The following is a 57,671-nucleotide window of genomic DNA, read 5'->3' on the forward strand; positions in this document are numbered from 1 at the left end:
ATCGCGACCAATGATAGGATCAAATTTTTGTTGTTCCGCCATCTGAGTTAAATCACGGCTAAATTGATCCAGTGTTGGCGTAGAACTAGTCTTATCTTTCTTTTGCTTACCTTTATTTATGTTGGGGTTACCTGAAACTTCACCTAAAATCTCTAAGATTTCTTGATACAACTTTTGAGAATTAACTCCCAAAGCTGTTAATAAACGTACTGCTATACTATCACCTTCACGCAAAAGAGCTAATAATATATGTTCAGTACCAATATAGTTAGTGTTCATCTTAATGGCTTCTCTCAAGCTGTTTTCTAAAATCCGTTTAGCTCGAGGTGTAAAATCTTGTTTATCAATTGTACTTCCTTGATTTTGCACACCTATATTACTAATTTTATCTGATAAAACTTCTTCTGATATCCCTTGGTCTTTAAGAGCTCGTGCTGCAACACCTTCTCCTTCTCTTATAAGTCCTAACAATATATGTTCAGTACCTACATAACCTTGCCCAAAATTTGCAGCCGATTCTTGCGACAAAGCAATTGCCTTCTGAGCTTGTTTTGTAAATCTTGCCATCATATTGGATTCCTCCTTCTTATTAATACTTGTTCTTATTTCAACTACCCATTAGTCAATAAAGGTAATTTTTCTCGTATAAGTATCGCTCTTTTTATGTCTCTTTCATTGGAGTTCAACTCTCTCCCAGCTAGTTTTTGTAAATTTGCAGGTTGTATTCGAGTCATTAAATTGTAAATATCTAAACCACTTTTATCCATTTTTAAAACACCTAGTTCTAAGCCAACTTTTACATCAGATAACAAACTCATTGCCTCTTTTGCTGTTATCTTTCTCGCATGGCTTAAAACACCATATGAACGAAAGATCTTATCTTCAAATTCTAGTTGATCTTCTTTAATTAATTTTTGACGCACCCTTCGTTCTTGTTCAATAATTTGACTGGTAATGTTATTCAAATTGTGTATAATATTCATCTCGGTTTCACCAAGAGTAATCTGATTAGATATCTGAAAAATACTTCCATAAGCTTCAGTACCTTCACCATACATACCTCTTACAGTAATACCAAATTTACCAATTGCCTGCAAAATAATCGAAAGCTGACCATATGCCTCAAGTGCTGGTACATGAAGCATATAAGAAGCTCTCAATCCTGTACCGACATTGGTTGGACAAGCTGTTAAATAACCATATTTTTCATTATACGCATAATTGATCTTTTCTTCAATAAGATCATCAATTCGATTAGCCAATTCATATGCCCCTGGCATGTTCATACCATCAGTAATGCATTGTATTCGTACATGATCCTCTTCATTAATCATGACACTTAACCCTAAATCTCTATATAGTATGACTCCACATGGAATTTGCTTTTTTAATAATTCAGGTGAAATCAAGCGCTCTTCTAAAAGAGCTAACTTCTCATTCATGGTCAACTCTCTCAAGTTGTAAAACTCGAAATGTTCAGAGATAGGTGATGAAGCTCCCATAATGACTTCTTTAATTTCATCCATCATTTGTTCAGCCGATATATCTGACATACGATTAGGAAAAGGATATTTTTGAATATTTCTAGCTAAACGAATACGAGTAGTTATAATCACATCGTCGTTTTTATTTATATTACTCATGTTATTCCTCCTTTTCCAAGGCTTTGATTTGATCCCTTAATTCAACTGCATCCTCATAAGCTTCTGTCTCAATAGCTTTTTTAAGAGCTTCTTTCAAGCGATTGATCTCCCTTTTTCTTTTGATGGTTTCTCCTGCTATTTCAGGAATCTTACCTACATGTCCTGTACTGCCATGAATACGTTTCAATACATAATTTATCTCATCATCAAAAACACGATAGCAATTGGCACAGCCTACTTTACCAATTTTTCGAAAATCTTTGTATGTCATATTGCACATAGGACATATAACTTCAGCCTTTACTTTAGATTTTTGATTTTCTTTAGATAAATCTAATAAACTTTTGAAAAAATCTTCAAAGGGATTATTCATAGTCGAATGTCCTGTCTCAGCTGCACATTGTTGACATAAATACATATCCACTTTATTGCCATCTTGGATGGTCTTTACTTGAATTGTTGCCGGATTAACTTTACATCGATCGCATTTCACAGTCATCCCTCCATGCTTTTATTGTCATTTAGAGTTTGCTTCATATATATTGTTAACATCGTCAACTAAAGAAGTATTATTAATTATATTATATACTATTTGAAAAAATTTCAATATATATATTGAATTTAATAAAAGATATGTCCTTTTTTTAAATGTATTATAGCCAGCTAAAGATCCATTAGCTGGCTAGTTATTATTGAACCATTAATCCAATAATTTTCTTAATGTTTTTTCTAAGGTATTGTATTCTTCCTCTGACAGCTTTTGTTGCATACGATCAATTATGTCATCGAAAGCATTCATTTCAGCTTCTCCAATTTTTTTAGCTTTGTCCGTTAACTCTAAAAAATAGACTCTTCCATCTAATTCAGATTTTATCTTTCTTACATGTCCAGACTTGATCAGCTTATTAATAGCAATTGTAACAGTAGGCTTTGTTAGATTAGTGGCTTGAGCTAACTTTGTGACAGTAGGTTGATCCATCATACTGATATGATGTATAAAATGAAACTGACCATAAGTGATACTGCTTAGTTCTTCTTTTGACATCAACTTCTCTTTATGAAATTTGATTATATCCGACATAATGGTTGTTAACTCATCCAAAACCTGATTAAATTCCATAGCAATCTCCTTCAACCGTTATGTCATTATTTTATACTTTTTATTTCCATTTATCAAGTATTCCTTTATGGACTCTTCCATTCGTTATGTTCCTACTAATGACCTATCTCTTCTTGAGATGCTAATCGTGATTCATGTCGCATAAATGGAACATGTACAGCTAACTTTAAGATCATCCCAACTAATAATAATCCAAAAACCAATAAAAGCTGATCATTCTCAATCAGATAACCATAAGCAAACATCCCTATTATACGAGATAATGAAAAAGTCATAATCAAAATGGATGTAAATCTTCCTAGTTTATCCTGTGAAACTTCCGTTTGATAGAAACTACAGAAAAAGACGCCATAAAAATCAAAGGATAAAAACATAATAAAACTAGCTGCTGATAGATAGGCTACAGGTGACCAGAAGTGCCCCGCAATAAAACTGCTAAAGACTGGAATAGCTAACAAGCTAAACACGCCTACAGCACAAATCATTCCTATAATACCATAGTTAATATTTTGAGCAACTGTACGGCGACTTCTGTAATAAAGAGCTAGGAAGCCAGCAATAATAGCCCCTGCCGAGATACAGCTTCTTACAATACCATAGTGATATTCTGGTGCTCTAAAAACCATCACCAACAAATAAATAACACAAACCTCCATGAATGGAAATAGAAATAAATGAGTCAAGTTACCATTAATGACTAATGATTTTAACTGAGTATCATGTAGTATAACTGCTATCCCTTCTTTTATATCTTTTCCGATATTTAAATGACCTGTTTTAACATGATCTTCAAAGACCATAAAATATTCAAAAACAGCTGAAAAGAAAAAAGTAAGGCCATCAACTAATAGAATAATTGGTAATCCATATACCCCGAACAGAATACTACCAGCTAGAGGACTCACCACACTTATAATATTAGTAATGGTACGACTCATGGCATTAGCCTCAGAAATCAGTGCTTTCTCCAATATTAATGGAAATATCGTTGTAATGGCTGGTCCAAATAAGGTATCGCATATGGCGAAAAAAATGATGACCACATAGATCATATAAAGCTTTATCCCTGATGTAAGAGCTATCATAAAGAGGGTTAACAACAATAGAGCTCTTATAATATCCAATACAATGATTAGATGCTTTTTTTTCATTCGGTCTACAGCAATCCCTGCAAAAGGTGATAAGAAAATCCTTGGAATAAATGATACCGCCATAACGCTACTGAATTGCAATGCTGACTGCGTCAAGACAAGAACATAGAGAGAGAAAGCAGTAGTCAACATGATATCTCCAAATATTGAAGTATTGTTTCCTATAAGATAAAATAAAAAATTCTTATTCTTTAACACTTTAAAATTCATTATATCCCCCACTAACTATAAATAGTTTGTTTTATCTAACTAACCATTTATAGTCTAATGGAAATCTTTACAAATGTCAATAAAAATATAATAAAATAAAGGCTATCCTTTCATAACCTTTACTTTATTATTTTTGACACACTCAATTAATTCATTATTTTACTTTCAATCTTCTCAAGTCTGTTGCCTATGCTTTTAATTTCTTCTATTAATAGCTCAAGGTTACTCTCTAATTTCTCAAGTTTTTCCTTATGTAACTTTTTTTCTTCTTTTACTAACTGAATACTATATGGATCTGAACTCATTACTCTCCCCCTCTCTTTTTTTATTTGTGCGACATATTATTACCTTATTATACCATAGCTAATGATTTCTATACAGTATGGTTGTCTAAAAAAAACTACCACTTAAGTGGTAGTTTACGGGAGAAATATTAATAAAAACATCCTCTATTTAAGAGTATTATATTTACAGCACATACTGCACGTCTTGTACCACAGCAAGGATAACCACAGAAGCCTCCATAGCCTCCATAACCACCGTATCCACCGTATCCACCATATCCACAAAAGCCACCGTAACCATAGCCACCATATCCTCCGTAGCCATAGCCTCCATAGCCTCCATAGAAAGGTCGTCCTATGAAACCGCATGGATTGCAACAACAACAGCAACCTCTACCAAATCCACGACGGCCAAATCCATATCCGTATCCGTATCCATATGACATAGATAATTTCCACCTTTCATAAAAAAAAACTATTTCTTACTATATCATATGAAAATAAAAGGTGTCTGGTGATAGGATTGTCCCAACTAGGATATATTATGGGGTAAAGGGACTATCTCACATATTGATAAATAATTGAACCCTCTTTAATGTGTATAATCAATAATTCTAATATCATTACCGATTCTATTTTTAATTGCTGTTTTCATTTGCTCTACATTTGGACAAGGAATTCCAATAGGGTTTCCTTTAGTAATACATGAAGCTAGTACAATTGTATCAGCTCCTCTTTTCACCATCATTTCTGCTCTTGTAACTGCTTTCTTCCCAGGGCATCCACCACATGTAGTCACCCCTATTACTTCTATATCTTCTTCTACTCCATCAAATGCACACTTTTTATTCTTCATTGCTTTAAAGCAAGTTGTAGCAGGACACATATCTTCAGTCTGCATACAACGAATTAAGCCTACTTTCATCGGATACACCCTTCCCAGAATACAAATTATACAAGTATACCTTATCTAACTTTTATATTATATCATGATATAAATTAAGATTGTTATTTGATTCTCTTATGATACTTTATAATAATGAATAATTCTAACTAAAGAAATGCCATATCTAGATAACTTAGATATGGCATTTCTATTGATTAATTGGATTGAATAAGTTGATCAGTAACATATTCACCCTCATCAAAAATAATGAAATCAAAAGGTATTGGTTCACTATTATCTTGTGATTGATAATAGACATCCTCAATTCTTATGCTCTCAATTATATATCTGTTAAGAAAGCTCTGAACAGGAACAATAATTTGATTACTTCCTTGAGTTAATGTACTTGTTGGGACTATCCCTTTCCAATCATATTTTGTTGTATCAATAACCAAAGTGGTTTGGTGATCTTCATCACTTGAAAACAGAAGCCCCTCTATTCCTTCTTCCTCATGTACCATAATATTCAATATAAAATAAGCTTCATGATTATTATAAAGAATTTTATCTAATGCAATTTTGATCTTAGGCACATGACCTTCTGTAGCATAATTAATATCTGATTGGTCATAATCTAACTCCTTTATGCCTAAGTACTTTTTATAACACACTCGCCATCCGAGTTCATCATCGAATGCAAGCCGTATGTAATTATATTCAAGAACATATTCCTGTCCATTGAGGAAACGGCGTTCTTCAAAATGTCCACCTACGAACTTTGTATTGGGATAGAATTCACTCTCTTCTTCTGACATGTCTCCCATTATAAAACTTACCATTTCATAGTTGTTTTCTATGTGCTCTCTTTCTTGCGCTTTCATTGCTTCATAAGGATCATCAAATCCAAAGGCTACATAAGATTCTTTCCAAAGCATTTCAGCCATTTTCTCATAATCTCTCTTTAGCTGTGCATTCAGATAATCATAAATGATATTCTCCACTTCCTCGTAGTCAATCACAAAATCATCTTCTTCTACTTCTGTATCTACTGTTTTCTTTTCTACTTCTAGCTTAACTTCTGATTGTTCAATTTTTGAATTTTCATTTACTTTAAGATTAACCTCATCGCCCATTTCCGAAGTACATCCAATTAAAATTAGTAATAAAAGAGTCAGTACCAACAAATACATTCGTAATTTCTTCATAACTTCCCCCTCTTATTAATACAAAAGTAGTATACCTATTATACCACTAAATCAATTATTTTACATTAAAACACCCCCTTATTCCAAATACACTTGAATAAAGGGGTGTAGCCTCTACGTTTCTCTGATTAAAAATTTATAGGGTAATATAACATTTTTTACTTCTTTATTCTCCTTTTTCAGTCTATCAATTAATAATTCCACTGATTCCTTACCTAATGCATACATGGGTTGAGCTATCGTTGTCATCAATGGCTCAACAATTTGAGAAATGATTGTTCCATCGAAACTAACCAAACCCATATCCTTTGGAACATCATAATTTAAATTCTTAAGTAACTTCAATATAATCGAAGCTTGAATATCTGAATTGATTAACATACCATCTACATCTTTATGCATTTCTAAGAACTTCTTCATTCTACTTCTCAATTTATTAAAATCATCATATCCCATGACAGCAAGTTCCTTATTAAATGCAATATTTTTTTCTTCTAACGCCTTTTTATACCCCTTGACTCTTGCTATTTTAGAACTAGAATCTATTTCACCATGGATGTATGCAATTTTCTTTTTACCCTGATCAAGAAGATATTTAGTTGCCTCATAACTAGCTTTTTCATTATCAATAGTTGTATAAGATACATCCATACCCTCAAAATATTCATTACACATAACTACTGGATAGTCATCAACAAAGTTTTGCAAAATTTCCTTCGATATACTTGATGAAATAAATATTGCACCATCTACTTGATTGGTTTTTAACATATTTATATAAACATTTAACTGATTGACATCCATTTCAGTTGTCGCTGTTATAACCTTGTAGTTATTCTTTTTAATGGCTGCCTCAGCACCTCTAATAATCTCAGCAAAAAAAGGATTGGAAATTGTGGGTATGACCAATAAAATAGTATTACTGCGCTGCTTCCTTAAGTTCTGCCCTAACGAATTAGGTTTATAGTCTAAATCTTTAATAACCTTTAGTATCTTTGCTCTTGTTTTGTCTTTTACATTTTTATCGTTGTTGATTACTCTTGAAACAGTAGCAACTGAAAAACCTGACTTTTCAGCTACTTCTTTTATTGTACTCATACCTTTTCCCCTTTTCAATTCTCTATAGTAAACCTGTAAAATTATATTCTTTATTTTATCATCTTGATAAGAATCATACAAGCTAGCTTTATATGTAGTGCATCATTTGAGGCATCGAACCTCATAACTTTTGATACATTTCGTTACACAAAATGATCAAGCAAGAGATCGTACTTTCCTGCGCATACTTGAAACGTGACGCTAGTCATTTTTCTTGTATATCCTAGCTTCGTAAGGTTTTAATATGATCTCTTTGCTTTTCTCAATAACAGGATTACTACTTAATAACAATTCTAACCCTAATGACTCCGTACGAATTTCTTTTGTTTCTTCAGTAAAGTTTGCAACAACCATGAGTTGCTTATCGTTATATTCCCTTATAAAGCTAAAAATTTCATTATCTTCTTCATGGATTAATCTAAAGGTTCCTTTTAGCAAAATATCACTATTCTTTCTAATAGCAATAAGTTTTTTATAATAGTTTAAAATAGAATCTTCTGATTGTAATTGTTTAACCACGTTAACTTCTTTATAGTTTGAATTTATATTTATCCACGGTTTACCATCAGTAAATCCTGCATTTTGACTATTATTCCATTGTATAGGCGTCCGTGAATTATCTCTACTAATACCTTGAACATATTTTAAAGCTTCTTCATTATCATGACCATTTGCCAAATGTTCTAAATAAGCTTTTTTACTTCTCATATCTTGATAATCATCAATACTATTAAAATTTGGATTAGTCATACCTATCTCATCACCTTGATAGATAATGGGTGTTCCTCTTAAGGTCAATAAGATTGTGGCTAACATCTTTGCTGACTCTACCCTATACTTGTCATCATTACCAAAACTTGATACTAGTCTTGGCAAGTCATGGCTACTGAAAAATACTAAGTTCCACAATTGATCGCTTAATGCCGTTTGCCACTTATTTATCAGCTTCTTAAAATCTAACAGACTCCATTCAACGAGTTGATTATGCGTCTTAATGAGATTAACATGTTCGAATTGCAAGAATAAATCAATTTCACTTCTATTATCACCTGTATATAAATAGGCTTGTTCAGGGGTAACTCCCTCAACTTGACCAATTGTAATCTTATCCTTGTATTTTGAAAATACTTCCTTATTTAACTCTTTTAAATACTCATGTACCTTTGGATGATTCAAATAATATTTTTCTGGCGGTAAATATTGACGTGTATCCCCTTCAACTATTTCTACATCAGGTAACCCGTCTTCCTTAGCAATTTTATTGATAACATCCATTCTAAAACCATCAACACCCTTTTGTAACCAGAAATCCATTATGTCATAAAATGCACGCCTTACCTTTTGATTGTTCCAGTTTAAATCCGGTTGTTGAGGTGAATAAAGATGTAAATAGTACTCATCAGTTTGTTCATCATACTCCCATACAGACCCGCCCATCCTAATGGAAGCCCAGTTATTTGGTTCTTTACCCTCTTTACCAGGTCGCCAAATATAAAAATCTCTGTAGGGATTATCTTTCGATTTTCTGCTCTCAACAAACCATTTATTCATATGAGATGTATGATTAGGAACTAAATCCATAATCAATCTCATTTCTCTCTTATGGACTTCACTTATTAACTTTTCCATATCATCCATACTACCTAGTTCATCCCATATATCATAATAGTCACTAACATCATAGCCACTATCAAAGTTAGGTGATGGGTGAATAGGACAAATCCACAAAGCGTCCACACCTAAATCTTTAAGGTAATCAAGTTTTTCAATAATTCCTTTTAGATCACCAATACCATCATCATTACTATCTTTGAAACTTCTGGGGAAAATCTGATAAATAACTGCGTCCATCCACCACTTATTGTCCATATTAGTACTCCTTCCACTCCCTTATTGTCGCAAAAAATTTATTCTTTTACGCCACCTTCCAATACTCCTGATAGAATACGTTTTTGCAATAATAAAATCATAACAATCAATGGTATAACTGTTATCACAGCTGCAGATGATAAAACACCCCAAGGAACTACATAATCAGTTTTGTATAGTGTTAAACCTACTGTGATTGCTCGATGTGATTCATACGGATTAAGTACCAGCGCAAATAAGAATTGATTCCACGCATTAATAAATACAAGAATACTTACAGTGAAAATCCCTGGACCTATTAAAGGAAATAAAATCTTGGTAAAAATCTGTATGATATTTGCACCGTCAATCTCACCACTTTCTTCAAGTGATTTTGGTAGTGTATTAAAATAGGCTGTAAGCATCCACACTACTAAAGGTAATTCCAAAACTGTAATAACCAAGGCCAAACCAATATAACTGTTTAATAACTTTAAGCTACTTAATAATTGATAAATAGGATTGATGATCGTTACAGGTGGTAATAAGGATATAGCTAATAAAAACACTAGAAATACTTTTTTCCCCTTAATATTCGTTCTTGATAAGGCATAAGCTGCCATACTTCCAATAACAATGGTTATCATGACTACCAAAATAGAGGTTATGAAACTATTCCTAAGATAAATGTGTAAAGGCTGTATCGTAAACGCATCCATGTAATTCGATAAGATCCATTTATCAGGTAATATGCTAGGAGGTATAGCCATTATATCCTTTGGTGTTTTAAAGGAGCTAAAAAATATGAAAATAAAGGGGAATAACATTGTTCCACTAAAAACTATAAAAAAGATCATATATGAAGTTTTATTTAAAACACTTTTTATTTGTCTCATATTACTCATCCACCTTTGATTTTAATGCATCTACAAATAGTAAGCTTATTAGTAAAGATACTATTAGCATCACGACTGCTAAAGCAGAACCATAACCTATATTTCCAAATCTAAAATAGGTGCTTACTGTATATATGGATAAACTTTCCGTTGTTCCTGCTGGTCCTCCACTGGTCATGGCGGCTATAAGATCATAAATTCTTAGTGCTGCAACTACCCTAAATAGGACTGCTATTACTAATGCTGGCTTAATAGAAGGTAGCGTTATCTTTAAAAACTTCTGCATGATATTAGCACCGTCTATATCTGCAGCTTCATAGAGTGTTTTAGGAACTGTTTGTAATCCGCCTAAAATTAGCAAGGACATATAGGGTGTGGTTTTCCATACATCAGCAATTATAATGGCTGTTTTAGCCCACATTTCTTCTGTGAACCAAGGTATACTCTCATGTATGATGCCAATGTTTAATAATATTTCATTAATCATTCCATATTGCCCAAAAAGATATGCCCACATCATACCTGATACGATAGTCGGAATAGCCCATGGAATTAAGATAATCGTTCGGATGATGCTCTGTCCCGGAATCTTTCTATTCATGATTAATGCCAAAGCCATACCAATGATAAGCTCTAGAATGACAGAAATGAATGTAAACTGTACAGTCCATGTAAATGAGTTCCAGAATGTCTCGTCACTGATAATTTTTTTATAATTCTCTAATCCAACAAATACCTTTCCTAATGCCATGGTTTGTACTCTGTATTCAAATAAACTTAAATAGAAAGTATTGATAACAGGATAAAGAACCATGATTACCATTAAGAGTCCTGCTGGCAATAGAAAAAGATATCCTATTTTCGTCTTTCTATCCATAGAAATCTCCTCCCTCAATATACGGATGAAATTTGAAAATAGATATTAGGTATCCGTTTCCTTCTCCTAATATCTATTTTCAATAACTGCTACTCTGCTAAAGTATTAGCAATCTCTTATTTAACAATGCTCTGAATTTTTTCATCAGCATATTGTACAGCTTCTTCTGGTGTTTTATTACCTGCAATTACATCCTGACTAGCCTGTTGAAGAACTGCTGAAATTTCTGCATAATAAGGTGATTGAGGTCTTGGATTAGTTGCCATTAATGCTGGGAACATTTCTACCATCCATCCTAATTCTGATTGAATATCTTCATCTTCATATAAAGCCTTTATGGTTGGATTATGGAGTAGTGTTTGTGCTTCATATTTTTGACTCTCATAATTTGATCTAAACTTTGCAAACTTTATGGCAGCTTCTGGATGCTCACTATATTTTGATACCATAATTCCCCAACCCCCAAGAGTTGAATAGCTTTCTTCGCCTTCTTTAGCTGGTAACACTGTATATTTAAAATTACCTACTACATTAGACTTTTCTTCATCCATGGATTGCCCGTAGAAACTTGGCCAGTCTCTGGTAAAGATCATTTGACCATTTAATGCTAATGCTCTTAATTCACCTGTACCAAATCCACCTACACCAGGAGGTGTGATTTTATATTCGTGAACCATATCGGACATCATTTGCATACCTGCGATTGATTCTGGAGAATTAAATATTGAATTTCCTTCTTTGTTTAAGAACTCTCCTCCATGGGACCATACTAACTCAGTCAAACTGCATGTAACACCTTCATATTGCTTCCATGAACCACCAAAACCATATAAGTTTGGATCATTTTCTTGATCCATGATGTACCTTGCAGTTTCTACCAGTTCTTCCCAAGTAGCTGGTACTGCCTTGTCGTATTTATTTAATAGATCTTCACGATAGAATAACATTCCACCGTCTACGAAGAAAGGTATGCCATAGTAGTGGTCATTGTATGTATAAGCTTTCATTGACCCTGGAATATGAGCATTAACTTCTTCCTCAGATAAATAGTCATCTAATTCTAATACCCATCCTGCCCCTGCAAAAATTGGTGTCCAAACTACATCACCCACAAATACATCTAAAGATGAATCCTTTGATTGTAACGTTGTACTAATGGTTTGCAATTTTTGATCCGAATCATCTGGCAGCTCCACATAATTTACTTTGATATCTGGATTTTCTGCTTCAAATTTAGCTATTAAATCTTCTTCTAAATTTTTCTCGTTGGATCTTCCATAATAGGTAATTGTAACTTGCTCATTTTTTTCTTCGCTACATCCCGTTATCATGACCATCATTGTTAGAATCATAACCATTGTTACTATTTTTTTCAATATAATACCCCTTCCTTAAATTAAGTTTTGTAATCGTTACCAAAATGTATTTTTTATTTTGGAATCGTTTACAAAACCATAATATCAAACCTCATTTTATTTGTCAACTTCTATTTTAAATTATAACAATAATAACTATCTATAATACCTAATGTTTAAAAATAGATAATAAATAAAACCATCTTATTTTTTAATTAAGATGGTTTATTCTTACTTACTATTTTACTGTAAAAAATACATCGAAAGAATATCTTGAATACTCGATCTCCCCTGTTGATACATTTCTCTCTCCTGAAATATTATCAAATTCAACTCTTACCTTTATGGCATCCGTTTCTTCTTCATATGACATGATTTCTATGGGTAAATCGTTTTTATGTGTTGCATCGTATTCTTTCAGCAAATTATTTATAAAAATCTTAAAATCTTTACTATATATTTCTTCTCCATTTTGCATAATTTCAAGGTTACCTGATTCGTCATTAAATTTAATAGCTAAAGGAGCTTCACTTAAGGCTTCTAGATTCCGATTAGTATAACTGAACATGTAATCATATTCTTTGATGTCTACTATCTTTGCATCCTCATTGGTACTAAAATAAAAATAATCTGTTGTATTATAATACTTATCGATATACTCTACACCTAAAACCTTTTCCATATCATTCATCTGAAATCCTTCTGGTAAGGTCTTAATATCTTCTAAGCTATGATTGTAATCAAAATAATTCAGTATGCTACTGATGGTTCTAGCATCTTCTTCAGACACATTGGCAGTAGCTTTTATAGCCTTATTGTCCACAAACATAGCATTTTTCATAAGCACCTGTTCAAATCTTTTATTCTGACTGTATTTTGACAGTGAATAACTACTTATTGGTCCAAATACCGATATAAAAGTTATGATCGCTAGTGAAATAGGTATTATTATATTTTTTTTGCTTTTTACAAAGGAAAAATAACTCATGACGATCAGAACCCAAATACCAAGTGCTACTACATAATATCTATTTTCAGTTACACCATAAGCATTAATTCTAATTCCAATTGAAACGAACATTAGAGCTATCAGCGGTAACAAAACTTTTGGATAAATCTTCATATATCTTTCAACCCACTTAATCTCTCTTACCATAGGTGTTATGAAAAATAATACCGCAGCACTAATGACTGAATACCAGAGTACTAAGTGAGAAACAAGTCCTTCTGGCCATTGACTCGTAATAATCACTTTACCAAAGTATATATAGAGTATCAATGTATATACTGAAATTAAAGGAATGATGATATAAAGTACTAGTACTTTAAGGAGTTTGGAGTAATCTTTTACACTCAATACATCTTCTCTCACTGGTATCTCAGCAAGCAAAAATGATGGAGCAAATACACCAATGATAACAAGCCAACTGTAATAATAAAGCCTACCCTGAATATTGACCTCAAGAAGCAACTCTGTAGTAGCTAAAATAGCCGCTATACCTAGGTATAAAACAACTGAGTACAGAACTGTTGTCAATAATCTGCTGAATACCTTAATGACATAAGCCTCGTAGTTATCCTTATTAGGTAAATAGGATATAAAAAGAAATATCAAATACAGAACTAAACTCGTACCTATATATCGTGTTATTGTAACCATCTCAAAATCTTTTAAGTAAAGGAAATAGTAAATAACCAGTAATATAGCCCCAGCACCATATACACTATAGAAGTAATATTTTTTATAATCCTTCAACCTTTCGAAATAAAGGTTAATACATAATGATACGGGTATCCCCATAGCTAGAACCATTGTTATTTTTCCTATGCTTTCAATGAGCTCTTCACTTTCTGATGCATTTGTTAGCTCACCAATGACAATAAGTAAGATGACACAAACTGCTGAAATACCTATTGCCTGTGGGAATCTTCTTATACTATTTTTTATTCCCTTTAATATACTTTTCACCACTTGATTGATCTTCAATTCCTTCACCTCCGTGAATTAATACTCTCTATAGAAATCTATAAGTGTACTACGTATCTATACTTTTATCATACACTCATTTCACTTATTGGTCAAAGAAACTAAGATACAAAAACAGACTGTTAACTTGTTTGTAACAGCCTGTTTCAAGGGATTTTATGCCCATCGCTTTAGATTTCTTAAATTATTATTAAGATATTCTCTTGCTTGCTCTTCTGTATAACCTTCTTTCATCATGAAAGGTACACATGTTTCTACCATTTCTTCAAAAGTCTCATCTGGTTTATTGAACTCGCCATTAGGATAACAGTAAATGCAGTATTCTTTGTTCACTGATCCATCTTTGTTCTTTCCATATAATTCTTCCTTCTCCATTGGCATTCCACAGCTTTGGCAAATATTCATATTATATTCCTCCTTAAAATCGATACATACTTGATGATTTTTTCATCCAGTTGATATAACCATTATGAAGGATATATTACGACAACATTATGTCATAGAATATTTTTTTCTATAGATATTTGAAGTCTTCTCACAAATTCTTCTCTTAACCACGCTGGTTCTAAAATCTTAACGTATGGTACCAAACCAAATAAAAGGGAGTATAACCATTCATCAACAGGGAAATTAAGAGTAACCATTATTTTATCTTCTTCAATTTTGCAGTCCTCATAATCAAAATAATCCGGTAGCTTACCCTGGAGGACTTTATCCACTTCTAAAATAATTTTTGTACTCTCTCTTCTTGAATCTAAATTATTGTCCCATGGCAAAGTCTCTGGTAATTCTTTAACTTCAAACTTCTCACTCAGCATCTCACATGAAACAATTCTGCTCAACTTAAATATCCTAAAGTCCTCACGAAGAGCACAGTACCCATAGATATACCATGCTGAGCCCATCATAACTAAGGAGTACGGACATATGATTCTACTTGTTTCCCTAAAATTAATATCCATATACTTGATATGAACTTTTTGAAAATGATCTCTTGCATTTGATAGGATATTGATATGCTCTTTAAAGTTCTTCTCATTGATTAATGGATTCAATTTGATCACAATTTTATGATCATCTATCTCATCTGGCAGTACCGTTGAAAATTTATTGAAAATGGATTTGACTTCTGAATAAGGTACTGTCTGTTCTAAACTCTCTAAAAATGCAATTAACACTTTTGCTTCATTGACATTGAGAAAGCTTTTATTCAATTTATAATTATCAAGAAGTTGATAGCCTCCGTTTTTACCTACATCAGCATATATTGGTACGCCAGCCATATTCAATGTATCCATATCCCGCTGTATTGTTCTAACAGATACTTCAAAATAATCAGCTAGCTCCTTGGCAGTTATCTTCTTTTTATTCACAAGCATCATTAAAATACTTAGCAAACGATCAACTTTCATTACTCGCCCTCCAAAACTTATCCTAAGGTACTTTCTATGTAACTTCTTTCTTTATCTTCAAATACATTTGTTAATAGCTTTATTATACAGCTTTATAACGCGAAATGGTAGGTCATATTAAATGATCTTAAACGTGTTAATAAGATCTAATTCCCCATAGCCCCATTCCCGATTAGGATATTTTATTCCTTTTCTTCTTCGCGCCCCTCTAGCTAGATAGTTCTTTATACCTATAGTATTTAAGAATGGCTCATTTCCCCTTAATAGACCCCATTCTAATAAAAGCGCACTAGCTCCTGCTGTAATAGCAGCCCCCACACTGGTTCCAGACATAGTACCATAGGTATTTCTCGGATATGGACCTATAACATTTACACAGGGGGCTACAATGTCAGGTTTTATTCGACCTACTCTTGTATAACCGCGTCCTGAAGGTAGGTATAAGCTATTGATAACTTCATTATAGCCTCCTACAGTTATGTTACCAGTATTGGTTCCGGGTATAACAATGGTTTCATTGGGATTAGGGCTCATGAAAATAGTGTTTTTATGGATAAATTCATTGATAGGTAAATAAATATCAAATTCTCCTCTAATGATAAGAGCGGAATATACAACAATGGTCCATAATCCAGGTAATGGATCTTTTATTAAAATAGATATATTCTCCTCTTCTGTTCTTTCTACAGTATATTGATATAGAACATTTACAATAGATGACTCAATGGGAAAATTAGTTTTATTCCACTTCCCAGACTTAAAGGGTATTTTCCCTGTGGTATTTCCACTTGGTGAAATCAGCTCTATGGTGACAATATCAGGAAGAGGACACCACATGTTTAAATAAACACCTTTTTCATTCTCAGCTACATTGAGTTGAACATCTATTTTATCCTGGTTTTCCTTAAAAACACCATGGTAATGATGTGCTGAGTTGGCTTCATTTCCTGCTGCCAAAACGGTAGCTACACCATTAAATTTCCCATACTCAGCTAACATCTCCTCTAATTCAAATGTTCCATCGTGTGCTCCATCTGAAGATGCAAGAGTCAATAAAATAACGATGGGTCTATCTAATTCTTTTGATTTTTGAAAAACATAATCGATGCCTTGGTAAATGTCACTGGTTTGATAAGCAACCGCATCTTCCTTCACAAATAAAAAATCCTTCAAACACTTTTTAGCTTGTTTTAACTTGACAATAATTAATTCTGCATCAGGAGCTGCTCCTTGGAAAGCTTCTTTTCTATTAGGTCGCCCTGTTGATAAGCCAGCCATAAATGTTCCATGTCCTATTTCATCAATACTAGGTACAATGGATAAGGAGTCTTCTGAATTTATAGCTTTATTGATAACTTCATTGGTATATTCAGAACCGTATAAAAATCCTTCAGGTGGATTTCCTCCAATTGTCTGATCCCAAATACTCAATATTTTACTTGTACCATTCTCATATATAAAAGCTTCATGCCTGTAATCAATACCTGTGTCAATTATGCCAACAAGCACACCATTACCTGATATATTGAGAGCTTTACTATTAAGTACTGGTCCTATACCTGCTGCTTCTATGCTACTCGTACTGGTTAAACCAAATAAGTTGGGTAATAAAGAGAATTCACTATTAAAGTAAAATTCTTCACAATCCTCTTGGTCCATTTTAATGTGAAATAACACGTAATCCTCAAGTACGTGTTGAGGGCATTCAGCGTTGACTTCTTTTGCGACCGCTTCAATATCGCTATCAATAGATACTCGATGGTAGATGTCTATATACTCCTCAGAAGTTATGATATCATGACATTTAATAATTTCATTTGAGTTTTCTTCTCTCAAGTTACCCCTCCATCTACCTAGTCTCCTCCTTTTAATCATATGAGAAGTCTCATATAAGAATGCTATACTTTAGCATTCTTTAGCCAAATACATGGCAATAATTCACTTATCTAAAGTTAATTATAATGTTTGATAGCACTTCAATAATTTTAGGAACGTCGAAGTATTTGGGTCCTTTTTTTAAATAAAAAAACTTCCACCCCCATAACAGGGCGAAAGTATAAATCCGCCGTACCACCTGATACGACAGACCAACATATGCGTCTTTTAACGTAGAAAACCGTCAGAGAAATGTGTGTGGTAAACGATAATAAACAGGTCAGAAACCCTAAAGCATTAACTGACTTATATATCAAATGATATATCAATAATGCTCCAACCACCACCATCTGACTTCCACTTGATAATAAAATTAATAAATGAAGCATGCTCAAATGGGCTTCCATCTTCATAATATATGAATTGCTGAGTATGTATAGAATAAGCATCTTCATCCTCAATATAACCTATCCCTAATATAGCCATTCTTCTATATTCAAAACCTCTTGTCCTATCAAATAGTATATATTCCTCTGTCTCATTTTTCTTCAATATTATATCTTCATCTTCATAAACTACAAGGTCACCTTCTAGTAATGAATTAATCTTATCAATATCTCCTTCATTCTTAAACATATAAAATTCTGACACAAAACTACTTATACTTGGAAAAACTCTATCCAAGTTCATTTGTAGATTTTCTTTCTTTTTATATGTTTTAGAAGCATCTTCTAGATCCTTTATTATCTCTTGCTTTTCATCCAGTCTTTTGGCATTGTCTTTCTTAACCTCAAGTAACTCTTCTTCAAATAAAGTATTTTCTTTTTCAAGCTGGCTGATAATTTTATAATTATCTACTAATATTATGCTTAATGCAATTATTATAATCGTACTAAATAGAACATATAATACTCTTATTTTTTTCATTATTTCCCTCAATTCTAAACTATTTTCAATGAAAGAACCGTTCTTTGAAATGACTATTTAAACTTTCATTATTTCTGACTCATCATAAAAACACAATCTTCTCCACCTGCAATGATAGATGTTACTAACCCCACACTAAATTCCCTTTCTAATGTTTTTTCATATAACCACTTTATATGTTCTTTGCAACAATGACACCATGATAAAGGTATATTAGTTTTACTTTTCCCTACCATACCACAGAAACAGTAGTTAGTGCGAAACTCTACTCTAAATGTATTTTCATTCTCTTTAGTGACCGCTCCTGCAAAACCAGTGTCTTGAAGTTTCTTAAGTCTTTCATTATAGTTAATTGTATCAGATTTAATTTTATTTACTACTTTAATGAATTTTTGTGGTTTACATGCACACTCTTCCCTAATTTGAATGATATCTTTTTCTTCTAAAAGTAGTTCCATATTACTCATTACACATTTCATTGCATCTGCTCTTTTTTCTTTATTATCTTTTGAAGTTAAGTTTTCACAACCTTTTAATATTTCATTTCTAAGTTTTTCACCCACTACTTTATCCATTTCCTTAGCCATTTTATTAACATACACCATTGGATATTGATTATCCATAAAACTCCTCCTTCATACCCAAATCCAACTAATCTATAACTATTATTTTTCTTTATTTAGTTGTTGGTGTTTCCAAATAAGTAATTGTCTTATTTATGCAGTTTAATTCTGCAGTGATACCATATGGGATTATTCCAATGGGCTTAGCATGTCCAAAATTCACATTATAAAATATTGGCAAATTGGTTAATTTTTCTTCATTGGCAACAACCTGATTTATTGCAGATTTATATTCTTCATAATATTTTTCACCTTGTGGCTTACCCACAATAATACCATTTATTACATTTAAAATTCCTTGTGCAGCTAGGTTTCTAAACGTCCATTTTATAAAATCTGGAGATGGTTTATCCTCACTCGTTTCAATAAATAAAATTGAATTTGACCATTCATCTAAAGTAGGCCATATTTTAGTCCCATTAGCCATCATAAACACATCAATACAGCCACCAAGCAAATGACCTTTTACAGTTCCTACACCGTTGATTATTTCGTATCCATGTGTATCTTTTTTCATTGAATGAGGTGTATTCATATTACTTTCCTGCCAATAAATATAATCATCTGTCCACTGTGAACTTGGATTTAGTGAGTACTCATTCCAGTCATCAAATAATATATCATTAACAGCTTTCTTGGTATAATCAAACATTTTCACATATTCACCAAACTCACACATTATAGAAGGCCCATAAAATGAAACAAGTCCTGCCTTGTACATCATAAAGTGATTAATGGTACTATCAGAATAACCCATAAATATTTTAGGATTGTTTCTTATGGTTTCGAAATTTATATATGGCAGTATGCGTATTGTATCGTCACCACCTATGGCACAGAAAATAGCTGAAATTGATTCATCTAAAAATGCATCCATTAAATCCTTAGCTCTTAGTTCAGGATGTTGTGATACGAAGTCACTACCTTTTAAGGCATGTGGCATACAAACTACTTCTAAACCAAATTCATGTTCCAATCTGTCTTTTGCAATATTAAACTTATGAATAAAATCCTCGTCACCTAATCCTCCCCATGAAAGACTAACGATAGAAATTTTATCACCTTTTTTTAATCTCTTTGGCTTCATCATTAAGGTATCCCTCCCTCATATGCTAAAAATAATCCATTAAACAATTATTCATTCTATTAGAACTTAGAAGCACATTTATATTACTTCTTATTATAGGTCCTATTAAACAATGAAAACCATATAAAATAAATATTAGGTGCTACTTAGTATCTTTTTTACAAATAAGTATTAAGTGAGGTATTTCCTCATTTCAATCTCACCTTCATTGCGCTTGTGTTCCTCAAAGCCTACTTTTTCATAAACTTTTATAGCTGGTTTGTTAAGAATATTTACTGTTAATTTAATATATTTTCTTTTATATTCAAAATTCTTTATCCCAAATTTAATTCCTTGATGTACAAAGTCTTTTCCATATCCTTTACCTGTAAGTTCAGGTTTTAATGCAAGTCCAATCTCCATAATTTCATCTATAAAATAATACTCAAATAATCCAACTAATCTACTTTGATTTAATACCACAAAACCTTCACACCCTCCTGGACCTCTCATCTTACCAGTTTCGTTAAAAGTATCAAAATATGGTTCCATATAAATACTTTTTACATAACCTGTATATTTCCACTTTTTGATTAAATCAGCATAATCTAAAGTCATTGGAACAAATTCAAATTTCATATCATTAGCCCTCCCAATAAATCTCAAATATTTTATAAACATCAAGAGACATTTCAGCATATGTAAGCCTAGATAACTACGATATCTCCAATAAAACAAACTCCTATATAATTCCCAAAAAGCCATCTATGTTGCATTTGTCGGCTACCTATGAGTAAACTAAACCTTTATCACTACTTAATACTATACTATAAATTCTAAAAATTCACTATACTTAAAACTTTAATTTCATATTCAGTTTGTGCCCAAATTTCTTTATACAACTCTAATGATTATTTTTCCTGTTTACACCAAACACTAGTTCGCATATAATAGAAGTAGAGGTGTTAGTATGAAAGATAAAATCATTTATCACATTGATTGTAATTCAGCCTATCTATCATGGGAAGCTGTTTATCGTTTGCAGCAGGGTAGCGAAATTGATTTAAGAAATATTCCTTCCATTGTTGGAGGAAATGAAGAAAATAGGCACGGTATTGTTTTGGCTAAATCTATTCCTGCTAAAAAATATAAAATTAGAACTGGCGAAAGTGTTAGAGAAGCTTTTAGCAAATGCCCTATATTAGTTAATGTACCTCCTAATTATAATCTGTACATGAAATCTTCGGATGCGATGGTTAGCATTTTAAAGGAGTATAGTGATCAGGTTCAACGCTTTAGTGTGGATGAAAGTTTTGTTGATGTAACAAACTCACTCCACTTATCTGGTAGCGATCCTATTCAATTGGCCTATTCCATTAAAGATAGAATTTATAATGAACTTGGATTTACAGTTAATGTGGGGGTATCGAATAATAAATTACTGGCTAAAATGGCATCAGATTTCAAGAAACCCAATAGGGTCCATACCTTATATCCAGAGGAGATTGAAAAGAAAATGTGGCCTTTGGCTGTTAATGATTTGTTCATGGTAGGAAGAGCTACAACATCTAAATTGTTTAAATTGGGGATTTATACCATTGGTGATCTAGCTAAATCAGATAAGGACCTCCTTTATGCTCATCTTAAGAGTCATGGGTTACTGGTATGGAATTACGCAAACGGCATCGAAGATTCTATTGTTCGAAAGTCGAACTATGAATTTATGAAGGGGATTGGTAACGGTACAACTATTGCATTTGATGTTGATAAACCAGAAATAGCCTATAAAGTGTTATTGTCCTTAACAGAAAGCGTTGGAACGCGATTAAGAGAAGCAGATAAATGTGCTGGTCTTGTATCTGTCAGTATTACAACCAACGAGTTTACACATGCATCCCATCAAAGAAAAATAATGAGCTGTACAGATTCCACTACGAAAATCTATGAAATAGCCAAAGAATTATTTGATGAACTTTGGGATGGTACTCCCATTAGAAAGCTTCGGGTTCGTGTTTCTGAATTAGTTGATAATGACTTTGTTCAGGTTTCCCTTTATGATGATAAAAACATTCAGAAACTTAAAGCTATGGATAAGGCAGTTGATGACATAAGAAGGCGTTTCGGCTCTAAGTCTGTTGTCAGGGCATGTTTTGTTAACAGCGGTCTTAAAGCCATCACCGGTGGCGTTAATGAAGATGATTATCCAATGATGGCTAGTATTCTATAGCAAGCTGCTATAGAATACATTAGTTATGCGGTTTTAAACAAACACTGTACATGCAGTAGTTTGCTCCATTTGATTCAACATACCATTCTTCTAATAACATCTTGTTAGGAGAACAGCCATACAAAACTATCTTTCCTTTTGGAAAAACTTTTTTATAAAGACTAAAATATCCTTTTAAATTGTCTGCTATAGAGTCAATTCTTGTAACATTCATCCTCATTCTTTCATAACCTTCAAGCCATTGAGGTAGATAAGGCTGTTTATCTGGATAAAGTATGTAAACTTCAACAGCTTCATCTGTCTCAAAAGAAAAACATTCATGATCTTCACTAATTAGTTTATCATTACCATGTGTTTTAATATGTACACACCCTTTTAATTCCTCTGGGACATAGTTAAATTGATATAACCTATCCTGATATTGGTGGTCACTCCTTTTCAAATTTCCCATGCCATAATGCTTACCACTACTCGCATTAATCTTTGTAATATTCATAGTTATACCTCCTAAAAAACAGCTTATAAAAATCACTCCTAATAACATATTAAGTATATATGCTATTAGGAGTGTTGAACCTTAAAAAAGATGTTAATTATCTATAAAATTATGCAAAACTCTAACTAGTAACCTTTCATTCATACTCCATATCACATTATTCATAATGAAGATGATTCTCCAATGTGAATAAATGAAAAAACTTGACAGAATATAATCGACGTGTTAACATTGGATTAATCAATCCAATAGGAGGTATCCATGGGTAAGCGAGATGATATTTTAAATGCTACTTTAAAATTAATTATAAAAGATGGTTTTGAAAATTTGACTTTAGCTAAAATACTAGAGGAATCTAAGGCCGGATCAGGTACATTATACAATTATTTTTCTAGTAAAGATGACCTTATTAAAGAACTTTATAAAGATTTGCGTAAAAAAATTAGTAGATTTGTTTTGGTTGATTATGATAATAACGTGAGTATTCGAATTAGATTTGAAATGTTTGTAAGAAAATACTTGAATTACTGTATAGATAATTTAGATGAAATGAATTTTATAGAACAATATAGCTATTTCTACTACGATTCAGTAGATATTGCAGGTATGAATGATGATGGTTTTTACAAAGCGTTACTTTCTTTATTAAAAGAAGGACAAGAACAACGCTTAGTGAGGATTAATCGGATAGAGCTATTAATACAGATAATTAATGGTATAGTGATGTCTGTAGCCAAAGGACATAATGTTGGTAAATTTACTCTCACTGATCAAGAAATACAAAATGTCGTCAACTCATGTTGGGATTCAATTAAAGCGTAAGTAGACTCCTTACTTATAGTGAGGAGTTTAAAAATATACTATTTGGATTGAATGTTCCATCCAAAAAAATATTTAGGAGGTAAATTAATATGAAAAAAGTTGCTTTAGTTACTGGTGCTTCATCAGGAATTGGTGAAGACACTGCACAACAATTAATGAATGCAGGCTATATAGTCTATGCAGCAGCAAGACGATTAGAAAGAATGAATGGACTTAAGAGAAAAGGTGCAAGGGTAATTCATTTAGATGTAACTGATGATAATTCAATGGTCAATTGTATTAATACCATTATAAAAGACCAAGGAAGAATTGATGTACTTGTTAATAATGCTGGTTATGGTTCATATGGTGCTCTTGAAGATGTATCTCTTGATGAGGCAAAGAGACAATTTGAAGTGAATATTTTTGGTTTAGCAAGATTAACTCAGCTTGTATTGCCTCAAATGAGAAGACATAAATCAGGTAAAATCATTAATATCTCTTCTATTGGTGGTAAGTTTGGTGAGCCCCATGGCGCTTGGTATCATGCAACTAAATATGCTGTTGAGGGTTTAAGCGATAGTCTGAGAATGGAACTTAAAGAGTTTAATATTGATGTCATTATCATTGAACCAGGTGCTATTATAACAGAATGGAGTGGTATTGCACAGAAAAAATTACTTGAGGTTTCAGGTAATACAGCTTATGGGGATTTAACTGTGAAGCATGCTAACATGATGGCAAGATATGATGGTAAAGGTTCACAACCAAGTGTGATCGGAAAAACTATTGTTAAAGCTGTGACAGTTAATAATCCGAAATCTCGTTATGCTGTAGGAGCAAATTCAGGTATGATGCTATTCTTTAGAAAAATTCTTTCTGACAAAATGTTTGACAGATTTATGCTTAGTACAATGAAATAGCAAATCATTGCTGTTCTTAAACATTATGGTATTAAATAGCTATTTAAAAATTTTTAAAAAAAGGAGTAATTCAATGAGAAGGTTTGAAAATAAAGTTGCATTTATAACTGGTGCGGGATCAGGAATAGGTGAAGCTACTGCAATTCAATTAGCTCAAGAAGGTGCAACAGTAACTATTATTGGTCGTACCCTATCTAAGTTAGAAAAAGTTCTTGAAAAAATAAAGGCTTTCAATGGTGAAGCACTAGCTCTTGCAGCAGACGTATCCGATTATGAGCAAATTAAAGAGGCTGTTAAAAAGACGGTTGAAACATATGGTAAAGTAGATTTAGCTGTCAATAACGCTGGTGTTAATCAACATTTTGCTAAGGCTGGAGATCTATCAATTGATGAATATCATCGAGTAACAGGTATTTGTTTTGATGGTATATTTTATTCTATGAAAGCAGTAATTCCTTATATGTCAGCAAATGGTTCAGGATCTATAGTCAATATAACGTCTGTATTTGGGCGAAGAGGTATGCCTTTTAATTTAGCATACTCAAGTAGTAAACATGGTGGTCATGGTATGACTAAAGCTGCTGCATTGGATTATGCTGAGAATAACATTAGAGTAAATACTATATTACCTGGTGTAATTGATACTCCTCTACTAGATACAGAGCCTGAAGCTGTAGAAAACTTTAAACAGCAAATACCAATTAAAAGATTAGGAAAACCAGAAGAAGTTGCAAATGCTATCTGCTTTTTATTATCAGATGAAGCATCTTATATTACAGGAACTGAGTTAGTAGTTGATGGTGGTTTTTTAGTTTAAATTTAGATGGTAGTAAACTATCTGCATAGATTATTAAAACCTCCTTGGCCATAATAACACTCCAAGGAGGTTTTTAATTCTAAACAAATACAGGCATTGTCTTAACAAATTCGTCTACGTCATCAATAAAGGCTCTTGCAGTATGAGAATCTGCTGCACCATAATATATCTCTATTTGATTATCTGCTACATACCTAGCACCAGAAGCAAATGTTATATTTTTTGTATCCCCACCATATGCGCCTGTTTCATACCATTCTTCTGGAACCAAAATAGGCTCTTTTGTTTTCTTAATGCACTTTAATGTCTCTTTATCTAACAAAGCTGCTCCGGTGTTATAACTTTTTCCTTTAACAACACCATGATAAAACATAATATATCCCTCTTTATGTTCTAAGACAGGCCCACCACCAATTTGTATTCCCTCCCATTCATAGGTAGGTTTTAAAATTGTGTATTCATCGATATGATCGAGATAATCTTGCCAAAAACTTGGTGGCGCTGTTATCAAATCCTGAAGACTATCAAAATGAATAACCTGAATTGATGGATATTGTATCTCTCTTCTTCCAGCTGCATCTGGCTTAATTCTTGTAAAATACGCTATCTTGCCACTATGCTCCATTATCCAAGCATCTCTATCGCCTTCCTCTCGTAAAGGACCTATCAAATATCTCTTATAATGCTTAAAGTCTTCTGTAATAACTAACCCCACTCGACCTCCAGCTTTATGATCCCCTGTGTAGGCTGTATGGGTCATGACATGACCAACACCAATATATTGATTTCCAACTTTACAAAGACGTAGATCTTCAGTACCAAAAGGACCAAAGTATGTTGGAACAGATACCTCATTTGTATAACCATCAACCCAAGTTGATGAACTTCCAGTCATCTTACAGCCAGTAAAATCAAATGTCTTCCCATTATCATCACTAATAAAGATCAGATGATCACATATCTGATTAGAATAAATATAAGCCCTATCACTAACTGCAACTAATTTTCTACCATCTCTAGCAGCCCTGACAATTAAGTAGACCTTATCTTCTACATCACAAACTCCTGGATTAAATAAAGTATCATAACCTACCAAAGTATCACGTTCTAATATAGGATTATTGGAATCTCTTCTAAGTTTCATGTTAACCTCTCCATCCCGAAATGTCCATCGTTGTCATTTCTTTTTTATAATAACTTTATTATATTATCTATCCTATGTAAAGCTTTTTAACAAAATATAGTCCATTAAAATATCAAACTTATCAATAAATATCGCTAAATTATGATGAACCCTTTTATTTCCATATTTCTGAGTAATAATCAAAAGCAAATACTAGATTAGTTTAAAATATATTATTAATTAGTAAAAATTATATAAAATGATTATTGACTTTAACATGATGATAAGGTTTATAATGTATTTAAATCCGGATTTACTCTTTACAAGGAGGTAATAATTTGTTTAAAATAGGAGAATTCTCGAACTTTACGAAAGTATCTACTAGAATGCTAAGGTATTATGATCAAGTAGGCTTATTTAAGCCTATAAAAATTGATAATTTTTCAGGATATCGCTACTATTCTGCGAGTCAGATGACAGAACTTGCGAAAATTATAACATTAAGAGACGCAGGATTTAATATTGCAGAAATATCTAGATTAATAAAAATGGAAAATGAACAAGATGTTCTAGATGAACTAAAAAGAAAGCAATTGGAAATCCAAGAAAACATCAATAATGAAAAAATGAAAATGTGGAATATCGATAAGATTATATCCAATTTTGGTAAGGAGATGTTAATAATGAATTATGAGGTTATATTAAAAGAAATCCCTGCTTGTAAAGTCGTTTCAACAAGAAGTCAAGTTAAGGATTATAGCAAAGAAATTGATCTATGGGCAGCATTAGGTGAGTTTGCACAAAATAACCTATTACAGCCTGATGGGGCACCATTCGCAATTTATCACGATGACGAATACAAAGAGAAGAATGTAGATATCGAAGTTGCAATGCCGGTTGCAGGGTTACAAGAAAACAAAGGTAACTTTGTTTTTAGAGAGGTACCATCAGTATCATGTATGGCAACTGTATTGTATAAAGGACGTTATGAAAATATTGATGGTGCTTTTCATTTCTTAGCCAACTGGATTGAAGAGAATGGGTATAAGCCTTGTGGAAAAGTACGTCAAGTATCTATTAAAGGCGAATGGAATGAACCTAATCCAGATAACTATCTTGTGGAGATACAGATGCCTGTACAAAAGTAACGAACTATTGAAAAGGGTGCATATACATGTAACCCTTTTTTTAATTCATTAAAATCATCCTCTAATCTTGTAACGATACTTTGTTATCAACATATCATAACTATAGAAGGGGGGAGTTAGATGTATATTAGACCTAGTGGTATGTATAGATCTATGCATCGCCAAAATCAGACTACAATTAATGTTGTCGGTACAGGTACGGAATTTGCATCACCTGATATCGCGGTATTAACAATTGAAGTAACTACACTTGGGAATGATCCAACCAATACAGAAATGATAAATAGCAAAAAAGTAAATCAAATTTTACAATTACTCAAAAAACTCGGTGTTCAATCTAAAGATATAGAAGCTCAGCAACAAATCATAACCCCCATAATCGATGAAGATGGAGAAATATTAGAATATCAAGCAACCACATTCTTGACCATAACTTTTTATGATTTAGCCACCATTGGTGAGTTCTATTATAATATACAAGTTGACGATGTTAATGTTACCCAAATCATTTTAACCACACAAAATGTAGACGAATATTACTATGAAGCACTGGATAAAGCTGTTAAGAGTGCATATGCCAAAGCTGAAATCATAGCAGATAATATGCAAGGAAGACTGGTCACAGACCCCGCTACTATAACTGAAACATCAAGCATCATTAATATTTTAGATGAAATCATTATAACTGAAGTAGAGGCATTAGAAGATATTGAATTAGCTACTATCGTTATACCCGCTTCGGTAGAGGCATCCTTTATAGTTGAAAGTATGAACTAGAGAGATATAACATAAAGAATTAATCTTAATACACCTAGAATCATAGGTGTTATTTTTATGCCCTTATTTAACAAAAGGAAAATCTAAAATCCATATAATCGTTTTTTATATTGAATATTAAATACATTAATCCTAATATAAAGATAATAAGCTTTATAATTTACTGACCTTCGCTGAGTTACTATTAACATCTTTTAGAAATGAAATGGCATGTAAATTATTAATCAATTTGAGGAGGGACTTGAATGAGTCTAAATAAGATTCCACATTATCAGATAAGAAATTATGTATCCAATGACGCAGAACAAATAGGTACATTTGATAACCTATTAGAACTATCCTATAAATATAATCCTGATTTTTTACCATCCAATATTTTCTGTGCTGTAGATTCAGATGAGGAAATTTTAGGTGTCGGGCATATTGAACCTCATGAAACTTGGCATCTCATAGAAAAAGAAAATGTATCCTCCGACTTCATATACAGGTTACTGCTTCGAATATCATTAAATCCAAAATATGCAAACTCAGAAAGCATTAAAGGAAATATATTGAAACAGCTCATTATCAGAGCAAAGGAAATAAGACAACAATATCCTGATAAAAAAATTAGATTATTCACATGGATAGATTCTACTGAACTAGATGAAATGGATTTCTACTTAGCTCATGGCTTTGCTACCTACAGTAATTCTTTGGTTATGAAATATGACTTAACTATGGACATTCCTGATGTACCGCAACCAGATGGTATTACTGTTAAGGAAAATAATATGGTTACTGAAGAAGAATTACAACGTTATTATAATGCTGCGTCCATTGCATTCTCAGGAGTTGTATGGAGTTTAAACTATATACGATGGATGAAATGTGGACCAGAGTGGAAGAACTTTTCAGCATTTTATGGTGATCAATTAGTTGGAAATACCATGACATGGATGATAGAACCTGATCATAGTACAAGTGAGGATATCTTTGTATTACCAGAATGGAGAAATAGAGGTATTGCCAAGTATGTTATAACTGAAGCATTAAAATACCTAAAAAAGCAAGGAAAAGCTCTAGCCACATTAAGTGTCTATGGAGATAATGTTACTGCCATTTCATTGTACAATTCCTTAGGATATAGAATGCACTACATGATGATTGAATGTGGATATGATCTTTAAGTACGGATTAAAAGATTGTAAGTAATTATTTATTGCTGCAATCTTTTTTTATTCTGAATAAACTTCATATCTTCTTCAAATCCTCCTGATATGATAATATTATTATATCAGCTTTCGTTCAAAATTGATTGTAATAATTTTAATAGTCAAAAAGTGACAGAATATATTCAGGAGTGATTTAAATGCAAAAGGTATTGATTATAGAAGATGAACAGAATGTTTTAGATGTTGTACAAGTTTATATTGAAAAAGCAGGGTATGAAGTCTATACAGCTATAAATGGGAATGATGGCTTGGCACTCTTTAATGAGCATAATCCAGATATCATAGTTTTAGATCTCATGCTACCAGACATATCAGGTGAAGAGATATGTCAAGCTATACGAAGGAAGTCCAACGTTCCTATTTTAATGCTTACTGCTAAAAGCACAGTCGATGATCGTATAACTGGCTTAAGCCTTGGGGCTGATGACTATCTAATCAAACCTTTTAGCCCGCGAGAACTAGTGATTCGTGTTCGAACTATTTTAAGACGAAGTTTAAGTACAGAACCGTTGTTTGATATGATTAGCTTCAATAATAATGATTTAAAAATTGATGCTGTTCAGCAACAGGTATACAAAAATGAGCAATTCATTGCACTAACTGCTCTTGAATATAAACTTCTTATGTTATTTGTAAGACATCCTAATAAAGTTTTCAGTAGAGAAGAATTAATTGACAAGGTTATGGGACTTGAATTCAAAGGCTATGATCGTACCATAGATGCCCATATAAAAAACATACGAAAGAAGATAGAGAAAGACCCTAAGAAACCCATCTATATTTGTACAGTTTTTGGTATGGGGTATCGATTTGAAGGTGAACAACTATGAAAATATCTTTAAATAGAAAGTTTACACTTTTCTATGTGTTGTCATCCTTATTATTAATTATTGTATTTTTCACCATAACCAATCGCGTTATTAATACTTCTTTTCAAAGTTATATGGAAGAAAATCAACTTAAGCGGGATCAAGAAATCATCAACTATCTCGAGGAAGTATACCGGAAGCAACATAATATAAATAATGATGTGATCAATAATTTATGGCATGATGCACTGATGTCAGATTACTACATTACTTTATTCACTGAAGACATGCAAGTTATTTGGAAAATGGACAGAGAGCAGATGGGTATGGGTATGATGCATGGTATGATGATGCAACAACGGACCTATAATAGTGATTTTACTTCTAAAACCTACCCTATTGAAGTTAGCGGTGAAATAGAAGGCTATGTTGAGATAGGTCAATACGGATCACTATTACTCTCAAAAGAAGATATTCAGTTTAGAAATTCCTTATATCAAGGCATCCTACTAACAGCTGTTATAGGCATAGGTATTTCCATTATCATTGGAGTAATCATTGCAAGGCAATTTTCAAAACCTATATTAAAAATTAAAGAAGTATCTGATGTCTTAAGAAAAGGTGATCTGTCTGCTCGTATTGAGACAAAGTCCAATACACAAGAAATATATGAACTATCTCAATCCATTAATTATCTAGCTAGTTCTTTAGAACAACAAGAAACTCTTAGGAAAAGACTAACGTCGGATATTTCTCATGAATTGAGAACCCCCCTTAACGTCTTGCAAAATCATATCGAAGCACTTATAGATGGCATGTGGGAACCAACCGGGGATAGATTAGAAATCTGCTATAATGAAGTTCATCGTTTAACTAATCTAGTAAAGGATTTGGAAAAGTTAACCAATCTAGATCAAGCAGAATTGAAATTGAAAAAAGAGCTCTATCCATTAGAGAAAATTATTGATCAAGTTATTCATCAATTTGAACCTAGTTTTAGAAATAAGGGAATTGAAATAACGTCTGAACTTGATAACCAGGTAATTACCTTAATTGACAAAGACAAAATCACTCAAGTTATGATCAATTTATTATCTAATGCTTTTAAATTTACTGATACCAATGGTCATGTTCGTGTTGATTTATATAAAGAAAATGCCCATATAATTATAAAAGTTTCTGATAATGGTATCGGTATTAAAGAAAAAGATCTCAATAATATTTTTGAGAGATTTTATCGGGGAGATCCTTCGAGAAGTAGAAAAACTGGTGGTGCAGGACTTGGTTTATCTATTGTTAAACAAATTATAGACGCCCATTCAGGTTCAATCGATGTCCATAGCGTAGTTAATCAAGGAACTACCTTTACAATCCGTATCCCTTTAGTATAAAAGTGACTTATGTCACTTTTCTCTTTGTAAAAAGAATCTCAACTTCATATTTTCTTCACAAGTTGATGGCATACTTAAAGCATAAAAATAAACTTGGAGGTGAAATGATGTTTGGTCAATGTGGAAATTGGTTCGGATATAACGCTATGAATGGCTGGGGAGGTATTGGTATGATGATCTTTTGGGTAATTATAATAATTGCTTTAATCTACTTCTTTTCTAAAAATCGTACAACAATTTCAGCACCTTATTCAGAAAGTAATGCTCTAAGCATATTACAAGAAAGATATGCAAGAGGCGAAATATCAGATGAAGAGTATGAAACTAAAAAGAAAGCTTTGAGTAAGTCAAGATAGTTGATATGAAAGGATGATCCCGATGAAAAAAAGTATAATTGCTGCTGGCATCATTACTTTAGGAATTAGCGCAAGTGTATTTACTTCCAGTGCCTATAGTATTACTACTTCTGAATTAGCTAATCAAAAGCAATCAGAAAACTATACTCCTCGCTCTTATGGAAATAATTTTTCAAGTAGAATGAACAACTCCTATTATGGTGGTTATCATCGCGGTGGTATGATGGGAAATACTTATTCCTCAGAGGAGTTCAATAAATATCGTGGCAATGACGGTAATTATGGTTCTACTTGCCACAGATTCTCTAATTATGCTGTTTATGAAGGACAAGAAAAATTGTCTGTTGAAGAAATTGAAGCGCAAGTCCTAGAATATATTGCCTACTACTATGGAGAAGATTTCTCTATTGGTGATATCTTTGAATTTGATACAACAGATTATTATGTATCAGTAGAGGAAACCTCCACTGGAAGAGGTGCTTTTGAATTACTAATCAATCCTTATACAGGTGATGTTAGACATGAGCAAGGTCCTAATATGATGTGGAATATTAAATATGGCATGATGAATGATATCAATGGTTATACTTATACTCCCTCAACTACACAAGAAATCCCTCTTGAAGAAGCCGTTAATCTAGCAAATGAATACTTACAAGCCTACCAAATCGATGGTACTGTATCAGAAGAAGGCCATCATTTTTATGGTTACTATACACTTCATATAGAGAAGGATAACAGTGTCATTGGCATGCTTAGCGTCAATGCCTATACTGGTGACACTTGGATTCATGGGTGGCATGATAACGTAGTCAATGTGTACTCACATCATGAGGAGTAATAATAAATTCAGAAACGCTTAATTGATATCTAAATCAATTAAGCGTTTTTTTATAATTCATTGTTTTCAATTCTCTTGATAAGATCCTCTACTTTATTCTTGATAATATCTCTTGTATTTTGGAATCCCTCAATAGGACCACCGGATGGATCTTCTAATCCCCAATCTTCTCTGTGATTACATGGCACGAAAGGACATTCTACTCCGCATCCCATAGTAACTAAAATATCTATTTCTTCTGGAATATCAGATAAGAGTTTTGGACGGTGTTCACTCATATCAACGCCTGCTTCTTCCATTACTTGAACTGCTTTAGGTTTTACTTCCGGGTAATCTTCAGTACCTGCTGAATATGCTTCTAAAACTTCTTTACCAAGGTGTTTTGCCCACCCTTCTGCCATTTGTGAACGACAGGAATTATGAATACATACAAATGCTACTTTCTTCATTATGATGCTTCCTCCTTGTTTTTTGATAGTCATTTATGGTTAATAAACATACTTACTTAAAATAATTACTTACCCTCTTATCATAACTCATTTAAATTCTATTATCTAGGATCTTCACAAATTACTCCACTTTCTTTATACTTTTTTAATCGATTTATATCAGATACACATTGATCAATTTTATCAAGCTCATGGTCGATTAACTCTTTAATAAAAGGATATAGCTCTAATGTTTGATAGTTAATTTTATAATAAGACCATTGCCCTTTCTTTTCTACCTCTATTATTTTTAATAGTTTTAATCGAGTAAGGTGTTTTGATGCGTTAGATTGTTTGATTTCCAATACATTTTCTATATCACAGACACATAACTTGCCTAACCTAATGATATTAAGTATTCTAATTCTTGTTTCGTCACCAATACCTTTAAGTACTTCGACAATCTCCATTCTCTCACCTCTCCATATGATTACATTGCTATATAGTAATGTAATTTCTATATCTATCATAATACTTTAAATAAGTATTTGTCAAGATAGGTCAAATAAACTTAATTAAAATTTATATAGCTATACATATCATCACACTATAACCACATTTTCATACAATGTAATAAGAGGACAAGTTAATGACTATAAAAGGAGTTGATTAAGTGACAAAACCTTTAGACCCAAAACTTATACCGAAATATGTTAATGAATTAGAGGCTCCTCCTGTATATAAGCCACGTATTAAACGTAGCCCTTGTACTGGCAGAGTTAAGAGCCATCACTATACTATTAGTATGAATGAATTCCAGCAACAACTTCTTCCTCCTGGATTCCCTATGACGACTGTTTGGGGTTATGGAGGAAATATCAAAGATCCCAGTACCCGTAAATCAGTTTATTTTGAAAGTACTCCTGGTGCTACATTTGAAGCTGTTAAAGGAGTTCCTGCTCATGTACAGTGGGTAAACAACATTACAGACTCTCAGCTATTTGCTGTGGATCCAACCCTTCACTGGGCAAATCCTAATAATATGGCAACACCTGAACCACCATTTCTGCCATTTCCACCTGGTTATCCAGAAGCCCAAAGTCCAATACCTCTAGTTACCCATCTTCATGGTGGTGAGGTCAGTACTGATTCTGATGGCGGTCCCAATACTTGGTTTACTGCTGATGAAGAAATTGTTGGACCTGATTTTGTTACATCACGTTATCGTTATCCTAACGAGCAAGAAGCCACAACCCTTTGGTACCATGACCATACACTTGGGACAACTCGATTGAGTGTTGCTGGTGGACTAGCTGGCTTTTACTTATTAAGAGATCCAAAGAATAAAATAGAACGCCTACTTCCAAAAGGTCCATATGAAATCCCGCTAGTCATACAAGATCGGTCTTTTAATGAAGATGGTTCTTACTTATATCCTGAAGAAGGTAATAACCCTGATATACACCCATACTGGGTACCATCATTTACTGGTAATACCATTATGGTTAATGGCAAAGTATGGCCAAACTTGAATGTTAAACGTCGACAATACCGATTCAGATTTCTTAATGGCTCTAATGCCAGAGTTTACAATCTAAGTTTCTCAAACAATATGAAGTTCCTTCAAATAGGTTCTGATGGCGGCTTTTTACCTCGAGCTGTCAAGTTGAAAGAGCTATTAATTGGTCCTGGTGAACGTGCTGATGTTCTAGTTGATTTTTCAAACATGTGTGCTGGAACAAGTATCATTCTAAGGAATAATGCTAATACACCTTTTCCAGGTGGTAGCCCTCCAGATCCAGAAACTGTTGGACAAATTATGCAATTTACTGTATTAAAATCAAAACCAAAACCTCCTAAAAAACTACTGCGTAGGCTTAATAAGATACCAAAATTTAAGCCAAATGCACCCTCAAGACTAATTACATTAAACGTTATTAACACACCTAACGGTCCTCAGGAATTACTCTTAGATGGACAAAAATTTGTATCCCCAGTCTCGGAAACACCTTTGGTTGGTTCAACAGAGATTTGGGAAGTCCCTAATCTAGCTAATAATGTACATCCTATCCACATACACCTCATACAATTCCAGATACTCAATCGTCAGAAGATGGATATTGATGCCTACAGAGAAGAATGGACCCGACTGAATGGTAAACTACCATTGGATCATCCTACAATTCCTCTACCAGTTGAACCTTTTTTAATTGGTAATCCAATCCCCCCTGCATCAAATGAACGAGGATGGAAAGATACTGTTCTCATGCTTCCAGGTGAAGTTACTCGAATTATAGCTAGGTGGGCACCACAGGATGCTAAGCGAGTAAAACCTGGAGAAAATCTCTTCCCATTTGATCCAAGCCGCGGTTCAGGGTATGTATGGCATTGTCATATCCTTGAACATGAAGATAATGAAATGATGAGACCTCTTGAGGTAAGAAGTTGTTCTTATTCTACTAAAAGAGGTTATAGAGGTTGGAAAAAAGATGTCACTAAAATATTAGATGAAGTAAATTCAGAACTTGATGATATATCTAAAGAGCTATCAAGACTATAAAGACATAAAATGATAATATTTGTTTTAATCACTAATCCAATTAATATTCATAAAATATACTAAAGGGACAAGTAACCCTTTCCTTTCAAAGTTAAAAAGGAGTTGATTAAATGAGTGAACATTTAGACCCAAGATTTATACCAAAATTTAAAAACGAGTTATTAATACCTCCAGTATTTAAACCTAAAATAATAAGGAATTCTTGTTCAGGTGAGGTCAAAAGTCATAACTATAGGATAAGTATGGTAGAATTTGATCAACAAGTTCTTCCACCTGGTTTTCCAGAGACAACCGTATGGGGTTATGAAGGCGTTATTGAAGATCCTTGTAGTGGAGAACCTGTATGTTTCAGTAGCAGTCCTGGACCTACCTTTGAGGCCGTACGCGATATTCCTTCTATAGTACAATGGAAAAATGATATTACAGAACCCAATATGTTTGCTGTAGACCCTACAATCCACTGGGCAAACCCAAACGATTTCCCACCACCTGAACCTCCTTTCAGACCTTTCCCACCTGGCTATAGTCAGGCACAAATACCGGTTCCACTGGTTCCACATTTACATGGGGGAGAGACTAGGTCAGATTCAGATGGTAACCCTGATTCTTGGTTTACTCCTGATGAAGAGATTGTTGGTCCAGGTTTCTTTACCTCACGTTACACCTATCCTAATGAACAGGAACCTACTACTCTTTGGTACCATGATCATGCCCTTGGAACAACAAGGTTAACAGTTTATGCAGGTTTGGCTGGATTTTATTTACTAAGAGATCCAAATAATAGGATTGAAAAATTCCTTCCACGCGGTGAATACGAAGTACCAATTGTTATTCAAGACCGTACTTTTAATAAAAATGGTTCCTTAGAGTTTCCAAGTGTTGGTGTTAACCCAGATATACATCCTTATTGGATTCCTGAATTCTTTGGAGATAGCATCATGGTTAATGGACGAGTATGGCCTAACTTAGATGTTAAGCGTAGAGAATACAGATTTAGATTTCTTAATGGTTCAAATGCAAGATTCTATAACTTGAAACTATCCAATGGACAATCTATGATTCAGATCGGTACTGATGGTGGCTTCCTCCCACATCCAGTTGAGTTGGAAGAGCTATTAATTGCTCCTGGTGAAAGAGCTGATGTGCTTATTGACTTTTCTGAATTATGTCCAGGAACTAAGCTTATTTTAACTAATGATGCAAACGCACCTTTCCCTGATGGTGACCCTGTTGACCCAGAAACCACTGGACAAATTATGCAGTTTACAGTAGTGAAATCACGCTCTGTTTCACCTCGACCACTTCCATGTAGACTCAATAAAATACCAAAGTTAACACCAGATGTACCTAGAGTGATTTTAACCCTCAATGAGACAGAAGGTCCAGGTGGTCCAGTTATCATAACCCTTAATGGACAAAAATGGGGTGCTCCAATCTCTGAATTACCACTGGTTGGTTCTACTGTGGAATGGATTCTCGTTAATCTAACCAATGATACACACCCTATCCATGTTCATTTAATCATGTTCCAGATATTAAATCGTCAGACTATTGATTCAACAAGGTATAAAGAAGCGTGGACTGAACTCAATGGTGAGCCTCCTCTTGATCACCCAACACGTAGTTTACCTGTGGAACCATTCTTAGAAGGTGAACCAATTGCTCCTGATCTCAACGAGAGAGGCTGGAAAGATACCATTCGCGCTAATCCAGGTCAAGTCACAAGGATTTTACTTCGGTTTACACCACAAGATGTGAAACCTAAAGATGCTAAACCAGGTAAAAACTTATTCCCATTTGACCCAAGCTTTGGTCCTGGTTATGTATGGCATTGTCATATTCTTGATCATGAAGATAATGAGATGATGCGACCTTATAAAGTTAGAACTCCCTTCTGTCCCCCATATCAAGCTGATGAAGATGGAGACCTAACTGAACTAAAAGATGAAATGGATATACTCCTTGATGAATATGATGAAGAATAAGTAAATATCAAAGAGCTCTGCTTCCATCAGCAGAGCTCCTTTTCATCTACAACCTCATAACTAATTACTTAAGTATTTTTTTATCTCTTTTACTTTCGGAATTCTTCCCATAACTTTGACCTGCTCATCTACGACTAAAGCAGGAGTTTTCATGACACCATATGCCACAATATCTTTTATGTCTTCTACCTTTTCAATTCTTACATTTAAGTCTAATTCATTTACAGCTTCTTTTACATTTGCTTCAAGTTTCTTGCATGCACTGCATCCACTACCTAATACCTTAATAACCATATCATATCCTCCTATTTGTTTTATTAACTACCTAATGATTGGAACAAGTAAATTAAATAGATATCCTACCAAAATAATTCCTATTCCAGTTATCACAACAAAGGTTGCAATTAATTTTGGTTTTATTACCTTTCTCAATAGAATCATTTCGGGTAAAGATAACGCTGTAACTGCCATCATAAATGCAAGGGCAGTTCCTATACCAACTCCCTTACCTATTAATGCTTCAGCTATTGGTATGGTTCCAATAGCATTAGAATATAAGGGTATGCCTAAAATAACTGCTACAAACACAGCAAATGGATTTTCAGGTCCAGCATATTGAGCTAGAAAACCTTCATCAGGGAAATATCCATGTATAGCAGCCCCAATCCCGATTCCTATTAATAAATACAACCATACACGTTTAACGATATCCCTCACATTATCTAAAGCAAAGATAATCCTCTCTTGAGTACTCGGATCTATAATATTCACCTCAGCAGTTTTCATTTGATAGACATATTCTTCTACCTCCTTCTCCATCTTTAACTTACCAATAATAGCACCACTGATGACACCAATTAAAACACCTGTCATAACGTAGATTAGTGCAATTTTCCAGCCAAATGCAGCTAACAACACGGCAAAGGCTGCTTCATTAACAATGGGAGAAGTTATTAAAAATGAAAAAGTTACTCCCAGTGGAATTCCAGCTTCAACAAAGCCAATGAAAATAGGTACTGACGAACATGAACAAAATGGAGTTACAATCCCTAATAGAGATGCCATAATATTTGCTTTAATACCACTAAATTTCTCCAGTATTTTTTTGGTTCGCTCTGGTGGAAAGAAACTTCGTATGTAAGAGATTATAAAAATCATGATGGATAACAATATAATTATTTTTATCGTATCATAAAAGAAAAAATGAATACTTGAGCCTAATTGTGTATCCATTGATAAACCAAAAACATTCTCAACTAAATATTCAATAAGTTGATCCAGCCAATAAAACATCCTAACGCCTCCTCTTCTTTTTCACTATATACTTATTTCTAGAATAATCTTTTAAGTAATCATCCCCTTTTCATTATATAGTTAATTATATTAGAATATGCTAATGTAACTTATTTAATTATATTATAATATTCTAATATAATCAATATAAAATTTATAATTCTTAGTTTATATTCAAACAAAGTGACCTACATCACATTTCAAGTATGTGCAGGTAAGTATGGTTCCTTGCGAGCAAAACGCAGTACTTTCCTTCACTAAAAAAAGACTTTTAAATAGCATATGACATACTATCTAAAAGCCTAATCTAATATATATTGTTTCTTATCTTACAATTCATTTACCTCAATGGTTTCTGTCTCTCCATCCCACTCAATATCTAAACCAAATGTTTCAAGAATAAATCGAAGTGGTACATAAATTCTATCATTCATAAGATCTGATTGCGTATCTAAAATAACTTCATCACCATTAACCAAAACTTTATTTGAGTCAAGTGGTAGAATTATTTCTATCTCACCTTTTAAGATAATTGCTTCTTTAGTCTCTGCTTTCCACTCAACTTTAGCACCATATCCTTCTGTTATTGCTCTTACTGGAACTAATGTTCTTCCTTCAATAATTACAGGGGGTGTATCAAATTTAAATTCAACAGAATCAGATAAAATACTATCAATAGATAATACTTTTACATTTGATTTTTCATCTTTTATCTTATTTTCACTTTCCTTAATCTCTTCCAATTCTTTATCAGTGTATTTTGATCTAATAATCTCTTTTCTCTCAGCTAACAATGTATGCATTTCATCTTTTAATTCAGAAAATCGCTCTAAAATAACTTCTAAGTCTTCCTTTAGTTGCTCTTCTATATCAGTATCTCCAATTTTCTTAATACCTTTATAAAGCTCTTTCAGCTCTTTTTTTAGTTTATTAATTTCTTGTTCTTCTTCTTTTATTTCCTTTTTTATTTTCTTCCATTCTTCGTATTTTTTATAACGATCTTTTTTATTATATTTATGATCTTCATCTAAATCGTCTTCGTCTTCTTCGTCTTCATCTTCATCGTCTTCATCTTCATCTTCATCTTCTTCGTCGTCTTCTTTGTCTTCTTCGTCGTCTTCTTCGTCGTCCTCTTCTTCTACTACTTCTTCGTCTTCATTGTTTTCATCTTCAACATCTTCATCTTCTTCTACATTATTCTCTTCTGTTTGTACTTCCTCTTGGTTTTGAACCACTTCTGATTCACCCTCGTTTTCGCTAGCTACAGAAACTAAACCATTTGAAAAAATTAATGCTAGAACTAATACAATTGATACTAATCTTTTTAACATTTTGTGTCCTCCTAAAGTAGTTTTTTGTCGAAATACAATATAATATCCGCAAAAACATAATAAAAAAGGGACCCAAAATTAAAATTTTCTAATGAAATTTTAAGGTTCTTAAAATTGATTCACTTGTATTAAAATGATATAATGGTAAAAAATAAAAATAGACTCTATAGTTTAGATTAAAAAACGAGGATGGTATGATGAAGAATCAAAATAAGCATTTTACAAGAAAGTCATTATTACGTTACCTAGGATTTACTCTACTTTTTGTTACCATATCCATCTTTTCATTACAATTTCTACTCCACCAATTTAATGATATAACCTTTAGTGAGCTACATATTTTCTCAAAAAATGCTTTAGCTCAAATGCTAATTCTTTTATTTGCTTATGTTGTTATCGATGGCTTTCGTTTATATTTTATATTAAGGACTTTAAAGGAAAATATCGTTTTTCCTTATGTACTCATCCTAACCTTTATTAATTTTTTTATATGCAATATCACTCCCTTTACAATAGGCGGTGCATTTGCTATGATTTACTTCTTGAATAAACAAGGCCTTTCCATTGGCAAAGCTGCTGCTGTCACTTCACTTAAATCTTTTTTGGCATCTTCTTTTAATATGATGCTAATTCCTTTTGCGCTCTATATTGTTTTAACTGGCGTCAGTGGTGATGAATCTGTAAAAAAGGCAGCCTTATTTTTCCCTTTAGTTTTAATCGGCTATATTTTATTTATTGTCTTACTCTTTAAAGTACTTAAACATAAAGAAAAAATCAAATCACTGATTTATAAACTCTATAAATGGCTATATAGCAAGAAAATCATATCATCTAATACATTTTATAAATCCTATAAATCCATTACGAAACAAGTCGATAGCTTTGCTTCTACTTTTCGTGAATTTTTCGGAGGTTTACCACGCTATATACTTTTAAGTTTTATTTCAACTATCTTTTATTATTTTGCACTTTATGCGTTCTCCGTGATCATGTCTAGTGATTTGGGCTTGGATATACCCGCTTTAGAAATTATGGCGAATCAAGCTGTGGCTACTTTCATTATGTATTTTGGCGTCACTCCTGGCGGGTCTGGATTTGCTGAAGGTGGCTATGTTTACTTGTTCTCAAAAATTGTTGATTCAGAGATCATTTTAGCTGCTTTAACCTTCTATTGGCGCTTATTCACAGTCTATATTACATCTGCTATTGGTGGTGTCTTTTTCTTCATTGAAATTATACGACTTCATCAAAGAAAAAGAAAAAATGCTTGACAATTATAATTAAATGATGCTATACTTCATATCAACCAAATCAATTATATAATTGATATTAAAAATTTAATATCTCATCAAGAGAGGTGGAGGGACTGGCCCTATGATACCCAGCAACCGGCCTTAATGGCAAAGGTGCTAAATCCAGCTGCAATCATGCAGAGAGATGAGAGAGATGATATGCCTATCAAACTCTTTCGTTTCGAAAGAGTTTTTTTAGTGCATAAATCACTTTTTTTGGTTTGACTTTAGTAAGGAGGCTTGAACTATTGATACGTATCAAAAATATAAGCAAAGAATTTAATAATACCCAGCATACAGTAAGAGCACTTTCAGATGTCAACTTACATATTGAATCTGGTGACATCTATGGCATTATAGGATTAAGTGGTGCTGGTAAATCCACATTGGTGAGATGCATTAATCGATTGGAAGAACCTACTTCTGGTGAAATAATCATTAATGATGATAATATACTCAACTACTCGATAACTCAACTCCGAGAATTACGCAAGCGCGTTGGTATGATTTTTCAACATTTTAATTTGTTGAGTATGCGTACTGTGGCAGATAACATAGCTTACCCCATGGAAATTGCTAAGATTCCAAAAACAGAGCGTCAGCAACACATAGACAGATTATTAGAACTCGTGGAACTCAGTGATAAGAAGCATGCCTACCCTTCACAATTAAGTGGTGGACAAAAACAAAGGGTCGGAATTGCTAGAGCTTTAGCCAATCAACCTGAGATACTATTATGTGATGAAGCTACCTCAGCATTAGACCCTAAAACTACCCGAGCAATCCTCAACTTATTAAAAAAAATTAATCATGAGTTAGGTCTTACCATCATTATCATCACTCATGAAATGGATGTTATTAAACAGATTTGCAACAAGGTAGCGGTTATGGAGCAAGGGAAAGTTATTGAAGAAGGTGAAACTTCCACAGTCTTCACACATCCAAAGCATCCAACCACAAAAAGCTTTGTACATCATGTAACACATGAGATTCCAGAAAATTTTGTAAATTCTAACAATAATAATTTGCTTATTCGACTGAATTATAAGAGACAAATGACAGCAGAACCAATCCTGTCTTATATGATTAAACACTTTAATGTTCATGCCAATATTCTTTTAGGTGGTATTGATCATCTTCAAAACATGGTTGTAGGCAATATGATTATTGAACTAATAGGTAAAGAAACTGATCAAGGAAAAGCATTAAACTATCTTAAAGAAAAAGGTGTAGAATACGAGGTGATAACATCATGAGTATAGAAAAGATCCAACAGATGCTACAGATACTCCCTATTGAGATATGGAACACTATCTACATGGTTTTTCTTTCAACTTTGATAGCTTCTTTAATTGGATTACCTTTAGGTACATTATTAGTTATCACTGATGGTAAAGGTATCAAACCATTACCCCTTTTCAATAAAGTTCTGAGTACCATCGTAAACATAGGGCGCTCTTTCCCTTTTGCTATATTGATGGTAGCACTGATTCCTTTTACCCGATTCATTGTTGGAACATCCATAGGTACTACAGCAACCATTGTACCTTTATCCATTGCTGCTGCCCCCTTTGTTGCAAGGGTTATTGAGAACGCAATGAAAGAAATTGATCATGGTATTATTGAGGCTGCCCAATCCATGGGATCTACTACATGGGAGATTATTTATAAGGTATTACTTCCTGAATCTATTCCTTCCATCGTTTCAGGGATTACTCTAACCATGGTTTATCTTGTTGGCTATAGTGCCATGGCTGGATTACTTGGTGGTGGAGGATTAGGAAAGGTCGCAATCCAATATGGTTATCAGCGCTATGACAGTACACTCATGATAGTTACTGTTATACTCATTATTTTTCTTGTTCAGTTTATACAATGGGCAGGTAATAGAATCGCTTCAAAACTAAATAAAAGATAAAGAAAATGGAGGATATAGATATGAGAAAAAAAGGTTTACTATTAGGATTAATTTTAACTTTAGCCATTAGTGTTTTAGCTGGTTGTGGAAAAGATGATAATACATTGAAGGTAGCTGCAACTTCTGTACCCCACGCTGAAATCTTAGAATTCATTAAAGAAGACCTAAGTAAAGAAGGTATTGACTTGGAAATAGTTGTTGTTGAAGACTATAATATCCCTAATCGTGCATTAGCTGATAAAGAAGTGGATGCTAACTTCTTTCAACATTTCCCTTACCTTGAAGCTCAAATAGCTGATTTTGGTTATGAGATTAATGCATTAACTAAGGTCCATATTGAACCAATGGGTTTATACAGCAAGAATTTCTCTTCTCTTGAGGACATACCAAAAGGTGCAACAATTGCAGTACCTAATGATCCATCAAACGAAGCAAGGGCACTGGCTTTACTTCACAACAATGGGGTAATTTCTTTAGATGATCCTGCTAACAGTCGTGCTACAGTACTTAATATTGTTGATAACCCTAAAAACATAACTTTTGAAGAAGTAGATGCCGCTTTATTACCTAGGACTTTAGATGATGTAGATGGAGCTGTTATTAATACAAACTTCGCTTTACAAGCTGACCTTGTTCCTATTGAGGATGCCATAATTATAGAAGGCGAGGAATCTCCTTATGTGAACATCTTAACCATTCGTAATGGTGAAGATGACCGTGAAGATTTACAGGCATTATCTGATGCTTTGACTTCTGAGAGTGTAAAAGAGTTTATTCTTGAGAAATATGAAGGGGCGGTAGTACCTGTTAATTAGGAGCTTCATAATAGAGTCAAGGATGAATGGAGTACTATTGCGCTGGTTGGAAAGACGTCCATGTCTTAGACAGCCAGACTCGCCCTCCATGGCTCGTTGCTCCATAGAACTCCATCCATCCTTTCTGTAACGCTATTCATATATATTACTTATAGAGTTTAGCATAAAAGGTAGTCCCCCATTTTGGAGCACTACCTTTTTTATAAGTCATATAATGACTTGGATAACTTATTTAAAAACTACTGGTACTTCTTCATTGAACTCTATGGAATCTTTGGTTACTATGCAATCATAGGCTAGAATGCGGACACCGGCTTTATGAGCACGTTTTAAAGCTTTTGAAAAATCTGGGTCCATTTTTTTATTAGGTGTGAAGTAGTCCACATCTTTCATTTGAACGAGAAAGATGATTGAACCTTCATAGCCTGCCTTGACAGCATCAATCATTTCTAGAACATGCTTGGTTCCTCTCTCAGTTGGTGCATCGGGGAATGTTATCATACCATCAATCTCTAGTGTAGCACCTTTAACTTCGATAAACCCTTTACTTTTTTCTGTTTCATAGTATAGGTCAAATCGGGATTTACCATAGGTTACTTCTCGTTTAACAAAGGTTGTTTGATCAATTCCTTTAATTTTATTATCTTTAACAGCATTTTCAATGATTGCGTTAGGAATCTGTGAATCAATATTTATGAGTCGCTCTCCTTTATAAGCACTAATCAATGAGTATTTTGTTTTACGATTAGGATTGCTTGCTTGTTCTAAATATACTTTAACGCCTTCTACAAGAATTTCACGACATCGTCCAGTATTTTTAACATGTACTACTTCTTCTTTCCCATCAATCAGAACATGCGCTATAAAACGGTTAGGTCGTTCTAAAAAGGTTGCTTCTATGATGTCATTTTTGTATTGCATACTATAACTCCACTCTATTACGAATTTCACCTTTTGTGAAAGCTACGATGTTTTCATATACTTCTCTTACCACAGTTTGTCTTGCTTCTAGACTAGCCCATGCTATATGAGGTGTAACAAATAACTTATTACTGTCTTTTACCATAAGAAGTGGGTTATCCGCATTAATGGGTTCATGTTCAAGAACATCTAATCCCGCTGCAGCAATCAAGTCTTCATTAAGGGCTTTAACAAGATCAGCTTCGTTGACAATAGTTCCTCGGCCCAAATTTAGAAGTATAGCGTTTCTCTTCATTCTATCAAGCTCAGTATAAGTAATTAAATTCTTTGTTTTATCGTTTAATGGTGAATGGATTGATATAATATCTGACTCAGCTAAAAGTTCTTCTAGCTCAACACGTTTATATTGATCATTGTTATTTTGACCAGATGTTGAATAATAAATGATATTTGCACCAAATAGCTTAGCGATTTCTGCAACTCTACGGCCTATGGCACCTAGTCCAATAATTCCCCAAGTCTTATCTTTAACTTGCCAAAACTTTTTATCAAAATGGGTAAAGATTTCATCATCAACATATTTGCCTGACTTTACATATTGATCATAATAAGGAAGATGTTCTAATAAGTAAAAGAGCAATGCGAATGTATGCTGAGCAACACTATCCGTTGAGTAACCCGCCACATTAGCAACACCAATTTTATTTGCTTTACAATAAGTAGAATCAATATTATTGGTTCCAGTAGCTGTTACGCAAATCAATTTAATAGTAGGTGCTTTGGATAAATTTTCTTCACCTAACACAACTTTATTTGTAATAATAACATCCATACCTGTAATGCGATCTAAAACTTGTTCTGGACGAGTAAAATCATAAATTTTAACTTCTCCCAATTGCTCATATATGGTTAAATCAAGGTCATTTCCTAAGGTTTTTGCATCTAAAATTGCTATTTTCAATGTGTATTCCTCCTCAAAAAGTACTTTTATGTGGTCTTCTTAACCCCAAGTTGTTTATGACTTAATAATACCATGATTACAGCAATAAATCCAATGATTCCTGTAACAACGAAACCTGTAAAAAGTCCATAACTATCACTTACAAACCCTAGAACCATAGGACCAAAAACAATACCTGCACTATAGGCAGCCTGATACAATCCCATAGCTGTAGCGCGTTTATCGTCAGGAAAATGTTTAATACTTAAACCCATCAGAAGTGGAAATACCATCCCTTTACCAGCTCCTGCAATGAACTGCACCAAATAGAGCATACCCAAATTTGGTACTAAAGGGATGATAAAGCAAGTGATCGCACTAATGAAAAAACCAATAATTAGTGTATTCCTTTCTCCGAACCACTTGATCAATAGAGTTCCAGAAAAAGGACTGATAAGTGCTGCTGGCAGTATAGCTAAGAAGGCTAATATCCCAAGTTGCAGGCTGTTTGCGGCGAAATTAGTTGTAGCGATAATTGGTGTGAATCCATAAACCGTTGCAAATGAAATAAACTGAGAAATAACTGCAAGCAATGAATAGAAGATGAGTAATTTATCTTTACTAATTTCTCTAATCTCCTTTACATTGATGGGATCAGGTGATAGTTCATCGTTATCTTTAATGAAAAAACTGAATATGAGTCCAATTAGTGCACCTACAGAACTTAAGATAAATAAATAAGGTGTACCAAATGAGAATGCTATGATTCCACCTAAGAGCATTGCAGACATACGTCCTAAATAGTTAAATCCATTGAGAATTCCCATGGCTTTAGGTGATTCATGAGCATCATAATAACTTGTAAACAAAACCGTATAAGCTACCCATGTAGAACCAGTAATTCCTGCCAATAAACGCCCTATTAAAAGTGTGTATACATTAGGATAAAAAAATGGAATAAGAGCACTTAATACTCCTACTAATAGTCCGAAATTTATAAATATCTTTCTTTTATTGATACGATCAGTAATGATCCCTTGGGGTAACCTTAAAAGAATCTGTGTTATACCGAATGCTCCAGTAATCATACCAGCCATTCGATGTGTCGCACCTAAAGATTCAGCATAAGGTGTTAATTCTGATGTGTAAGCGTATAAGGAAAACCAAAAAAATATGGTCATCATATAAAACAAGATGATCTGTTTTCTTCTCAATTTATGCATAGTATCACTCTTTCTGCTAGTAGAAAAATCCAAAAAAAGCGACATAGCCGCTTCATATTTCTATATTGTCGACTATATCGCCTCATAACATATTTTATTTTTTCCTAATTTCTTAGCTTTATACAACTGAACATCTGCCTCTTTTATAAGTACTTCTGTTGTCTGATCTTTATAGATGGATATGCCACCACTCATGGTTACTTTGAAATCATTACCATCCATGTCTTCAAAAATAATTTCAGCTAACTCTTGTCTAATACTATCCACTTCCTTATAAAATTCATTAGAAGACATGTTAACTGCAATACCAATGAATTCTTCACCGCCATATCGTCCAAAAGTTAATCGCTTCTTATCACTAATCATGTGATTACGCATGATATCACTAATCCTTAATAAAACTGAATCTCCTGCTAAGTGTCCATATTGATCATTAATTTTCTTGAAATTATCAAGATCCCCCATAAAGATGTGTATAGAATCATAATGGTCATGCTGACTAACAATCTCATCGATGATATTAAAAATATGTAGATGATTATAGAGCTCAGTTAATGGATCTTTTTTAACTAAGTCTTCTAATACTCGCGTTCGTTCAGTAATCTTTTTATCCAGAATCTCATTAAATTTTTGAACCTCATTGAGCATACGCTGATTTTCTACTAAAACCATGTTGGCTTCTTTAAATTTCTTATAAAATTGGAAAGCAAAATACAATGTCTGTATGAGTATTCCAATGGCTAATCCAAATAATACTAGACTTGACGTTGTTATCAAATAGTCATTATCTAATATGATTATAGCGCTTACTGCTGAAACATAGGTGCTAATTAATAAAAACTTGGATTCTACATGAGGTGAAAACCATAACGGAAAACTCTTGACAAAAATATAAAACAATATGGTATATACCAAGTAATCGATACCTCGTATAAAGGTATTATACTGATTCCCATGTAAAAATAATATGACTACTGAGCTTAAAATGAGTATAATTATAGCTAACTTATATATCCCTTGTCTGATGTATATCCCCTCATCTTTAAGTGCACGTTTTACAAACATAATATAGAAAATAATAGCTAGTAAATATGAGATGTTTTTTAAAAATAAAAACAGTTCAACGGATATATCATGAATTCCTTTGGTTACACTCAAACCACAAAAAGCTAAAATGATAGATACCATAATGGTAAATAGAGCATAGGTTAAAATAACCTTATTTCTATCTGTAAAGAAATACAAAGCAAATAAGTATATACCAAGAATTAAAGTTATCACGCAGATCGTTAATTGTATTTGATTATAAGAGTCATATGTCCTAGCAATTTTATCATACATTCCTACTACCATATTTCCTTTTAATCCACCATAGGAGGTATCATTTTGCCAAACCTGTATAACCACATCAATTCGTGGATAATTAGGAAGGTAGTGTATCCAAGGAAGAGAATGATCCTTTCGAATACGTGTCCCATTTAAATAAACTTTCATATTTGGATTTGCTTCATTCATCAGAAAGCCTAGTTCGGGACAATAAGGTGACTCAATTGTAAGTCGATAAGTTGCAAACTCTACATTTACTCCCATTTTATGCGGTAAAGAAACATTATGTTTTCCATCAAAACTTTTAAAATTCAAATCACTTGCATCGATTATTTGATTGGGATAGTACTCCCATAATCCATCTAATAGATAGAGCTCATCTTTTTCTGTAATCATTCCAAAATTATTTTGGTAATCTGCTAACGAATTTAAAACCATTGCTTTCGAGTTAAATAACCAGATTATGATACATATTAAGAGAAGTACAAAAAAGGTGAGCACTTTTTTCATTTTAGCCAATACTTACTCCCCCATATACTATAATTTGCTACTCTATTCTTCTATTTTATCATAAAATATGGGTATTCGTATATATTTAACAATAAAATAGTTTGATAATCCTACTCTTAATCATTGCTGATATCCTGCAGAATTATCAAACTTTATGGTTTGCTTACTCTTTATTTCATTGTTAACGACGGATAACTGACATCAGTATTCTTACCCCAACTCTTATTCGGTTGATGGCTCATCTCAAATCTTAACTCTCCCCCAGAAATAATATCTTTATGAGTGATCCAAGGTTGTTCAAGTACTTCCCCATTTAGTCTGACAGATTTAATATAACAATTATCCGGATGATAGTTATCTGCTATTATTTTAAATTCCTTTCCAGAATGGTATTGATCATCTAATTGAATCGTTATTTCTTTAAACAAAGGACCATTCAAAATATAATGACTATCACCAGGGCATAGTGGATGAAATCCCATTGCGGCAAAGACATACCATGCCGACATCTGCCCTACATCTTCATTACCAATAATCCCTTCTGGTCCCGTACCATATGCATGATCCACGATAAAACGAGTCCATTGTTGAGTAAGCCATGGGCGCCCAGCTGCCGCAAACATAAAGGGGATCGTATGAACTGGTTCATTAGAGTGGTTATAATAGTCATTCCACTTCATATGTTTAGGCGTTTTTTCGAATAACTCAATGAGTTCATCATAAAAATGTTCTTCACCCATAAGCTGCTTTAAGCCTTCTACATCATGAGGAACAAACCACTCTTGCTGGAACGGGTTTGATTCAACACACCCTTGTCCATAACTTGTTTTACCTTCCCAAGGAATGAAGTTACCTTCATGATCTTTTGCTCTCATACACCCCACGCTTGGATCATAAATCTTTCTATAATTTTCAGCCATCTTGATCAATATTTTGTAGTCTTCTTCTTTCCCTAAAGCTTTTGCAAGTTGTGCTAGACACCAATCAGCATAACAGTTTTCTAAGGTGCAAGATAACTCATTGGGTACCCACCCCAGTCTTAAATAATCAGCTGCACCATCTCGATTTGTCTCCTTCCCTAAAGCTGTTTGTCGACATGCAAGATAAGCTGCTTCAACATCATAATCCCTGATACCTTTCAAATAAGCATCTGTTATTACTGAGATGGCTGGATCCCCAACCATACACCCACTATAGGAATTCATTATTTCCCATTTAGGTAGATACCCTTTCCCACTCAATTGAGCAAGCTGTATAAATGAGTTAATTTCATCGTTAACAAGCTGTGGGTTGAGTATCGTCTGTAACGGAAACTGACTTCTGAATACATCCCACCCACTAAAAACAGTTCTGTATACGAAATTACTTGTAGTATGTATTTTGCCATCTGCTCCAACGTACCTACCGTCACTATCTGATGCCATCCGAGGATCAATCATTGTATGGTATAGTGATGTAAAAAAAGCTTCTTTTTGCACCTCTGTACCACCAGAAATCTTAATCCCTCCCAAAGCTTCATCCCAAAGCTTCCTGTTGTCCATGTAAACTCTTTCGAAGTCCCAATGAGGTATGTCGCTCTCTAAATTCTTTTTTGCACCTTGAATATCCACAAAAGAAATCCCCACTTTAACAAGAAGTGTACGGCATGTGAAATCAGCCTGAAAAAAGAGTTGCTCACCTTCTATCAATGTTTGATTTGGTAGCGTTTTTTTACCATCAATGAATTTGTAGTTATCAAAAGGCTCTGAGAATTCTGCATAAAAATGCATTTTATAACTAACTTTACCTGCCCCTTTTCCCCACCCCCCTGAGCTGGATGGACAATCCATCCATCCTTCTAAAGTATTCTTTCCAGTAATTTTAATCAATTGTTTGGCTGAGTGTCCACCTATACGTCTCGATAAGTCTATAACTACTCCAGGCTTTTTGGAACCATTAAATGAAAATCGCATCATGCCAGCTCTTCGAGCAGTGGTTAGCTCCGTCATGACATGATAGCGGTCAAGAAGGACACGATAGTAGCCAATTGATGCATCTTCTGTCTTATGATCGAATACTGAAGCTACTTCTGTTGGAAGAAATCCAGGTGTTCCTTCTATCGGCATTATTCTAAAATTTCCAAACTCCCCGTACCAACCAACACCTGTCATACGGGCTAAACTAAAACCTAGAATTTCGTTATCGTAATAATTATAACCTGATGTGTGATCTGATTTATCTGTAGTATCTGGACTTAACTGAACTAGTCCAAAAGGTGTAGTTGAACCAGGAAAAGTTTTACCTACGGAGTCACGATCACCATCTTCCAATACTGTGGTACATCCAATTATAGGATTAATGTAGTCAATGGATAATTTCACTTTTATACCCCTCTTTCACTATTAATAGCAATCTTTATTGCTTTTATGTGCATTAATATGTTTTTATGTGTTATATTCAATATTATACACTTATATACACATATAATCAATTATTAAATTTCTTAAAGAGTGGCTAAACTATTTCAATACTATAAGAGGCATCGAAACTTTAAATATAGTCCCGATGCCTCTTATTACATATAAATACTTCTATACTTTATATTAAGTGTGTAAATTTATGCTTTCATAAAGACTCTAATTGCCTTCATTGCTTCTTGTTCATCTTCTCCATCTGTTGTAATATTGACCGAATCTCCTTTAACTGCACCTAAACTCAAAATGCCAAGTATACTTTTGGGATCTACTTTTGTCTCATTTTTTTCTAAAGTTACTTTTGACTTAAATTTTTGGCAAACCTTTGTGAGTTCAGACGCTGGTCTTGCATGTAGCCCTTCTGCAAAGGGAATGATTAATGTCTCCGTCAACACTTGAATACCTCCTTGCTATAGTTTATGCTGTTTTCTTTAATGCTCCAACTGTTAAAGCTGTTACTACAGTACCTACTGCAATTGCAATGATATAACCTAATAAATTTTCAATTGCAAAGAATACAAAGATTCCACCGTGTGGAACTGATAAAGTTGCTTCAAATAACATGGATAATGCACCAGTTACTGCAGATCCTAACATGATTGATGGAATAACGCGTACTGGATCTGCTGCCGCAAAAGGAATGGCGCCTTCAGTAATGAAACTTGCTCCTAATACCCAAGCTGCTTTACCAGCCTCTTTTTCAGCATTAGAAAATTTATTCTTAAATAATACAGTTGCTAAAGCTAATCCTAATGGTGGTACCATACCAGCTGCCATAACAGCTGCCATGGTCATTGAACCAGCCCCTGCAACCAATGTTCCAGTACCAAATGCATAGGCCGCTTTATTAACTGGTCCACCCATATCAAAAGCCATCATAAGACCAATGACCAACCCTAAAACAACTGCATTTGCACCGGATAATCCCGTTAAGAAATTATTCATGGCTGCATTGATTGCGGCTACAGGTGAGCCTACAACATAGAACAAGATTAAGCCAACTGATAATGAACCAAGTACAGGAATAATAAGCACAGGCATAATGCCTTGTAAAGACCTTGGTAGTTTAATATACTTCTTAATGAGCTTAACAATATAACCTGCTAAGAAACCGGCAACAATACCACCTAGGAAACCGGCATTCAATTGTCCAGCAATCATACCACCAATCATACCAGGTGCTAGACCTGGTCTGTCAGCAATAGAGTAAGCTATATAACCTGCTAAAATCGGTACCATTAAACCAAATGCACCTGCTCCACCACCAATTCCCATCAAATAAGCAGCAAGGGTACCTTCTTGTTGAAATGCATCATAACCAAATAAGAAACTAAGTGCAATTGCAATACCACCTGCAACGACAAAAGGAATCATAAAGGATACGCCATTTAATAAGTGTTTATACGCTCCTTTTCTTTGACCTCTGCGTTCTTCTTTTATTCTAGACACTTCATCAACCAAATCTTCTCCACCGTATACTGGAGCTTTTAATGCTTCATCGATAAGTTTACCAGTGTCTTTAATAGCTTCACTTACAGCAACACTTAATACTTTTTTTCCATTAAATCTTTCCATAGGAACTGTTGTATCACATGCTAATAAAATAGCATCTGCTTCTTTAATTTCTTCTGCTGTTAATTCATTCTCTACCCCTACAGAACCTCTTGTTTCTACCTTCACCTCATACCCTTTGGATTTAGCTGCTTCTTCAATAGCTTCTGCAGCCATATAAGTATGGGCTATTCCAGTTGTACAAGCAGTTACAGCTAAAATTTTCATATAAAACCCTCCTCTTATTATTTGATTAGATCACAGAAAATATAAAATGTTATGACTAATCACTTTGTACGTGGTTATTAAATGAGTTCACAACCACAATTATGTCTAGACTATAAGACTTACGCTTGATTTCAAGAAAGAATCAAACATTTATATTAATGATGGTCATATTGACTACTTACATCATTAACAACGACTTTTGATTGTATTACCTGTACTTGATCTTTTGTGAAGCCTTGAGTTCCCTCAGTTGTCACCGCTAAAGTTCCACATGCCGTCCCATAAACAAGGGCTTTAAAAGGATCTTCATCTAAGGCATAAGAATTAATAAATCCACCTAACATAGAATCACCTGCTCCAACGGAATTTATAGCCTTCACTGGAATAGGATTAGCCATGATAACCTTTTCCTTGGAAACAAGTACACTTCCCTCCTTGCCCATGGACACTAAAACCCATCGAATATCGTAGTTCTTGCTAATCTTTTGTGCTGCATGAATAACATCTTCTATAGAATCCACCTTAACGCCAAAGGTATTTTCAAGTTCATGTATATTCGGTTTAATGAGAAAGGGACTTGCTTTTATACCTTCCGCCAAAAGTTTACCATCAGCATCAAGAACGGTTTTTGTGTGGTCTTTTACCAACTCTATTAATTCTTTATATAAGCCTTCTGAACACCCCCAGGGCATACTTCCACTGAAAATCATGTAATCCGATACTTTAGCATATTCTTCTACTTTACTCTTGATCAAACTGATTTGCTCAGCATGAATTTGAAAGCCGCTGTCGTTAAAATCTGTAGTGGTCATTGTGCTTAAATCAACTATCTTTGTATTCACTCTATTCTTATCATCAATATCAACAAAATCAAACTGAATGTTTTCTTGATGAAAATACGCTTCAATTTCTTTTTTATTTCTGCTTCCTAAAAAACCAATAGCGGTTGTTTCACCCTCTAAGAGATGAATAACTTTGGCAACGTTGATTCCCTTACCACCTACATCCTCCCTACATGATTTAATGCGATGTACTTTTCCCAAAATACATTGGTCAACAATGAGCGTGCGATCAATTGCTGGATTCAAAGTAATAGTCGTTATCATACCCCCACTCCCTTCTAAACACGTATCACATCTATGTCATAACGGAGATATTGATCTAATATATATTGCTCTAACCCTGTGTCAGTGATGATCCTGTCAATCTTGGATATAGGTCCAGCTTCACAAAGAGCAACTTTATTGAATTTACTATGATCTACTAAAACAGTCACTTCAGAAGCCATATTCATCATCACTCGTTTCACATCAGCTTCAGCTAAGTCTGGTGTTGTTAATCCACTCTCAATGGTAATACCATTACTACCAATGAAAGCTTTATTCACATTGAACCTTCTTAAGCTATCTATAGCTAAATTCCCAACTGTAGCTAATGTATTTAGGCGTACCTTACCCCCAACAGTATATAACTCAACTTTTTCATTCTTGGCAATTAAATGGGCTGCCATAGTTGAGTTGGTTACCACTACTAAAGGAATGGTTGATTCACCAATAAGACCAGCTAATTCTAATGTTGTTGTTCCTGAATCCAGTACAACGCTATCATTTTCTTTAATTAAATCAAATGCTCTCTCAGCTATTCTCAATTTTTCATCATGATATCTGGATTCTTTTTGAAAAAAAGATGGCTCCTCTGTGACATTAATACTACTACTAATCATGGCCCCCCCATGGGTCCGTTCAATCTTCCCTTCTTGTTCCAATAGGGTAAGATCTCGACGAATGGTGGCTTCTGAAGCATTTAATGTATCACACAACTCCTTAACTGAAATACTTTGATTAGCCATAAGGAGTGTTACTATTTCTTTTCTCCGTTCTTCTGGAAACATTTTCCTCACCTCTATCCTATTGCTTCTTCAAGAACATGAAGCAATTCTTCTTTAGTCTCTACTTTTCTGAGTTGCTCTCTAAAATCTTGTTTCATTAATTTTCTTGAAATCATGGCAAGTATTTTAAGATGCTCAGAACCTGCTTGTGCTGCTGGCACCCCGATGATGAACACAATATCAACGGTATTATCATCTAACGCTTGCCAATCAAGGTCTTTCACTTTTGCAAATCCTAAGAATGGTTCATTAACAGCATCAGTCTTACCATGCGGTATCGCCACACCAAAGCCCACAGCTGTACTGCATTCTTCTTCACGTTTTAAGACTGCTTTCACATACTCATCGATATTATTGATCCTTCCAGCCCCTTTTGCTAAACTGGCTAGATATCTAATAGCTTCTTCCTTTGTATTTACACTAAGATTCATTTCTATTAACTGTTCATTAATTAACATTTTAGTGCCTCCTCTTCGAGCCTTTTTTGAATATCAGAAACTGTATTATAATTAGTAAGTTGTTTCGCCAGATCTCTTGTTTTTTTATAGTCTAATTGCCGAATAATCTTCTTCACCACAGGTATTGAAGAAGGACTCATACTTAATTCATCTAATCCTAATCCCACTAATACTGGTGTGAAATCTGGATTCCCTGCCATTTCACCACACATACCTACCATTTTTTCATGGTCATGTGCATCCTTAATTACTTTTTTAATCATTCGTAAAACGCCTGGGTGTAGAGGTTGATATAAATGAGCTACATTTGTATTCATTCGATCAACCGCTAGAGAATATTGGCATAAATCATTGGTTCCTATGCTAAAGAAATCAACTTCTTCTATGAGCATGTCGGCAATCATCACTGCAGCTGGAACTTCAATCATAATACCCACAGATATATCTTCTTTGTAAGCTACCTCAGTTGTTTTCAATTCTTTTTTGCATTGTTCCAAGATTAATTTTACCTGTCTAAGCTCTTCCATTGAAGTAATCATTGGAAACATAATCTTAATGTTTCCATAAATAGCTGCTCTTAATATAGCTTTTAATTGTGTCTTGAATATTTCTTCTTTACCTAAACACAAACGAATAGCTCTAAAGCCTAAAAAAGGATTCATTTCTTCTTGAAAATCATAATATGATAGTTGTTTATCCCCACCAATGTCTAAAGTTCTTATGATGATCTCATTGCCACCATTCTCAGCAACTTCCTTATAAATGTTGAACTGCTCCTCTTCTGTTGGAAAATGGTCACTATTCATATAGATTAATTCTGTTCTCAATAATCCGATACCTTCCGCACCATTCTCAATCATATAAGGTAGTTCATTTGTACTTCCAATATTGGCATATAGCTTAATCACATGACCATCGGTAGTCATTGCTTTTTCGAATTTTAACGCCTTTAAAGCATCCCTTTCTCTTTCAAGCACCTCTAGACGATCATGATAATTCTTTAGTAGACTTTCTGAAGGATCCATGATGATATTGCTGTCAACTGTATCCAGTATGATAACTTCTGCATTATCAACAGCTTGGACTGCATTTTTTACACCAACCATGGCTGGAAGCCCCATAGCTTTAGCTATAATGGCTGCATGACTGGTTTCACTTCCGATCT

General features: G+C 33.7%; 57 protein-coding genes and 1 riboswitch (2 of these 58 only partly in view). Of the genes, 17 read left to right on the top strand and 40 right to left on the bottom strand.

All coding sequences use genetic code 11. The features are described from left to right. From C1Y58_RS03225 to C1Y58_RS03325, 22 genes are all read right to left on the bottom strand, one after another. Nucleotides 1–570: the 5' portion of an ATP-dependent Clp protease ATP-binding subunit gene (locus C1Y58_RS03225; protein ID WP_105614539.1), read on the bottom strand. The gene continues 1,881 nt to the left of window position 1, outside the view; 570 of the gene's 2,451 nt are visible here — the first part of the coding sequence; it begins with the start codon at nucleotides 568–570; its stop codon lies off the left edge, out of view. Nucleotides 571–611: 41 nt separating this feature from the next. Then, complete coding sequence (locus C1Y58_RS03230; protein ID WP_105614540.1) at nucleotides 612–1,643, bottom strand: protein arginine kinase; 1,032 nt, start codon at nucleotides 1,641–1,643, stop codon at nucleotides 612–614. Between the two features lies 1 nt (nucleotide 1,644). Beyond that, nucleotides 1,645–2,136, bottom strand: a complete 492-nt coding sequence (locus C1Y58_RS03235) for a UvrB/UvrC motif-containing protein (protein ID WP_105614541.1) — start codon at nucleotides 2,134–2,136, stop codon at nucleotides 1,645–1,647. A 207-nt stretch (nucleotides 2,137–2,343) separates the two neighbouring features. Next, nucleotides 2,344–2,763: a MarR family winged helix-turn-helix transcriptional regulator gene (locus tag C1Y58_RS03240; RefSeq protein ID WP_105614542.1), complete on the bottom strand. Its 420-nt coding sequence runs from the start codon at nucleotides 2,761–2,763 to the stop codon at nucleotides 2,344–2,346. 95 nt (nucleotides 2,764–2,858) lie between these two features. Then, nucleotides 2,859–4,124 (bottom strand): MFS transporter, encoded by a 1,266-nt coding sequence (locus C1Y58_RS03245; RefSeq protein WP_105614543.1) that lies wholly within the window; start codon nucleotides 4,122–4,124, stop codon nucleotides 2,859–2,861. 146 nt (nucleotides 4,125–4,270) lie between these two features. Continuing rightward, nucleotides 4,271–4,429: a hypothetical protein gene (locus C1Y58_RS26355; protein ID WP_157949924.1), complete on the bottom strand. Its 159-nt coding sequence runs from the start codon at nucleotides 4,427–4,429 to the stop codon at nucleotides 4,271–4,273. A 128-nt stretch (nucleotides 4,430–4,557) separates the two neighbouring features. After that, on the bottom strand, nucleotides 4,558–4,854 hold the full coding sequence (locus C1Y58_RS26765) for a hypothetical protein (RefSeq protein ID WP_207655695.1): 297 nt from the start codon (nucleotides 4,852–4,854) through the stop codon (nucleotides 4,558–4,560). Between the two features lie 146 nt (nucleotides 4,855–5,000). After that, entirely contained in the window at nucleotides 5,001–5,333 is a 333-nt protein-coding gene (locus tag C1Y58_RS03255; protein WP_105614544.1) for a CGGC domain-containing protein, read from the bottom strand. A 176-nt stretch (nucleotides 5,334–5,509) separates the two neighbouring features. Beyond that, the gene (locus tag C1Y58_RS03260; protein WP_105614545.1) at nucleotides 5,510–6,499 is read right to left on the bottom strand and encodes a hypothetical protein; all 990 of its coding nucleotides are present in this window, start codon (nucleotides 6,497–6,499) and stop codon (nucleotides 5,510–5,512) included. 114 nt (nucleotides 6,500–6,613) lie between these two features. After that, entirely contained in the window at nucleotides 6,614–7,597 is a 984-nt protein-coding gene (locus tag C1Y58_RS03265) for a LacI family DNA-binding transcriptional regulator (protein WP_105614546.1), read from the bottom strand. Nucleotides 7,598–7,798: 201 nt separating this feature from the next. Next, on the bottom strand, nucleotides 7,799–9,466 hold the full coding sequence (locus C1Y58_RS03270) for a glycoside hydrolase family 13 protein (protein WP_105614547.1): 1,668 nt from the start codon (nucleotides 9,464–9,466) through the stop codon (nucleotides 7,799–7,801). Between the two features lie 38 nt (nucleotides 9,467–9,504). Next, nucleotides 9,505–10,341, bottom strand: a complete 837-nt coding sequence (locus C1Y58_RS03275; protein WP_105614548.1) for a carbohydrate ABC transporter permease — start codon at nucleotides 10,339–10,341, stop codon at nucleotides 9,505–9,507. Between the two features lies 1 nt (nucleotide 10,342). After that, complete coding sequence (locus C1Y58_RS03280; RefSeq protein ID WP_170311500.1) at nucleotides 10,343–11,218, bottom strand: carbohydrate ABC transporter permease; 876 nt, start codon at nucleotides 11,216–11,218, stop codon at nucleotides 10,343–10,345. 116 nt (nucleotides 11,219–11,334) lie between these two features. Next, complete coding sequence (locus C1Y58_RS03285) at nucleotides 11,335–12,594, bottom strand: ABC transporter substrate-binding protein (protein ID WP_105614549.1); 1,260 nt, start codon at nucleotides 12,592–12,594, stop codon at nucleotides 11,335–11,337. 217 nt (nucleotides 12,595–12,811) lie between these two features. Further along, nucleotides 12,812–14,560: a DUF4153 domain-containing protein gene (locus C1Y58_RS03290; protein ID WP_105614550.1), complete on the bottom strand. Its 1,749-nt coding sequence runs from the start codon at nucleotides 14,558–14,560 to the stop codon at nucleotides 12,812–12,814. Between the two features lie 156 nt (nucleotides 14,561–14,716). Next, entirely contained in the window at nucleotides 14,717–14,965 is a 249-nt protein-coding gene (locus C1Y58_RS03295) for a zinc ribbon domain-containing protein (RefSeq protein ID WP_105614551.1), read from the bottom strand. 92 nt (nucleotides 14,966–15,057) lie between these two features. Then, entirely contained in the window at nucleotides 15,058–15,972 is a 915-nt protein-coding gene (locus C1Y58_RS03300) for a helix-turn-helix transcriptional regulator (protein WP_105614552.1), read from the bottom strand. Nucleotides 15,973–16,089: 117 nt separating this feature from the next. Then, nucleotides 16,090–17,808: a S8 family peptidase gene (locus C1Y58_RS03305; protein ID WP_170311501.1), complete on the bottom strand. Its 1,719-nt coding sequence runs from the start codon at nucleotides 17,806–17,808 to the stop codon at nucleotides 16,090–16,092. A gap of 345 nt (nucleotides 17,809–18,153) precedes the next feature. After that, nucleotides 18,154–18,774, bottom strand: coding sequence for a hypothetical protein (locus C1Y58_RS03310; protein ID WP_105614554.1), 621 nt, complete (start codon nucleotides 18,772–18,774; stop codon nucleotides 18,154–18,156). 68 nt (nucleotides 18,775–18,842) lie between these two features. Then, a complete protein-coding gene (locus tag C1Y58_RS03315; RefSeq protein WP_105614555.1) occupies nucleotides 18,843–19,397 on the bottom strand; it encodes a DUF6144 family protein in 555 nt (184 codons plus the stop codon). A 52-nt stretch (nucleotides 19,398–19,449) separates the two neighbouring features. Then, a complete protein-coding gene (locus C1Y58_RS03320; RefSeq protein ID WP_105614556.1) occupies nucleotides 19,450–20,487 on the bottom strand; it encodes a S66 family peptidase in 1,038 nt (345 codons plus the stop codon). A 168-nt stretch (nucleotides 20,488–20,655) separates the two neighbouring features. Continuing rightward, the gene (locus tag C1Y58_RS03325) at nucleotides 20,656–21,102 is read right to left on the bottom strand and encodes a GNAT family N-acetyltransferase (protein WP_157949925.1); all 447 of its coding nucleotides are present in this window, start codon (nucleotides 21,100–21,102) and stop codon (nucleotides 20,656–20,658) included. A 331-nt stretch (nucleotides 21,103–21,433) separates the two neighbouring features. Here C1Y58_RS03325 and C1Y58_RS03330 point away from each other — a divergent pair, with 331 nt between their 5' ends. Next, a complete protein-coding gene (locus C1Y58_RS03330) occupies nucleotides 21,434–22,690 on the top strand; it encodes a DNA polymerase Y family protein (RefSeq protein WP_105614558.1) in 1,257 nt (418 codons plus the stop codon). Between the two features lie 19 nt (nucleotides 22,691–22,709). Here C1Y58_RS03330 and C1Y58_RS03335 read toward each other — a convergent pair whose 3' ends face one another. Next, a complete protein-coding gene (locus C1Y58_RS03335; RefSeq protein ID WP_105614559.1) occupies nucleotides 22,710–23,186 on the bottom strand; it encodes a hypothetical protein in 477 nt (158 codons plus the stop codon). Nucleotides 23,187–23,447: 261 nt separating this feature from the next. Here C1Y58_RS03335 and C1Y58_RS03340 point away from each other — a divergent pair, with 261 nt between their 5' ends. The 3 genes from C1Y58_RS03340 to C1Y58_RS03350 all read left to right on the top strand — a co-directional run bounded on the left by C1Y58_RS03340 (nucleotide 23,448) and on the right by C1Y58_RS03350 (nucleotide 25,727). Next, complete coding sequence (locus tag C1Y58_RS03340; protein ID WP_105614560.1) at nucleotides 23,448–24,008, top strand: TetR/AcrR family transcriptional regulator; 561 nt, start codon at nucleotides 23,448–23,450, stop codon at nucleotides 24,006–24,008. A gap of 89 nt (nucleotides 24,009–24,097) precedes the next feature. Next, nucleotides 24,098–24,910 carry an oxidoreductase gene (locus C1Y58_RS03345; protein WP_105614561.1) on the top strand — a complete coding sequence of 271 codons (813 nt, stop codon included), beginning with the start codon at nucleotides 24,098–24,100 and terminating at the stop codon, nucleotides 24,908–24,910. Nucleotides 24,911–24,983: 73 nt separating this feature from the next. After that, nucleotides 24,984–25,727 carry an SDR family NAD(P)-dependent oxidoreductase gene (locus C1Y58_RS03350; protein WP_157949926.1) on the top strand — a complete coding sequence of 248 codons (744 nt, stop codon included), beginning with the start codon at nucleotides 24,984–24,986 and terminating at the stop codon, nucleotides 25,725–25,727. Nucleotides 25,728–25,806: 79 nt separating this feature from the next. On the opposite strand, the gene C1Y58_RS03355 is transcribed toward C1Y58_RS03350, so the two are convergent. Beyond that, the gene (locus C1Y58_RS03355) at nucleotides 25,807–26,871 is read right to left on the bottom strand and encodes a glycoside hydrolase family 130 protein (protein WP_105614563.1); all 1,065 of its coding nucleotides are present in this window, start codon (nucleotides 26,869–26,871) and stop codon (nucleotides 25,807–25,809) included. A 317-nt stretch (nucleotides 26,872–27,188) separates the two neighbouring features. On the opposite strand from C1Y58_RS03355, the gene C1Y58_RS03360 reads away from it, so the two are divergent. The 7 genes from C1Y58_RS03360 (at nucleotide 27,189) to C1Y58_RS03390 (ending at nucleotide 33,386) form a co-directional block, all read left to right on the top strand. After that, the gene (locus tag C1Y58_RS03360; RefSeq protein WP_105614564.1) at nucleotides 27,189–27,998 is read left to right on the top strand and encodes a MerR family transcriptional regulator; all 810 of its coding nucleotides are present in this window, start codon (nucleotides 27,189–27,191) and stop codon (nucleotides 27,996–27,998) included. A 120-nt stretch (nucleotides 27,999–28,118) separates the two neighbouring features. Continuing rightward, nucleotides 28,119–28,775 carry an SIMPL domain-containing protein gene (locus tag C1Y58_RS03365; protein WP_105614565.1) on the top strand — a complete coding sequence of 219 codons (657 nt, stop codon included), beginning with the start codon at nucleotides 28,119–28,121 and terminating at the stop codon, nucleotides 28,773–28,775. A gap of 245 nt (nucleotides 28,776–29,020) precedes the next feature. After that, nucleotides 29,021–29,944, top strand: coding sequence for a GNAT family N-acetyltransferase (locus C1Y58_RS03370; protein ID WP_105614566.1), 924 nt, complete (start codon nucleotides 29,021–29,023; stop codon nucleotides 29,942–29,944). A gap of 182 nt (nucleotides 29,945–30,126) precedes the next feature. Continuing rightward, entirely contained in the window at nucleotides 30,127–30,819 is a 693-nt protein-coding gene (locus C1Y58_RS03375) for a response regulator transcription factor (RefSeq protein ID WP_105614567.1), read from the top strand. Further along, nucleotides 30,816–32,189, top strand: coding sequence for a sensor histidine kinase (locus tag C1Y58_RS03380; protein ID WP_207655696.1), 1,374 nt, complete (start codon nucleotides 30,816–30,818; stop codon nucleotides 32,187–32,189). Before C1Y58_RS03375 ends, C1Y58_RS03380 begins: the two co-directional genes overlap by 4 nt. Nucleotides 32,190–32,296: 107 nt before the next feature. Further along, a complete protein-coding gene (locus C1Y58_RS03385) occupies nucleotides 32,297–32,545 on the top strand; it encodes an SHOCT domain-containing protein (protein ID WP_207655697.1) in 249 nt (82 codons plus the stop codon). Nucleotides 32,546–32,567: 22 nt separating this feature from the next. Next, on the top strand, nucleotides 32,568–33,386 hold the full coding sequence (locus C1Y58_RS03390) for a hypothetical protein (RefSeq protein WP_105614568.1): 819 nt from the start codon (nucleotides 32,568–32,570) through the stop codon (nucleotides 33,384–33,386). A 50-nt stretch (nucleotides 33,387–33,436) separates the two neighbouring features. Here C1Y58_RS03390 and C1Y58_RS03395 read toward each other — a convergent pair whose 3' ends face one another. Both C1Y58_RS03395 and C1Y58_RS03400 read right to left on the bottom strand, forming a co-directional pair. Beyond that, nucleotides 33,437–33,835, bottom strand: a complete 399-nt coding sequence (locus C1Y58_RS03395) for an arsenate reductase ArsC (RefSeq protein WP_278286065.1) — start codon at nucleotides 33,833–33,835, stop codon at nucleotides 33,437–33,439. A 101-nt stretch (nucleotides 33,836–33,936) separates the two neighbouring features. Further along, nucleotides 33,937–34,284: an ArsR/SmtB family transcription factor gene (locus C1Y58_RS03400; RefSeq protein WP_105614569.1), complete on the bottom strand. Its 348-nt coding sequence runs from the start codon at nucleotides 34,282–34,284 to the stop codon at nucleotides 33,937–33,939. A gap of 203 nt (nucleotides 34,285–34,487) precedes the next feature. On the opposite strand from C1Y58_RS03400, the gene C1Y58_RS03405 reads away from it, so the two are divergent. Together C1Y58_RS03405 and C1Y58_RS03410 are read left to right on the top strand one after the other, a co-directional pair. Then, nucleotides 34,488–36,374, top strand: a complete 1,887-nt coding sequence (locus tag C1Y58_RS03405) for a multicopper oxidase family protein (RefSeq protein ID WP_105614570.1) — start codon at nucleotides 34,488–34,490, stop codon at nucleotides 36,372–36,374. A 110-nt stretch (nucleotides 36,375–36,484) separates the two neighbouring features. Beyond that, nucleotides 36,485–38,359 carry a multicopper oxidase family protein gene (locus C1Y58_RS03410; RefSeq protein WP_105614571.1) on the top strand — a complete coding sequence of 625 codons (1,875 nt, stop codon included), beginning with the start codon at nucleotides 36,485–36,487 and terminating at the stop codon, nucleotides 38,357–38,359. 60 nt (nucleotides 38,360–38,419) lie between these two features. Here the strand turns inward: C1Y58_RS03410 and C1Y58_RS03415 are convergent, their stop codons facing one another. The 3 genes from C1Y58_RS03415 to C1Y58_RS26680 all read right to left on the bottom strand — a co-directional run bounded on the left by C1Y58_RS03415 (nucleotide 38,420) and on the right by C1Y58_RS26680 (nucleotide 40,983). Then, entirely contained in the window at nucleotides 38,420–38,653 is a 234-nt protein-coding gene (locus C1Y58_RS03415; RefSeq protein WP_105614572.1) for a thioredoxin family protein, read from the bottom strand. A gap of 27 nt (nucleotides 38,654–38,680) precedes the next feature. Continuing rightward, a complete protein-coding gene (locus tag C1Y58_RS03420; RefSeq protein WP_105614573.1) occupies nucleotides 38,681–39,652 on the bottom strand; it encodes a permease in 972 nt (323 codons plus the stop codon). 329 nt (nucleotides 39,653–39,981) lie between these two features. After that, the gene (locus C1Y58_RS26680; protein ID WP_170311502.1) at nucleotides 39,982–40,983 is read right to left on the bottom strand and encodes a stalk domain-containing protein; all 1,002 of its coding nucleotides are present in this window, start codon (nucleotides 40,981–40,983) and stop codon (nucleotides 39,982–39,984) included. 197 nt (nucleotides 40,984–41,180) lie between these two features. Between C1Y58_RS26680 and C1Y58_RS03435 the strand changes: the two genes are divergently transcribed. From C1Y58_RS03435 to C1Y58_RS03450, 4 genes are all read left to right on the top strand, one after another. Beyond that, the gene (locus tag C1Y58_RS03435) at nucleotides 41,181–42,254 is read left to right on the top strand and encodes a lysylphosphatidylglycerol synthase transmembrane domain-containing protein (RefSeq protein ID WP_157949927.1); all 1,074 of its coding nucleotides are present in this window, start codon (nucleotides 41,181–41,183) and stop codon (nucleotides 42,252–42,254) included. Between the two features lie 71 nt (nucleotides 42,255–42,325). Beyond that, nucleotides 42,326–42,427, top strand: a riboswitch (SAM riboswitch). 96 nt (nucleotides 42,428–42,523) lie between these two features. Continuing rightward, nucleotides 42,524–43,531, top strand: a complete 1,008-nt coding sequence (locus C1Y58_RS03440) for a methionine ABC transporter ATP-binding protein (RefSeq protein ID WP_105614576.1) — start codon at nucleotides 42,524–42,526, stop codon at nucleotides 43,529–43,531. Further along, on the top strand, nucleotides 43,528–44,193 hold the full coding sequence (locus C1Y58_RS03445; protein WP_105614577.1) for a methionine ABC transporter permease: 666 nt from the start codon (nucleotides 43,528–43,530) through the stop codon (nucleotides 44,191–44,193). Before C1Y58_RS03440 ends, C1Y58_RS03445 begins: the two co-directional genes overlap by 4 nt. A gap of 20 nt (nucleotides 44,194–44,213) precedes the next feature. Next, nucleotides 44,214–45,008, top strand: coding sequence for a MetQ/NlpA family ABC transporter substrate-binding protein (locus tag C1Y58_RS03450; RefSeq protein WP_105614578.1), 795 nt, complete (start codon nucleotides 44,214–44,216; stop codon nucleotides 45,006–45,008). 228 nt (nucleotides 45,009–45,236) lie between these two features. Here C1Y58_RS03450 and sfsA read toward each other — a convergent pair whose 3' ends face one another. The 11 genes from sfsA to ptsP form a co-directional block, all read right to left on the bottom strand. Continuing rightward, a complete protein-coding gene (sfsA, locus tag C1Y58_RS03455) occupies nucleotides 45,237–45,929 on the bottom strand; it encodes a DNA/RNA nuclease SfsA (RefSeq protein WP_105614579.1) in 693 nt (230 codons plus the stop codon). A gap of 1 nt (nucleotide 45,930) precedes the next feature. Then, entirely contained in the window at nucleotides 45,931–46,890 is a 960-nt protein-coding gene (locus C1Y58_RS03460) for a D-2-hydroxyacid dehydrogenase (RefSeq protein WP_105614580.1), read from the bottom strand. 26 nt (nucleotides 46,891–46,916) lie between these two features. Further along, nucleotides 46,917–48,092, bottom strand: a complete 1,176-nt coding sequence (locus C1Y58_RS03465) for an MFS transporter (protein ID WP_157949928.1) — start codon at nucleotides 48,090–48,092, stop codon at nucleotides 46,917–46,919. A gap of 72 nt (nucleotides 48,093–48,164) precedes the next feature. Further along, nucleotides 48,165–49,928: a diguanylate cyclase gene (locus tag C1Y58_RS03470; protein WP_242985335.1), complete on the bottom strand. Its 1,764-nt coding sequence runs from the start codon at nucleotides 49,926–49,928 to the stop codon at nucleotides 48,165–48,167. Nucleotides 49,929–50,098: 170 nt separating this feature from the next. Continuing rightward, nucleotides 50,099–52,288: a GH92 family glycosyl hydrolase gene (locus C1Y58_RS03475; RefSeq protein WP_157949929.1), complete on the bottom strand. Its 2,190-nt coding sequence runs from the start codon at nucleotides 52,286–52,288 to the stop codon at nucleotides 50,099–50,101. A gap of 236 nt (nucleotides 52,289–52,524) precedes the next feature. After that, on the bottom strand, nucleotides 52,525–52,776 hold the full coding sequence (locus tag C1Y58_RS03480; RefSeq protein ID WP_105614584.1) for an HPr family phosphocarrier protein: 252 nt from the start codon (nucleotides 52,774–52,776) through the stop codon (nucleotides 52,525–52,527). Nucleotides 52,777–52,798: 22 nt separating this feature from the next. Further along, the gene (locus C1Y58_RS03485) at nucleotides 52,799–54,160 is read right to left on the bottom strand and encodes a PTS fructose transporter subunit IIC (RefSeq protein ID WP_105614585.1); all 1,362 of its coding nucleotides are present in this window, start codon (nucleotides 54,158–54,160) and stop codon (nucleotides 52,799–52,801) included. A 155-nt stretch (nucleotides 54,161–54,315) separates the two neighbouring features. Further along, nucleotides 54,316–55,266 carry a 1-phosphofructokinase gene (gene pfkB, locus C1Y58_RS03490; protein ID WP_105614586.1) on the bottom strand — a complete coding sequence of 317 codons (951 nt, stop codon included), beginning with the start codon at nucleotides 55,264–55,266 and terminating at the stop codon, nucleotides 54,316–54,318. A gap of 14 nt (nucleotides 55,267–55,280) precedes the next feature. Continuing rightward, entirely contained in the window at nucleotides 55,281–56,051 is a 771-nt protein-coding gene (locus C1Y58_RS03495; protein ID WP_105614587.1) for a DeoR/GlpR family DNA-binding transcription regulator, read from the bottom strand. 11 nt (nucleotides 56,052–56,062) lie between these two features. Beyond that, nucleotides 56,063–56,506 carry a PTS sugar transporter subunit IIA gene (locus C1Y58_RS03500; protein ID WP_105614588.1) on the bottom strand — a complete coding sequence of 148 codons (444 nt, stop codon included), beginning with the start codon at nucleotides 56,504–56,506 and terminating at the stop codon, nucleotides 56,063–56,065. Beyond that, nucleotides 56,500–57,671, bottom strand: the 3' portion of a protein-coding gene (gene ptsP, locus C1Y58_RS03505; RefSeq protein WP_105614589.1) for a phosphoenolpyruvate--protein phosphotransferase. It continues 535 nt past the right edge of the window; only the last 1,172 of its 1,707 coding nucleotides appear in the window; its start codon lies off the right edge, out of view — the gene reads right to left on this strand; its stop codon occupies nucleotides 56,500–56,502. Before ptsP ends, C1Y58_RS03500 begins: the two co-directional genes overlap by 7 nt.

Origin of the sequence: Vallitalea okinawensis (assembly GCF_002964605.1) — a bacterium.
GTDB classification, from domain to species: Bacteria; Bacillota; Clostridia; order Lachnospirales; family PQDH01; genus Vallitalea_A; species Vallitalea_A okinawensis.

Bases quoted from the DNA above. Each gene is read 5' to 3' on its own strand.
- C1Y58_RS03270 (WP_105614547.1), bottom strand. From the start codon at position 9,466: ATGGACAATAAGTGGTGGATGGACGCAGTTATTTATCAGATTTTCCCC.
- C1Y58_RS03345 (WP_105614561.1), top strand. From the start codon at position 24,098: ATGAAAAAAGTTGCTTTAGTTACTGGTGCTTCATCAGGAATTGGTGAA.
- C1Y58_RS03265 (WP_105614546.1), bottom strand. From the start codon at position 7,597: ATGAGTACAATAAAAGAAGTAGCTGAAAAGTCAGGTTTTTCAGTTGCT.
- C1Y58_RS03260 (WP_105614545.1), bottom strand. From the start codon at position 6,499: ATGAAGAAATTACGAATGTATTTGTTGGTACTGACTCTTTTATTACTA.
- C1Y58_RS03355 (WP_105614563.1), bottom strand. From the start codon at position 26,871: ATGAAACTTAGAAGAGATTCCAATAATCCTATATTAGAACGTGATACT.
- C1Y58_RS03420 (WP_105614573.1), bottom strand. From the start codon at position 39,652: ATGTTTTATTGGCTGGATCAACTTATTGAATATTTAGTTGAGAATGTT.
- C1Y58_RS03495 (WP_105614587.1), bottom strand. From the start codon at position 56,051: ATGTTTCCAGAAGAACGGAGAAAAGAAATAGTAACACTCCTTATGGCT.
- C1Y58_RS03390 (WP_105614568.1), top strand. From the start codon at position 32,568: ATGAAAAAAAGTATAATTGCTGCTGGCATCATTACTTTAGGAATTAGC.
- C1Y58_RS03465 (WP_157949928.1), bottom strand. From the start codon at position 48,092: ATGCATAAATTGAGAAGAAAACAGATCATCTTGTTTTATATGATGACC.
- C1Y58_RS03280 (WP_170311500.1), bottom strand. From the start codon at position 11,218: ATGGATAGAAAGACGAAAATAGGATATCTTTTTCTATTGCCAGCAGGA.
- C1Y58_RS03340 (WP_105614560.1), top strand. From the start codon at position 23,448: ATGGGTAAGCGAGATGATATTTTAAATGCTACTTTAAAATTAATTATA.
- C1Y58_RS26355 (WP_157949924.1), bottom strand. From the start codon at position 4,429: ATGAGTTCAGATCCATATAGTATTCAGTTAGTAAAAGAAGAAAAAAAG.
- C1Y58_RS03375 (WP_105614567.1), top strand. From the start codon at position 30,127: ATGCAAAAGGTATTGATTATAGAAGATGAACAGAATGTTTTAGATGTT.
- sfsA (WP_105614579.1), bottom strand. From the start codon at position 45,929: ATGCAATACAAAAATGACATCATAGAAGCAACCTTTTTAGAACGACCT.
- C1Y58_RS03365 (WP_105614565.1), top strand. From the start codon at position 28,119: ATGTATATTAGACCTAGTGGTATGTATAGATCTATGCATCGCCAAAAT.
- C1Y58_RS03470 (WP_242985335.1), bottom strand. From the start codon at position 49,928: ATGAAAAAAGTGCTCACCTTTTTTGTACTTCTCTTAATATGTATCATA.
- C1Y58_RS03445 (WP_105614577.1), top strand. From the start codon at position 43,528: ATGAGTATAGAAAAGATCCAACAGATGCTACAGATACTCCCTATTGAG.
- C1Y58_RS03415 (WP_105614572.1), bottom strand. From the start codon at position 38,653: ATGGTTATTAAGGTATTAGGTAGTGGATGCAGTGCATGCAAGAAACTT.
- C1Y58_RS26680 (WP_170311502.1), bottom strand. From the start codon at position 40,983: ATGTTAAAAAGATTAGTATCAATTGTATTAGTTCTAGCATTAATTTTT.
- C1Y58_RS03300 (WP_105614552.1), bottom strand. From the start codon at position 15,972: ATGAAAGTTGATCGTTTGCTAAGTATTTTAATGATGCTTGTGAATAAA.
- C1Y58_RS03450 (WP_105614578.1), top strand. From the start codon at position 44,214: ATGAGAAAAAAAGGTTTACTATTAGGATTAATTTTAACTTTAGCCATT.
- C1Y58_RS03330 (WP_105614558.1), top strand. From the start codon at position 21,434: ATGAAAGATAAAATCATTTATCACATTGATTGTAATTCAGCCTATCTA.
- C1Y58_RS03395 (WP_278286065.1), bottom strand. From the start codon at position 33,835: ATGAAGAAAGTAGCATTTGTATGTATTCATAATTCCTGTCGTTCACAA.
- C1Y58_RS03380 (WP_207655696.1), top strand. From the start codon at position 30,816: ATGAAAATATCTTTAAATAGAAAGTTTACACTTTTCTATGTGTTGTCA.
- C1Y58_RS03320 (WP_105614556.1), bottom strand. From the start codon at position 20,487: ATGATGAAGCCAAAGAGATTAAAAAAAGGTGATAAAATTTCTATCGTT.
- C1Y58_RS03245 (WP_105614543.1), bottom strand. From the start codon at position 4,124: ATGAATTTTAAAGTGTTAAAGAATAAGAATTTTTTATTTTATCTTATA.
- C1Y58_RS03350 (WP_157949926.1), top strand. From the start codon at position 24,984: ATGAGAAGGTTTGAAAATAAAGTTGCATTTATAACTGGTGCGGGATCA.
- C1Y58_RS03315 (WP_105614555.1), bottom strand. From the start codon at position 19,397: ATGGATAATCAATATCCAATGGTGTATGTTAATAAAATGGCTAAGGAA.
- C1Y58_RS03500 (WP_105614588.1), bottom strand. From the start codon at position 56,506: ATGTTAATTAATGAACAGTTAATAGAAATGAATCTTAGTGTAAATACA.
- C1Y58_RS03240 (WP_105614542.1), bottom strand. From the start codon at position 2,763: ATGGAATTTAATCAGGTTTTGGATGAGTTAACAACCATTATGTCGGAT.
- C1Y58_RS26765 (WP_207655695.1), bottom strand. From the start codon at position 4,854: ATGTCATATGGATACGGATACGGATATGGATTTGGCCGTCGTGGATTT.
- C1Y58_RS03410 (WP_105614571.1), top strand. From the start codon at position 36,485: ATGAGTGAACATTTAGACCCAAGATTTATACCAAAATTTAAAAACGAG.
- C1Y58_RS03325 (WP_157949925.1), bottom strand. From the start codon at position 21,102: ATGAAATTTGAATTTGTTCCAATGACTTTAGATTATGCTGATTTAATC.
- C1Y58_RS03435 (WP_157949927.1), top strand. From the start codon at position 41,181: ATGAAGAATCAAAATAAGCATTTTACAAGAAAGTCATTATTACGTTAC.
- C1Y58_RS03275 (WP_105614548.1), bottom strand. From the start codon at position 10,341: ATGAGACAAATAAAAAGTGTTTTAAATAAAACTTCATATATGATCTTT.
- C1Y58_RS03400 (WP_105614569.1), bottom strand. From the start codon at position 34,284: ATGGAGATTGTCGAAGTACTTAAAGGTATTGGTGACGAAACAAGAATT.
- C1Y58_RS03385 (WP_207655697.1), top strand. From the start codon at position 32,297: ATGTTTGGTCAATGTGGAAATTGGTTCGGATATAACGCTATGAATGGC.
- C1Y58_RS03370 (WP_105614566.1), top strand. From the start codon at position 29,021: ATGAGTCTAAATAAGATTCCACATTATCAGATAAGAAATTATGTATCC.
- C1Y58_RS03310 (WP_105614554.1), bottom strand. From the start codon at position 18,774: ATGAAAAAAATAAGAGTATTATATGTTCTATTTAGTACGATTATAATA.
- C1Y58_RS03255 (WP_105614544.1), bottom strand. From the start codon at position 5,333: ATGAAAGTAGGCTTAATTCGTTGTATGCAGACTGAAGATATGTGTCCT.
- C1Y58_RS03295 (WP_105614551.1), bottom strand. From the start codon at position 14,965: ATGAATATTTGCCAAAGCTGTGGAATGCCAATGGAGAAGGAAGAATTA.
- C1Y58_RS03335 (WP_105614559.1), bottom strand. From the start codon at position 23,186: ATGAATATTACAAAGATTAATGCGAGTAGTGGTAAGCATTATGGCATG.
- C1Y58_RS03230 (WP_105614540.1), bottom strand. From the start codon at position 1,643: ATGAGTAATATAAATAAAAACGACGATGTGATTATAACTACTCGTATT.
- pfkB (WP_105614586.1), bottom strand. From the start codon at position 55,266: ATGATAACGACTATTACTTTGAATCCAGCAATTGATCGCACGCTCATT.
- C1Y58_RS03485 (WP_105614585.1), bottom strand. From the start codon at position 54,160: ATGAAAATTTTAGCTGTAACTGCTTGTACAACTGGAATAGCCCATACT.